Raw genomic sequence first — 48,761 nt, forward strand, 5'->3', positions numbered from 1 at the left:
ACTTTGAAGAGGTAGCAGGAGTAAGGCTTCCTAGCTATCGTGGAGATATCATAAATGGCTTTGAATTTAACGAAACGGCCAGAATTCCTGATGCAAAACGCATGATAGAAGCTTACTATCAAAGCGCATCAACAATGAACTTGCTTAGAGCGTTTTCTCGCGGTGGTTTGGCTGATTTGCATCAAGTGCATAAGTGGAATTTGGGCTTTATTAAAAAGCCTGATATCGGCGAAAAATATGCACAACTTGCCGATGAGCTAACCAAAACTCTTGCCTTTATGGCAGCTTGCGGGCTAACGTCTGAAAATACTCCTACGCTAACTCAAACAGCTGTTTATACCTCACATGAGGCGCTTTTGTTGCCTTATGAAGAGGCTATGACTAGAGAGGATAGCTTGACCGGAGATTGGTATGATTGTTCTGCACACATGCTTTGGATAGGTGAAAGAACCAGGGGTGTAGATGACGCTCACGTACATTTCTTAAGTGGTATAAAAAATGCCATCGGTGTTAAGATCGGACCTACGGCTACGGCTCAAGATATCATCGATCTATCAAATAAACTTAACCCAGAAAATGAGGTTGGCAGACTAAATGTCATCATCCGTATGGGGGCTGATAAGATAGAGAAAAATTTACCTCAAATTTTGCGCGAGCTAAAGAGAGAAGGATTAAATATACTTTACAGCATAGACCCTATGCATGGCAATACCGTAAAAAGCTCGAATAATTATAAAACACGCGAATTTGATAAAATCATAAGCGAAGTTAGAAGCTTTTTTGAGATACACAAGGCAGAAGGAACTCATCCTGGTGGCATACATCTTGAGATGACGGGACAAGATGTTACCGAGTGTACCGGCGGAACACTAAACGTAACAGAACAAAGCCTAGAAGAGCGCTATGAAACACAATGTGACCCTCGCTTAAATGCCGATCAAGCGCTTGAGCTTGCATTTTTAATCGCAGACTTCCTAAAAAAAGCTTAACAACATAATTTTAGTGCAAATTTTTTGCACTAAAATTTCTCTTTTCATATTTCCCAAATTATACTTTAGCTAATAAATTTTCTTAGTTTTTAATCTTTTTTTTGTTAAATTCATAAGTTATTTAATGTTTATGGAGAAAAATATGCAAAATATTTATGATTTAGTCGTAGTCGGCGGTGGTCCTTGCGGTATAGCGACGGTTGTTGAGGCTAAAAGAAACGGACTTCATAATGTTCTATTGTTAGAAAAAGGTGATAATCATAGTCAAACTATAAGAAAATTTTATAAAGACAATAAACGCGTAGATAAAGAGTATAAGGGGCAAGATAGCACTATTCACGGAGTTGTTGCGTTTGAAGATGGAACAAAAGAGAGCACACTTGACTTTTTTGATAAGCTTTTAGATGAAGAAAAGATTAAGGCTATATTTAACTCCGAGGTTGAAAGTATCAAAAAAGACGGTGATCTACTTAACGTAACAACTGTAAATGCAACCTTTAAGGCAAAAAGCGTAATGATATCTATCGGCAAAATGGGCAGGCCAAATAAGCCGGATTATAAAATCCCGCCTTCACTAAACCAAGTGATAAATTTTAACCTTGATAACTGCACTAAAGGCGAGAAGGTTTTAGTTGTAGGAGGTGGAAATTCTGCCGTTGAATACGCGATTGAGCTTTGTTTATATAACAAAACTACGATAGCTTATAGAAGAGATGATTTTTCACGTGTAAACGAAACAAACAAAGATGCTTTGTGGGAGCTTGAAAAACATAAAAAGATCAAAGTCCGTTTAAATCACGATATAACAGAGTTAGAAAACGAAAGTGGACGTGTTAGAGTGCACTACTCAAACGGTAAAATTCGTGTATATGACCGCGTTGTTTATGCCATAGGAGGCTCAAGTCCGGTTGATTTTTTACAAAAATGCCAAATCGCAATGGACGAAAAAGGCAATCCAATAGTCGATGAGAAATATCAAAGCAATATACCGTCGCTTTATATCGGAGGAGATATAGTTCTTAAAAACGGCGGCTCAATAGTTGCCGCGCTAAATCACGCGCATGTCGTAGTAAAAGATATCATTGCCAAAAGAGGATAATAGGCTTGAAGCTTCTCGTATCGGCTATCTTTTTAACTTTTTTTACAATTGCTATATGGATAGGGCTTAGTGACAAAAACACTGAATTTAAAGAGGGCGAACGCCAACATCCCATCCATCTCATCAGCTTTGAAAATTTACCTCAAGAAGAAAAGGCTAAGTATATAAGCAAGGATGATTTGTTTGAGTATGGCGGTTATATAACACCAAAAAGCTATACTCAAAATTTCGTCTTAAACGATGAAACACAGTTAAGTACTAACGTCGAGGAGCTTCAATCTTTAGTACGCGAACTAGCTAGTAAAAATGCGATTTTAGCACAAGATAATATCGATATGAGCGAGAAAAATATCGAATTTATAAGCAAAGTAAATTTACTAAAAGAGGAATTCGAAAACGAAAAGGAGCTTATAAATCAAAAAAATTCTCATAATCTAACGGAGCTTGAAGCACAGCATTTTATCAACATAGAAAATATAACTAAACGCTTAAACGAAGCACAAGCCGACATGATAGAAAGCTCTAAGGCTTATGAGAAAAAGATAGTTGACCTTGAAAACGCTTTAAATGAATTAAGTATTAGCGACAAAAACTATAAAGCTCAAATGCAAGAGAAATTTGCTAAGGAAAAAGATCAAGCAGAGGCAAATATAAGCGCCTTAAGCAGCCAAAACATCGAGTTATTGTCCAAGGTTAAAGAGCAAGCTCAAAAGATAGATGAGCTTAATGAAAATATCTTACAAATGAGAATTCTAAGCAAAAATGAGCTTGAAACTTTACAAAACGAGCTTGAACAAGAAAGAAATGACGCTTCAAATTTAAGTTTTAAACACAATAAAGAGCTTAGAATCATAACTGAAGGGTTTGAAACTCAAAGACTTGTTATGGAGGATGAGCTTTCAAAGAAAGCAAATTCCGTGCTAGACTTAAAAAAGAGCTTAGAAGATACAAAAACCGCTCTTGATACAAGCCGCTATGAGCTTAAGCTTTTGCAAAAAAGTTTACAGGCTAAAGATGATACAGCTAAAAATTATAACGGTCAAAACTTGGAATTAAACGCAAGTTTGATGGCTTTAAAAAAAGAACATGAAACATTAAAAGATAGAAATTTAAAAACCGAAGAAGAGCTTAAGACAAGTAATGCAATGGTCTTAAGTATGGCTAAAGACCTTGAAAAACTAAAGCTAGAAAATACAAAATTTAAAGAACTAAACGCATATGCAGATAATGACATAAAAGAGTTAAAAGCAAAGCTATCCAATGCTCAAAAAGAATTTGGCGAGCTAAATGCCCAGTATCTAAAAACAAATGAGACTTTGCAAAAAAATGCTAAAAATTTAAATGAACAAAGTGTAGTTATCATCGATCAAAATAAAAAAATTAGCGAAACAAATTTAAAGCTTGATGAAATGACTGCCAAATTTGTCGATAAGCAAGCAGAAGTAAAAAATTTAGAAAATAATATAAGCGAGCTAAATTTAAAACTAAACAATAAACAAATCGAGCTTGAGGCTCATCAAAGAAGTTTAAAGATAGATAGGCAAAATTATGAAATTTTACGCCAAGAGATAAATATGCTTGAAAAAAAGGCGGAACAAAATTTACCTCCAAGCGAATACAATGCAACGGCAAGTATAACGATAAAATCCCTAAAAAACGAGCTTAAAGAGGCTAAAAGGTTAGCACAAGATAGTAATGAAACCATAAAAGAGCTCACCGATAAGATAAAGCAGCTTCACGCAAGGCAGTCAAATAGCACAAGTGAGCAAATCGCGGAGCTTCAAAAAGATATAGAGCAAAATTTAGACAAGCAAGATGCTTTAGAGGATGAAAATGCAAAGCTAAAAATGATACTTGAAGCGCAAACGAAGCCAGAAATTCCTACGAAACTCGTGCTTATCTCTAGCCTTGAGTGTATCGACATGGATGCAAGAGATAAAATAAGCGTAATGTGCAAAAATCGCGTGAGTGAATTTTTGCAAAGATTTACAGCAAATTATATTTATGAAATCACCCCGATAGTTGATCAAAAGAACTTTGTTATACCGCAAAATGTCGCACAAAATATCAAAAAAGACGAGCTAGGACGACTTAACGAGTATGTAAACTATGGTGTTGGTAAAGAAAGAGCAAAGGCTGCAGCTGAGCTCGTAAAAGATGAGTTCGGAGAGTTTGCTCGCATAAGCTTTAGCTCGGAAATGATAGTTAAAAACAATGCAAGAGGCTTTGTTTTAAAGGTTTATAGATGATCCTTTCTCAGCTTAAAGACGGATATAAATATAACTCCGATACGCTTATGCTTTATGGGTTTATTTGTGAGAATTTAAATCCATGGTTTAAAGGCAGGGTGCTTGATGTTGGTTGCGGATGTGGAATTTTGGGTCTTTTGTTGAAGCGAGATTTTAGCGGAATGCAGCTTAGTTTGCTTGATGTGCAAGAGATAAATTTAGACATTTCGCGTAAAAATGCCGCAGAAAATTTTCTTGAGATTAAAACTATAATGGCTGATTTTAACACATTTAAAGACGGCAATAAATTTGAGCTTATCGTTTCAAATCCTCCGTTTTATCACGAGGGCGTCAAACAAAGTCAAAACAAACACACTGCAATTAGCCGTTATGCGTCGTTTTTGGGTCTTAGGGAATTTTTATATAGTGCAAATCAAAATTTAAAGTCAAATGCAGAGTTGATATTTTGCTATGATGCTATTTGCCTTAACGAAATTTTCACACTTTTGGATGAATTTAAGATAAAACCTATTTGCGTCAAATTTGTTCATTCAAAAGAGCAAAGTTGTGCGAATTTAGTTTTGATCAGAGCCAAAAAAGGCTCTCGTTCAAAGTGTAAAATTTTACCGCCTATTATATTAATGAAAGATGGTAGTTACTCAAAAGAGGCAAATGAAATTTTTAAAAAAGCGGATACAAAAAGTAAGGGTTATGAATGAAGCAAGATGGTTTTGAGTGGGAATTTGACCCTAGTTTTTGTGAAGAGTGTGGCGGCAAATGCTGCACTGGCGAGAGTGGATATATCTGGATAGATGAGGGCGAAAGTAGATTTTTAGCTGAGCATTTGGGGCTAAATGAAGATGAATTTAAAGAAAAATTTCTAATAAAAGTCGGTAAAAAATTTAGCATAAAAGAAAAAAGTCATGAAGATGGATATGCTTGTGTGTTTTTTGATGAGATAAATAAAAATTGTTCTATTTACGAGTTTCGTCCATCACAGTGCAGAAGTTTTCCGTTTTGGGACTATTTTAGAAAAAATTTAGGAGAGTTAGAGAGAGAATGTATTGGCGTAAAATTTTTATAACCGCTTCTTTGTTTTTTGCTATTTTTATTACAAATATAAACGCCGATGACGAGTTAAATTTAAGCATACTGCAAGCACTTACACTGCAAAATGATGGCAACATAGAAAATTCTATCGTTATATATGAGGAGCTTTTTGAAAAAACCAAGCAAGTTGCTTACTTAAAAGAGGCGTTAAAGCTAGCCTATGCGTCAAGTAGTCCAAAGCTTAAAGAGCTTTTGGAAAAAAGCGAGGTTTCACTTAAGGATGATAGTGAATTTATACGTATCAAGGTTGCTGATATGGTAAACGCAAAACAGTTTTCATATGCCAGAAATATCATGAGGGATTTGGTCTCAAAAGAGCCAAACGTAAGAAATATCTTGATCTTAGGCACGATATGTATGCTACAAAACGATAGCATAACGGCGTTAAGGTATTTTGAAGAAGCTTATAATTTAGATAAAAATGAAGAAACGCTATTGCGTATAGTCGATGTTTTGATAAATCAACTTGAAAAGCCACAAGATGCACTTTCGTATTTGCAACGATACAAGGATGAGTTTGGTTGCACGATAAAAATTTGTGAAACGATGTCTGATTTATATTTGCAAACACAAAATTTTACCAAGATGGTAGAAATTTGCGAAGAACTTTATGCTATCAGCCAGAATAAAAATTATCTTGAAAAGGCACTGCAAATTTTCATTTACGATAAAAATTATAAAGCCGCTGCTGAGTTTTTGAAAAAATATAGCTATAATGATACAGTCTTAATGGAAATTTACGCTACCATGAAAAGCTATGGTGATGCTTATGTCCTTGCCGTTAAAATTTATAATGATACTAGGGATCTTGAATTTTTAGCAAGGGCTGCTGTTTTTGAGTATGAGATGTATGACAAACACGAGCAAAAACAACTTGAAAGCGTAATGGATAAATTTGAAGCAAGTGTGGTTAAGCTTGATAAAGAAATTTATCTAAACTACTACGGGTATTTGCTCATAGATCATGATGTGGATGTAAAAAAGGGTATAAGTCTTGTAAAAAGAGCTCTTGAAATTTCACCTGATTCTCCGTATTATCAAGACTCTCTTGCATGGGGATATTATAAGCTTGGTGACTGCAAAAAAGCAAAAGAGATAATGCTAAAGGCTATACAGGACTTTGAATTTAAAAATACAAAAGAGGCAAAAGAGCATTTAAATTTAATAGAAAAGTGCATTAAGAAATCAAACAAAGGGTCTAAAAAATGATACTTGACGAGATCATAAACAAAACACAAGAGGATCTTGAAGAACGAAAGAAGAAGTATAAAATGGAGTGGTTGGAGCGCGCTTACAGCGCTAATCCTTATGTTCCAAGAAATGTTATATCTGCGCTAAAAAGCACAAAAGACGAACCTCTTAGAATCATCGCTGAAGTAAAAAAAGCAAGCCCTAGCAAGGGCATAATCAGAGAGGATTTCACCCCTTTAAGTATAGCAAAAGAGTATGAGACCGCAAATGTTAATGCTATAAGCGTTTTAACCGAACCTCATTGGTTTAAGGGTAATGTTGAGTATTTAACGCAAATAAGACGATATACATCAACGCCCCTACTTAGAAAAGATTTTATCGTAGACAAATATCAACTTTTAGAAGCATTGATATTTGGTGCGGATTTTGCTTTACTTATAGTAAAAGCGCTAAGTTTGACCAAGCTAAAAGAGCTTATGGAGTATGCAAAAGGCATAGGACTTGAAATTTTAGTCGAAGTGCATGACATGAAAGATCTTGAAAAAGCCTTAGAAGTTGGAGCAAAGATAATTGGTATAAATCATAGAAATTTAGACACATTTACCATGGATATGGGGCTTTGCGAAAAGCTTGTGCCTGTTATCTTAAAGGCCTCAAAAGACAAAGTGATAGTTGCAGAAAGTGGGCTTGAGAGCCACGAACAACTTATGGAGCTAAATAAAATCGGTGTTGATGCGTTTTTGATAGGAGAACATTTTATGCGTAAGAAAAGTATCGCTGAGGCTGTAATATCAATAAAAGGAGGTATGTGATGGAGCATCTTTGTGCGCCATGGAGAAGTGAATATTTTGGCTCAAAACCCGACGGATGTGTCTTTTGTAATATCATAAATCATCCAGAAAACGATGATAAGGCGGGAGTTTTATTTCGAGCGAAGTATTGTTTTGGGATAATGAATCTCTATCCGTATACCCCTGGTCATTTTATGGTTATACCACTTAAACACACGGATAAGATAGAGGACTTGCAAGACAATACTTGGCTTGAGATGAGCCGTTTTGTAAGAGAGGGTGTTAAAATTTTAAAAAATGAGCTTCATGCAGAAGGCGTAAATATAGGCATGAATTTAGGCGCTGCAGCCGGTGCAGGGATAGCCGAGCACGTGCATTATCATCTAGTGCCTAGATGGAGTAGGGATACAAATTTTATAACTACGATATCTGATGTTAGAGTAAACGGAGTTCCGTTTCATCCTCTTTTTGAAAAGTTAAAAAAGGCATTTAGTGCCATTATCTGAACTTGAAATAAATCCGTGGTTGGAGAAAAAAAACGAATTTGAAATTTTAATCGACGCTAGAAGCCCACATGAGTATGCATATTCTCATATAAAAAATGCGCAAAATTTATATGCGCTAAACGATAAAGAACATCACGAAATAGGCTGCATATACAAAGAAAACAGATCTTTAGCAAAAGTTCTTGGTGCAAAATACATATCCGAAAATTTGCAAAATATCATAGATAAGGTTTATGATAGTTGCAAAGTTGGCTCGGTTGTTGGGGTATACTGCGCAAAAGGAGGCATGAGATCAGCCTCGATAGCAACCGTTCTTAGCATGATAGGATATAGAGTTATTAGACTAAACGGCGGGTATAAAGGCTTTAGGGCACATGTAAGACAGGCGCTAGAGTCGCAGGTTGATACTAAATTTATAACACTTTTTGGCAATACTGGTTGCTTTAAAACCAAACTCATAAAGGTGCTTTCTCCGTCTATAAATTTAGAAAATATAGCAAATCATTTAGGTTCGGTTTTTGGCGAGATAAACGGGGCTCAGCCAAGCCAAAAAGCATTTGAGGATGAATTGTTTTTTGAGCTTAATAGGCTAAAAGGTGAAGTTTGTTTTGCTGAAGGAGAGAGTAGAAAGATAGGCTCGCTTACTCTTCCTGCCACTTTACATGAAGCTTTAAGAAGCGGTGTTTGTGTTGAAGTAAAGGCTGGCTTATCGCGCAGGATAGAGTGCATAATGCAAGACTATCAAAACGTGGATGATAAATATTTTTATGCTTGCATGAGCAAAATTTCTCCTTTTATAGAAACAAAAGCAAAACAAGAAGCCATAGAGGCATTTGGGCGTAACGATATAGCAAAAGTGAGTGAAATTTTACTAACAAAATACTATGATAAGGTCTATAAAAAACCAGCAAAGATAGATATTAGTATAAATTCTGATAATTTTGACGAAGCACTTTTAAAGCTTAATGAGATAAGAGAAGAGGTTTTACGAGGAGAATTTCCTCGTAAATGATTAAAGACCCAAGATATTTTCTAGTCCAATATAAATAACAGCCGATGATATAGCTGCCGTAGGCAGTGTGATAACCCATGCAAGAAGTATAGGTTTTACCATGTTCCAGTTTGCGTTGTTGTTTACTATGCCGATACCAAGCACTGCCCCGATAAGTATATGTGTAGAACTTACTGGTATGCCAAGCTTGGTTGCCAGTAGTATCACAAGGCTGGCCGCAAACTCTGCACTAAATCCTGTAGTAGGAAGTATCTCGGCTAGTTTTGAGCCGATTGTAGTAATAACCTCTTTGCCTAAAAACCAAAGTCCTATAACAAGAGCTATACCAAAGGTAACCATAGCTACGTTAGGTATAGGTGAGGCTTCATTTATTGTGCCTGTTTTTAATACATCAAGTATAGCGGCAAATGGACCTACCGCATTTGCAATATCGTTTGCGCCGTGAGAAAAAGCAAAAGATGATGCGGTAAAAATTTGAAACCAAGAAAATATCCTGTTTATGCTTTTTTCGCTATCGTTCTTGTTCATGACATTTATGATGGCAAAGCTGGCAAGATAAGCTAACGCGCCTATAACAAATATAATCCATATCGTCTGGATCGTGCTAACTGTTAAATTTAAGTGCTTAAGACCCTTAAATAACATCATGCCTGATATCACCATAGCGGCAAAGCTTGCTATAAAAGGTATGTGTTTTTTCATTGCGCTAAATGTATCAAGAGCTTTTTCGCGCTCTTTCATCTTTTTGATGTTTGATTTGTATTCGCTATATCCGTTGTTTTCTATGTCGTCTTCATCGATCATTGCCATTCTTGTTATGGTTGAAATTTGCACATCTTTAGGAAGGCTTTTAAGCGATCTTATAAATTCTTCTTTGTATGCCTTTCGCTCGTTTTTTAGTGCTTTTAAAGATAACTTTAGCTCATGTGTTGGCTCCAAGATCTTTCTTTTTATGTATTTATAGATCATATAAGATACTGCGCCACCAAGTAGCGGAGAGATCACCCAGCTAAAGACTATGCTTCCTATGCCTTTCCAAGAGATCATACCAAGCGCCTCTTGACTCCCGTATGTTGTGTACCCCATGATCACACCGGCTCCTACGATACCGCCTACGATAGAGTGTGTAGTTGAAACAGGAAGTCCTCTTTTTGTAGCGTAAAAAAGCCAAAGTCCGGAGCTTAAAAGAGCAGAGGTCATTATCGCTACGAATTTCATGGGATTCATCCCATCTTCTGGGAATTTTATTATGCCGTTTCTAATGGTTGCCGTAACTTCCGAACCTGCAAATATCGCGCCACTTAGCTCAAAAATAGCTGCGATAATAAGAGCTTGTTTTAGCGTTAGAGTTTTTGCCCCAACGCTTGTTCCAAAGCTATTTGCCACATCGTTTCCACCGATGTTAAATGCCATGAAAATACCAAAAATACTTGCTATGGAAAATAAAAAGAAGTGATTTGTCGGGATGTATTGATACCCCCATATAAAAAAGCCGCCACTACAGATGGCAAATATAAACAAAGCTAATAAATTTTCCCTTGACAAAAGCAAAATAGCCTCCTTTGTAATTGTGTCAGCATTATATCTTGAAATTTATTAAAGTTTTTAGAATTTTTATGTATGAAATTTATTATATAATTACTTTCAAACAAAACGGATAAAATACATAAATTTTTTATGTATTTTATAAAAAATAAGGGATATAAAATGATAATAGCCATAGACCTTGGCTCAAATACTTTTCGTCTAAATTTAATGCAAAATTTAAATGGAAAATATGAAATCATCGATACTTTTGAGCGTATAGTAGGATCTGCAAGAGGACTAAAAAGAAGCGGTAAGATATCAAATGAAGCAAAAGAGGATATATTTAAAGCTATAGCGCAGGCAAAAGAGAAATTTGACTTTGATAAAATAAACCATATAGCTGTTGCCACGCAGGCATTTAGAGTGGCTAGTAACGCGGATGAAATTTTTAAGGAGATAGAGCAAAAATTTAATGTCAAATTTAAAATAATAAGCGGCGAAGCCGAAGCAAAACTTACATTTTTAGGTGTTAAAGAAGCGCTTAATGGGCTTGGCATGGATACTAAGAACTCTGTTTTTATAGATCTTGGAGGCGGAAGTAGCGAGATAAGCAATGGAGATAATTTTAAAAGCTTTGAGTTTGGTATCATTACTTTTTGCGATCAGTTTGACAATGATATCTCTTTGATGAGAAAAAATGTTGCAACTACCACCAAAGAAGCTAAAGAATTTCTAGCTAAATTTGATAAAAAACATATCATTTTAACATCAGGTGTGCCGACAACTATGGCAGCGTTAAAGCTTGGTATGGGTTATGATGATTATGACAAAAGTAGAGTAAACGGATACAGGTTGTTTAAGGATGATTTTGATGGGCTGATGTGTGAAATTTTAAAATTTGATAACGAAAAAGCCGATAAACTCCTGGGTAAAAATCGTAAAATGCCGATGCTTGGTGGTATGCTTTTGTTAAAAGAACTTTTGTGTAACGAAAAAGCCGAGCTTGTTGTCATAGATGATGGTCTTAGAGAGGGTGTCGGGGTGGCGTATTTTAATAAAAGCCTAGATGAAATTTTAAAATTTTAGCCTATTTTTGATATTATTTCGGGATAAATTTTATAAAGGAAGATCATGAGCATAAGAGAAGAAATTTTATCTGATATTAAAGAGGCCATGAAGGCTAAAAATGAATTTTTAAGAGATACGTTGCGCACTATAAATGCTGCTATAAAACAAGTCGAAGTCGACAATCGTATAGAAATGACCGACGAAGTAGTGTTACCGATACTTCAAAAAGAGATCAAGAAAAGACAAGATTCTATAGAGCTATATATAAAAGGTGCTCGCGAGGAGCTTACCAAAAAAGAGCAAGAAGAGATAGATGTGATATCAAAGTACCTACCGCAACAATTAAGCGATGATGAGCTTGAAACAGTGATAAGAACCATTATAACAAAGCTTGGTGCTAGTAGCGTTAAAGATCTTGGCGCTGTAATGAAAGATGCTAAAGAGCAAATAGGGGCAAAAGCCGAAGCAAAACGTATAAGCGAAGTTGCAAAAAGGCTTTTGTCATAATCAAATAAGGCTAGTTTTCTAGCCTTATTTTCTATTTTCTTGGTTCATTTCGTTGTATAGTCTAAAAATTTCGCTACTTATTTTTTCTAACTTGCTAAATCTATCTGCAAAAACTTCTAAATTCGAAGCATTGTATCCTTCTTTTGCCTCTGTTAAATTTGTAGAGATTAAAGAGTTAAATTCTTCTATTAAAGGTCTTATTTTTGCATAAGAGGTGGTTTTAGAAAATTTTTGAGCGCATTCATTCTCATACCATCCAAGAAGATCCTCTCCCGTTTTTAGGATCTCTTCTTCGGTATGCTTTCTCTCGTTTATAACATCTGAATAAGCCGTTGTTTTGTATACTATTTGTGTTATTTTTGCTATTATGCTAAATGTTTTATCTACTACATATCTTGACGTAGAAGCCGTAGTTTGCGCATCTTGGTTAAATTTATAAAGTGTTTGCTCAAACTCTTGCATGCTAGCTCTTGCAGCTTTTGCTATCCTGTCGATCTCTTGTGAATTTGAGTGTATATCTCTTGCCTCTTGCTGTAATGTTTGGATGTTTATACCTATCTCGCTTGTTGCCTTTTGTGTATTTTCGGCTAGTTTTTTAACCTCATCGGCAACAACTGCAAAGCCTCGTCCATGCTCGCCGGCACGTGCTGCTTCGATGGCTGCATTAAGGGCAAGCAGGTTTGTTTGCTCTGCTATATCTTTAATTAAATTTACAACAGATGAGATGTCATCCGTTCTTGTGCTTAGAGTATGGATAGCGTGATTTGAGTTGTTTATAAGTCCGTCAAGTGAGTTCATTTGCTCATTTAACTCGCTTAAGCTAACTAGTGTTTCATTTGCATTTTTAGCTGTTTCGTTTGCTATGGATGTCATTGTTTCTAGGTTATCTATGCTTTCGTTTAGATCCACTTGAACCTCTTGCATGCCTTGGTTGCCGTTGCCAAGCTTGTCAAATTTCTCTGAAAGTATGCCTCTAACTTTGCCTTTTTGACCGGCTTTTATACCGTCAACTCCTGCACTCATAGAAAGGGCATTTGTTTGAAAAGTGCCGCGAAAACCTTCGGTAAAGATATTTCTATATGTTATACCGCTTTGAGCTGAATTTATACATGTGGAAATTTCTCTTTGAAGTGCTTCTACTTGATCAAGCAGGTCGTTTATGCCAAGGGCTATCTCTCTTAAAGGATGATTTGGGTTTATGTTTATTATGCGAGGCTCTAAAATACCATTTCTAGCAGACTGGATAACATCTAAAATTTCATCATAATTTTCCATTTTTTTATTAAAAAACATATCAAAGCCTTTGTAAATTATTTATAAATTCATTATACGTAACTTTTTTTTCGTTTAAAATTTCATTCAAAGCCTTAAATGAAGCCTCGATACCGCCGCGTTTTTCTATTTCAAGCAGCTCTTTGTAAAGCGGTTCTATAATTTTGATAGCTTTTTCGTTAGGTTTTCTTCTTACGGAGTAGTAACCTACGATTTTATTGCCTGCGTCAAGTGAAGCGGTGACATTGGCAAACACCCAGTAAAATCCACCATCAAAGCTTTTGTTTTTAACATAGGCAAAAACTTCTCTTTTTTCTTGGATATGTTCCCATAGGATTTTAAAAACAACACGTGGCATATCGGGATGACGGACGATATTGTGCGGTTTTCCCAAAAGTTCTTTTTGCTTAGCACCTACAATCTCCAAAAAAGGCTCGTTACAATAAGTTATTTTGCCTTTTGTGTCTGTTTTGGATACTAAAAAAGCATTTACATCAACTCCATGTTCATTGTTTGTAAGCATTTTATACTCCTTCTCATGCAATACAATTAATAGTATAACATAACTTTTAATTTTTTACGGCTTGCGCCAAGTCCCACATAGGCATAAAAATGCCAAGTGCGAGTAAAATAACCATACCGGCTATAAACACAAGCAAAATAGGCTCGATATAGCTTGAGATGTTGTCGATTATGTCGCTAAATTTTGCCTTATAATAGTCAGCTATCTTTTCTAACATGCTGTCTATACTGCCGCTTTGCTCTCCGGCGTTTATCATTTGTATAAGCATATTTTCATAAAGCTCTGTCTCCTTAAAAGCTTCTGTTAGGCTTACTCCTCTGCCGACTAAAATTTTAACTCCGGCTAGCTTTTCTCTTATGGCGATATTTGATACTGTTATATTTGCCGTATCAAGTGCTTCTGCGATAGGAATTCCCGCACGAACAAGCTCTGTGAATATAAGATTAAACCTGCTCATGTTGGCATAAAATATTATCTTGCCTATCAAATAAACTTTAAGTAGGTATTTGTCTAATTTTGTTCTGAATTCTTCGCTTTTATCATAAAATTTCTTTGCAAATATACCAACGGCAATAAGTAAGGCGATGATGTAAAAACCGTAGTTATTCATGGCGTATTCTATGCATAGTAAAATTCTAGTAGGCACAGGAAGCTGGGCGTTAAGTTGCTCAAAAATTTCTCTAAACTGAGGAACTACCATAAGCATCATGACCGTAAAGGCAACAATGATAGCGCATATCACGGTAACCGGATAGCGTATAGCCTTTTTAAATTTTTGTTGGTTATCCCAAACTTCTTGTAAGATATTTGCAAGTTTTTTTAAAGAGTCAGCCATGTTTCCTGTGTTTTCGCCAAGTCTTATCATGGCTATAGTTACATCACCTAGCTCATGTTTGAAACTTTCTACTGAAGATGTTAGGCTTGCACCTTGGTTTAGGTCCTCGTTTATGGATGTAAAAATTTCTTTTAGTTTTTTATCGTTAGTTGAAGTTGCGATCTCTTTTATGCTGTCGTGGATAGAAATTCCGGCGTTTGCCATGACACTTAGCTGGCTTACTACGGCAACCAAATTTGGCACTTTAACCTTTGTGGAGGAGAAGTATTTAGAAAATTTATCTTTAACATCTTCCATCTGTTCTAAAAGTGGAAGAGTTTTTGTCTCGCCGATCTTTACTATCATGCCTTTGTTGTTTTTTGCAGCAAGACTTCTAGCTTCACTTGTGCTATTTGCCTTAAGGGTCATTTTCTGTCTTCTGCCGTTTTGGATGTATTCTACGTCAAATAGTTTCATATCTTAGCAACCCTGTAAACTTCTTCTATCGTTGTGACACCGTTTGCTGCACGTATAATGCCGTCATGAAACATATCTATAAAGCCCTCTTGATAAGCTACGCTTCTTATTTCGTCTTTATTTGCACCATTTGCAACCAAGCTTTGTATGGTATCCGTGATAGGTAGAATTTCGCTTATCATCTCTCTACCTAGATAGCCGGTTTGTGAGCATTGTTGGCAGCCTGTACTTGAGTAAAATTGATACTCTTGAGGGATATATTGTTTTAGCTCTTCAAATGTATCTTTTGGTAAAGTTATGGCTTGCTTGCAGTGAGGACAGAGCTTTCTTACAAGTCTTTGAGCCTCGATACATATGAGTGCACCGCTTACTAGATAAGGCTCTATACCCATGTCTATCATTCTTGGTATGGCACTTATGGCATCATTTGTATGCAAAGTGGAAAAAACAAGGTGACCGGTAAGAGCTGCTTGTATAGCTATGCGAAGTGTTTCTTGATCGCGGATCTCGCCTATCATTATGATATCCGGGTCTTGACGTAAGATAGAACGAAGTGCAGTAACAAAGGTCATGCCTGTTTTTTCATTTACATGAACTTGCTGTATCATGTTTAATTGATATTCAACCGGGTCCTCGACTGTTATGATCTTTGCCTTTATGCTCTTTATATCGCTTAATGCGCCATATAGCGTTGTCGTTTTACCGGAACCGGTCGGTCCCGTAACTAAAACTATGCCATAAGGGGCTTTCATGGCTTTTTTAAATTTATCGAAATTTTTTGGATGCATGCCCAAGTTTTCTAAATTTATAATAACCTTTGACTTATCAAGGATACGTAAAACCACGCTTTCGCCATTTAGGATAGGAAGGGTTGAGATACGAAAATCATACTCTTTGTCTAAAATTTGAGCTGAAAAGCGTCCGTCTTGTGGTTTTCTACGCTCTGCTATGTCCATGTTTGAAAGCAGTTTCATTCTACTTACCATAGGCGGGTAAATGTCTTTATCAAATATAAACGTCTCACTAAGTATGCCGTCTATCCTGCTTCTTACTATGCAGTTTGTTTCAGTCGGCTCTATGTGGATATCGCTTGCTCGACTTTGTATAGCTGTTTTTAAAATAACTTCGATAAGTTTTAAAATTCCGGAACTCTCGGTATTTGAAGCACCGCTGGCTGAGCTTGAAAGCTCTTTTCTTATCTCGGCAATGATGTCTTTTATGCTTTCGTTTAAAGCAAGTTTGTTTGTGTATTTTTCTATCTGTGTTGGGTCTGCAACGACTACTTTTAGTAGTTTTCTGTTAAATAAATTTTGAACCCTATCTTGAGTCATAACGTCAAATGGATTTTTGAACGCCACATAGATATTTATCTCGTCCTCTTTTATCGGAAGAGCTTCGTAGCTTTTTAATTGACTTGTGTTTATGCGTTCGCAAATTCTATAGTCTATATCTATATCGTCAAGGTTAAAATACGTAAGTTTAAAGCGAAGCGCGATATATTTTAGAAATTTCTTTATATCTATTTCGAGGTCTTTTGTTGTTTCAGTGATGTTTATGCGACCGCGTCTATAAAGATCACCCAAGGTTTCATCTATCTCTTTTTGTGTTATAAATTCATTTTCATAAAGAATTTCAAGCAGAGTTTTGTTCGTTTGAGTCTTTAAATTTTGTATATTTTCTACTTGCTCTATTGTTAGTTTTGAGTTTTGTTCTAGCGTTTTTAAGATGATATTTTCAGTTATGTTCATTACCAATACTCTATTTGTGATTTTAATTCGTCGTCTTTGAATGTTTTTAGGATTATTTTATTTGTTTGCGACTCTTTTAGGACGTTAAGCGTATAGTGCGTGCTTGAGTTTTTTTCCTTAAATATATACTCGTCACCATCTAAGATGTATTCTTTTTTTACAAATTTATCAAAGATAAAAGATAGTATATAATCACTCTTTGGAAGTCTAATATAGCTTATGTCTACATTGTCGATAAGTGCGTGATAGAGAAGCTTTTTTTTAAACAAAATATCCGCAAAATACGCCGCATTCTCGCGTGCTTCTTTTGTTTTTACCAGCTTAAACATAGGCGAAGCTAGCCTGTTTAGTTCATGTATATTAAGGCAAGATATGCCGTATATACTCATTATTGACTCATCTGATGTTTTTTTGAAGAAATTTTCAACTTGGTTTGAGCAAACTTTTCTGTATTCACCGTTACTAAACCACTCTTCTATCTCTTGTTGGTTTATGGCAAAAAGATTAATCACGGTTAGTAATATAAGTAAAATTTTTTTCATAACGAACCACTTTCTATCTTTTTAATTAATACATCTATCGTGGCTTTGTTTTGCTTTTTATTATACTCTTTTAGAGCCTTTAGGGCGTCATTTTTATTACCTGTGTAATACTTTGACTTAGCAAATATCACCCACGACTCTTCTGTGTTGCTGTCTATCTCGTTTGCTGTTAATGCCCATTTTATAGCTTCGTTGTAGTTTTTATTTTTAAAATTTATCCTAGCTACCTCAAGGGCGTAGCTTTGGTTGTTTGTTGCAGCAAAGGACTCTTTTAAAGATGAGAGTTCGTCTTTTGGAGGTATTATTTGTATGTCTATTTTTGATTTTTGTGTTTTTGGTTGCTCTTTGGCCACATTCTCGTCAAAGTCTAAAATTTGGTTTTTAGGAAGAGGGGTGTTGTCGGCATCATCACTACTTGAGATGACTTTAAGCTTTAACCAGCCTTGTGGTGCGGTTTTACTTTCGTTTTTAGTGTCACTAGGCTTGATGTCTAAAATTTTATCACCTGAAGCATTGTAATGTCTTAGATTTTCTTCTAGTTTGTTTGCTACTTTGCTTATAAGCTCTTCTTCTTTAAGTTTTTCTTCAAATCTCTCTTTTGCATTTATGCTTTTTTGCTTACTTTCGTTTATAACACTTGAGATGGTGTCTGGTTTTTGATCATTTTGTTTGGTATTAAGTGCATAAAAGCCGCTTGTAGCCAAAACGGTAGCTAGGATTAAGATTATTATTAGTTTTGTTTGATTTGAAATTTTTGGCTTTTTGCTTGCTATATAGGCTTCATAACGTTTTTCAAGCTCTCTTATCTCTTGTGTGCTAAGCATTTATAAGTCCAGTATCTATTGCAGACATAATTAAAATTTTTTGATTTTGTTCTTTTGCGGCCAAAACTGACGGTTCGTTTTTTTCGTAGTATTCGCAAATTTCGTAAAATTTATACAAAAGTTTATTTAACGTTCTTAAATTTCCTTCGCAAAGATCGTATATGAGAGCAAAGTCGGCGTCACTAAAATTCAGGTATTTTTCTAAATTTTTCATGGAAATTTTTTTAAGTATATATGTGATGACCTCATTTAGATCAGCACTTTTTAGTTCTATACTCTCCCAAATTCTAGTTTGAAAATAATCCTTTGCGATAACATCTTCTTCGCTTGTTTTGTGGATGGTGAAGATAAATTTAAAATACCTGCTGTCAGCCATTAGCCTAATTTTTTCAATCAACTCTTGTGGATAGAGTTGGGCTTCGTCTAGGATTATTACGATTTGATTTTCTAAAATTTCTTTTTTATTTGCAAATTTTTTTCCATACTCTTGTATTAGCTCTTCAAAGTTGTTTATGTTTTCTTTTTTATCGGTAAAAATTTCATCACAAAGTGCGTTTACGAAACTTGTTTCGCTAAAAAAAGGGTATGAGAAAAATATAACTTGCTTTTGGTTATCACCAAGATCTTTTACGATTTTATTTAATAAAAATGTCTTTCCGGTGCCAGGTTTTCCATAAAACAATACAAGCTTAAGCGGTTTTTTGATCACAGAGATGATCTTGTTGTAACAAGATATAGTTTTGTCTAAATTTACAAAGCTATTAATATCATCTTCGTTTATAAAAATTTCTTTTAAATCCGCATAAATGTTATTGCTCATATAATGTCTTTGAAAAACCTAAATCTTTTAAGGATTGTGATATCGGAGCTGGATCGTTTAGATCAACCACTCTTGGTGTTATCACAAATATAAGCTCGGTTGTTTTTGATACATCTTTCGTGCTTTTAAAAGCGTTACCTATAAGAGGTATGCTTGATAGGATCGGTATTTCGCTGTTATCTTTGCCTTTTGTTTGACCGATAAGTCCGCCAAGAACTATCGTGTCGCCACTATTTACATGAACTACAGTTGAGAGTTTCTTTTGTATTGTATCAGGAGCTATCTCTCTAATGGTAGAATTTTGTGTTCTTGTGTCATCTTCTGAGTATTTAAATGTGCTTAAAGATGGGTTTACACGAAGCATGATTTTGTTATTATCCGATACTTCAGGAAGTAAATTTAGCAAAATTCCTATAAATACAGAGTATTGCTTATAAGTAACAGTTGTCCTGTCGCTATTTACGTTGTTGTTGCTGGTTTCTTCCATAACCCTGTAATTTACATTATCGCCGACCGAGATAAGGGCTTGCTGGTTGTTTAGAGTTGTTACTTTCGGGCTTGATATAACTTTTGTTCTACCGTTGGTTTCTAGGAAATTTATTATACCGTCAAGACTGAAATTTAAATTTGCAGCGATGTTTAGTGTCTGACCAAAACCGGCACTTAGTCCATTGCCACGGTTTGTCCAGCCTGCACCGGATGCTCCATTGCTTGGATTGTTGCCTATGTATGAGTTAAAGCCAAGTTCAAATTTACTCCAATCAACCCCCTTTTTATACTCGTTTTTAAGATCGACGGCAATTATCGAAACATCGATGATTACTTGCTTTTTTAGGCGTTTTTGCATCTCGTCTATATAGGTTTGAACGCGTTTTATCTGAGATGGTGTTCCAGTTATCGTGATAAGTCCTGCGTTTTGGTTAATAATAGGATCAGGTGCGATGATGTGCTCGCTAGTGTTATTTAGTATGGCCTTTAGCTCAGCGTCAAGCTTTTCCCAAAAGTCAAATTTTTCTGTTGTTTTAATAAGGTTGTCAGCAGATTGACTATCGTTTAAAGACTGCGAAGAGCCGCTACTTTCTCCCACTTCTACAGGGGCTGAGTCAACGGAAGCTTTTGTTATAGCTGTGCCTTCTCTAACCGAGGTTATATAGTCAAGCTTAAATATTTTTGTTTGAAGAGATGAAATTTTAAGCACGTTGTTCGAAAATTCATAGCTTAAATTTTTTTCATGCAAAAGTAGGTTAAAGACCTCATTTAGCGACATATTTTTTATATTTACGCCATGTGTTGACTCCCTTAGCTCTTGTTTGCTAAGTGTGTCTTTGGCTATGATGCTAAACTCGCACATGTCAGATAGCTGAGCAAGCACGTCAATAAGTGGAGTTTCTTCTAGGATTTTCATGTTAAATTTCTTGCCCAAGCAGCTAGCTTGCGCAGAACAAACGCTTGTAAATAAAATTATAGATAATGTAAAAATTTTAAATTTAGTTGATTTTAATATAGACATTTTTCTTTCCGTTTTGAATTTTGATTTCTTGTTTTTCATCGCCTCTTTTTAAAACAGCGCTTGTATTTGTGATCTTAGTTATTTTGTATTCGCCTATAGTGTCGCCAAGTTTATACCAAGAGCCATCCATCTTGACTCTATCTTGCATAATAGCTTGTAGCGTAAATGTGCTTGCCGTATCTAAAATTTCTGGCGATATCACTGTTGAATTTTCATCTCTTGCAACCTCTTTAAAAGGGCTTTTGCTATTTAAAATTTCATGCTTGCTTATGCCTTCTCTTTGTTGTCTGATCTGAGAAAACATTCCATCATATTTTATCTTTTTATCTTGGACATCTGCCCCAAGCAAAGAGCATAAAGATGATAGGATTATCGTGATAAATATAGATTTCATTAGTATTTCATACCCCAAATAGATATTGCGATATTAGCGCCTAGCTCTTTTTGAGTGGCGTTTATATCGATCTTATGAAGATCGACTACGAGCTCTGATTCTTCTAGTGAATTTATATAGTTGAGCATATTTTGATAGCTTCCTAAAAGTTTTACGTTTATGTTTAAAATTTGCTCTACTTTTTGGTAACTGGGGTTTTTAAATTCATTGTTGAGTTCTAAAATTTTAATATTATTCTCTTTTGCTAGTATTACTATCCTATCTAAAAAAGTTGCCCAATTTTGATCGTTAAAAAGCAAAAACGAAAGCTCTTTTAGTTTGTCGTCAAAGTAGTTGTTAAAGCCCAAAAGTTCTTCATGTGTTTTTTTAAGTGCTTCTAGCTCTTTGCTTTGCTCTTTTATCTTAAAATTTTGATCGCCGTTTGGAGAGCTAACAGACTTTATGTAGTCTTGCACAACCTTAAGTTCTTTTGAAATTTGTTCGTATTGCATACTTTGCTCATTGTAAAATCGCTCAGATGCATCAAATGAGAAAATATACAAAAGATACGCTATAACAGCTATAACACCAAAAGATAATATGTAGCGCTCATTTTGGCTCTTTTGCTCAAAATACTCATCAATCCTGCTTAATATATCTTGTTTCATTATCTTATCTCTACGCTTACATTGCTTTCATAGACATTTTGGGCTTTATTAAAATCTATGCGTTTTGTGTTTATGGAGTATTTTGCCGTTTGTGCGATCTGTTTTATTAGCTCTGTTATATTTTTCTCGTCATTGCTTTGAACCGCAAAAGTCATATTTCTATCTTTGACAAATATATTTGAAACTTTAACTTTATTTTGATTTATGATCTGCGAAATTTCAAATATATTTATCCCTTTCATGGCGTATTCGTTTTTTTTATCGCTGATTTGAGTTAGTAAGTTTTCTCTAAATTCAAGCTTTTGTCTATCTTTAACAAGCATATCTTGCATTTGCTCTTTTTCTTTTTGAAGTCCCGCAAGGCTAATCCTTATCCTGTTTGACTCGTTTTTGAGGTCAATTAGCTCTTGCGTTAGAGCAGGTATGCTTTGCTCTAAATAATACCCTCCAAGGTAATTATACGCAGGATACGCGACCGCAAGTAGTGAAGCTGCGCCACATGAAAGGATAAATTTACCGCTCGTTCGTTTTGTAAACGGTTGGGGTCTTAAAAATGACGAGAAGTTAAATTCTGCCTGATAATCCTCTTCTTTGGTCAGCCTTGCAATCAGAGCCATCATATTGTGCTGTTGACTTAGGTCGTAGTCTTTGCTGTTTATTGAGATGTTTGTACTTAGAGTTGCTGTTTTAAGACCGATTTTATTTTGAACAAAGTTCTCAAGCCCAGGAATTTTACCGATCTCAGAGTCGATAAAGATGTTGTGAATATTTACAAAATATACCCTGTTTATTATATTTATAGCGTCATTAATGTAAAAAAAACAGTCTTCTAAAACATCATTTAACTCAGGATCAAAATTTTCACTTTCGGTATCCATGCAAATGCCGTTTGTGTTAAGTTTTTCATAAAAAGCCTCTTCGCTTATGCGTTCGCCTTTTAGTTCGCTGTATCTATCTTTAATAGAGCTTAGATTATAGCGAAGAGGGCGCGAGGTTAGGTATTCGCCTCCTGAGTAAACAGCTAAAAACGCGTCATCTTTTTGAAGACATATAAAACAATCAACATCTAAAACAGTCAAAAAGCCTTTTTTATAAAGTGAGCTGTATAGAAGAGGGGCGATAGATAGGTAGTCTATGTATGGAATTTTCGCCATTATGTCTTTAAATATCTTATCTATCGTGTCGTCTGCTATGACAAATACGCTAAAAAGCCTATCTTCTGTTTGCGCTTGAGACTCTATAAAGACTATTTTATAGTCAATCGTCGCATCAAGAGAAAGCTCTTCGTAAGTTTTAATAGAGATGATATTTGAAAGCTCTTCTTCACTTGTTTCGCGAGAAATGCTTATAGTTGTGGTGATTAAATTTTTAAATTTAAGATATGAGATAAAGAAATTTTCTTTAGAAATTGATCTTGAAACATCTAAAGCCCCGACTTCGTTCCCTATAAATTTAAATGCATCTTTTTTATATGGATCGATTGTAATAATAGACTTTTCAACGTTATTTCTTATCTTTATCATTCATACCTCATTTGTTACTTGTTTGTATTCTAATGTATTCAAAATAAAAAATCAATAGTTATTTATTTTTTTAAGTATTTTTTCATCTTTACTCCATCCTTTTTTCACTAAAACGACTATTTTTATGAAAATTTTGCGACCAGTCAAATTTGATATAAGCTTTCTTGCGTTTATGCCTATGCGTTTTATAGTTTCGCCGTTTTTGCCTATTATCATTGACTTGTGTATCTCGCGTTCTGTGATAATCGTGGCATAAATTTCTGTTATATCATCTTTTTCTTTTACTTTATCTATTAAAACATCACTGGAATAGGGGATCTCGTCACTTAAATTTTCATAAATAGCTTCAAGAATGAAGTCTTTAAAAATTTCCTTTTCGCTTGTATTTGTTATAAATTCAGGATCATAAAAATACTCATGTTCAGGTAAAAGCTTGCAAATTTCATCTAAAAGAGGTTTTTTGTAAGTTTGTTGTTTTGTGCTAAATGGCAAAAGGGCGCTAAAATGGCTAGCGTAAGGCTGGTATTGGCTCATTTTTTGAAGCACTTTTTGATTATTTACCTCATCAACCTTACTAAGTACTACAATGTGAGGTTTGGTTGGATTTAGAGCTAAAAATGTTTGATAATCGCTTAAATCATCATGGATGGAGGCGATAAAAACAAGAGCATCGCAATCGCCCATCGCCTTTATCGCTTCGTTTACCATTAGTTTATTCATTAGCTTTTCGCTCTTATGAAGCCCGGGCGTATCGGTAAAAATTATCTGATCATCGCCGTTCATTACGATGCCGCTTATTTTTCTGCGAGTGGCGTTTTGTTTGTGCGAAACAATAGCTATTTTTTCATTTAGCAATGCATTTAACATTGAGCTTTTACCTGCATTTGTGCGACCGATTATGCTAACAAACCCTGATTTCAAATTTATCCTTTATAGTATGTATCTTGCTATGTCTTGATTTTCTATGACATCGCTTAGTCTTTGACTAACTAGCTCTTTATCTATAACGATCTTTTCTCCGTTTTTCTCGCTTGCTTCAAAGCTAATATCTTCTATAACGCGCTCGATAACTGTATGAAGTCTTCTCGCTCCGATATCTTCCATCTTTTCATTTGCCGCTTGTGCTATTTTGGCGATCTCGCGTATGGCTTCATCGCTAAATTCAAGCTCGACATTTTCTGTTTTAAGCAGGGCGATGTATTGTTTTAGAAGGGAGTTTTTAGGTTGGGTTAAAATTTGATAAAGTGCATCTTCGTCAAGACTATTTAGCTCGACTCTAAGCGGAAAACGACCCTGAAGCTCCGGTATAAGATCGCTTGGTTTACTTACATGAAAGGCGCCGGCTGCGATAAATAAAATATGATCCGTCTTTAAATTTCCAAATTTTGTAGATACCGAAGAGCCTTCCACTATCGGAAGTAAGTCACGCTGAACACCCTCTTTGCTCGGGTCTTGTCTGCCTGAATTTCCGGAGCTTACAGCTACTTTATCTATCTCGTCGATAAATATAATGCCTTCATCTTGTGCTCTTCTTAAAGCCTCAGTTTTGATGTTTTCGGTATTTAAAATTTTATCATTTGCCTCTGCCTCAAGAGCCTTTCTTGCATCTTTGACTTTCATCTCTTTTTTAGTCGGTTTATTTGTCATGCCGATTATTTTTATGAAGCTTTCTTGCATTTGAGCCATATCGGGCGGGATGTTTGAATTCTCGCTCATTGTTGGCTGCATGACTTCGATCTCGATATTAAGGTCATCTAAGTCGCCATTTCTAAGCTTTGTTAGCATTTTTTTATAACTTCGCTCATAATCTGCTATTTTTTCTTCGCTAACGCCTTTTGGTAAAGGTGGAAGTAGTTTTTTGATTATTTTATCTTCGATGTATTCTGAAATTTTAGCTTGGTTTTTTTCGATGTGTTCTGATTTTACTAGGTTAAAAGCTGCCATCGCAAGATCTCTAACCATGCTTTCAACATCACGTCCGACAAAGCCTACTTCAGTGTATTTGCTAGCTTCGACTTTTATAAAAGGAAGTCCCATCATCTTTGACAGGCGTCTTGCGATCTCAGTTTTGCCAACACCGGTTGAGCCTATCATTAGGATATTTTTAGGAACTATGTCATCTTGCATAGCTTTTTCTAGTTTCATCCTTCGGTAGCGATTGCGAAGTGCGATAGCGATGATCTTTTTGGCATTTTTTTGCCCTATAACATAATCATCTAAAAATTCAACTATCTGTCTTGGTGTCATATTCATTATTTATCATCCTCTAAGACATAGGTTTTTATATTTGTATTTGTATATATGCAAATTTCTCCCGCGATAGTAAGACTCTCTTTTACGAGCACCTCTTCATCTATGTCGGTGGCTAGCCTATCAAGTGCGCGAGCAGCAGAAAGTGCGTAGTTGCCGCCACTGCCTATCGCAGCTATCTTTCCGTCTTCAGGCTCAACTACATCGCCGGTCCCGCTAAGTAAGAAAATTTTATCACGGTTAAGAACCAACATCATAGCTTCTAATTTGCGTAGATACTTATCTTTTCTCCATGCTTTGCTAAAATTTATAACAGCCTTTAAGAGATCCCCTTTTGCTTGCTCTAAATTTTCTTCAAACATATCAAAAAGGTTAAACGCATCGGCGGTACTTCCTGCAAAGCCCGCCAAAACTTTACCGTCTTTTATCTTTCTGATCTTAACGGCATTTCCCTTTAATACAGTGTTGCCAAAACTTACTTGACCATCACCGCCTATTACTGATTTATTTTTGCCTTTATAGGCTAAGATCGTTGTTGCGTGAAACACTTACTCTCCTTGAATGTCAACCTTTAAATCGGCACTTATCGCGTGTCCTAGTTTTACTTGAACATTATAAATTCCTACCGCTTTTAGGTGGTTTTTTTCTATTTCGATTGATTTTTTATCAACGATTAGATGATGTGTTTTTTCAAGCTCTTCAGCTATCTCTTCTTTGGAGACAGAGCCAAAAAGTGCGCCGTTAGCACCTAGTTGTTTTTTGATAACTACCGTAACTTTAGCTAACTCATCTTTTAATTTTTCTAAATTTGCAAGTTCGTATTTTAGCTCTTCTGCTTTTCTTTTTTGTGCTGCTTCGTATTGGCGTAATACATCAGGAGTTGCAGCTTTTGCAAAGCCTTTTCCTATCAAGAAGTTGTTGCCGTATCCATCTTTTACCTCTTTTATCTCACCTGCTTTTCCTAAGCCTTTTACGTCTTTTATAAGTAATACTTTCATTTTTATACCTTTGATTTAAATTTTATTGAGAGGTTGAAAAAAGATTAGCAAGCCAAAATAAAGCTTGCTAATTGATTGAAATTTTAAAATTTTCTTCCGTTTTTGCTAGCGATTATAAAGCGAAGAGCGTTTAGCTTGATAAAGCCGTCCGCATCTTTTTGATCATATACGCTATCCTCTTCAAATGTACTATATGCTTCGTTAAACAAATTATCATTTTGGCTTGAACGACCAAGGATTATGACATTTCCTTTATAAAGCTCAACCCTTACTTCACCGTTTACATGCTCTTGGCTTTTATCTATCGCCGCTTGTAGCATAGCACGTTCAGGGCTAAACCAAAAACCGTTGTAGATTAGCTCTGCATAGCGTGGCATTAGCTCGTCTTTTAGGTGAGCCGCTCCTCTGTCAAGAGTTATGCTCTCTATCGCACGATGGGCTTTTAACATGATAGTGCCGCCAGGTGTTTCATAGCAACCGCGACTTTTCATGCCCACATAGCGGTTTTCAGCTATATCAAGGCGTCCTATGCCGTGTTTTGCCCCAAGACGGTTTAGCTCTGTTAAAATTTCAGCAGGACTTAGCTTTTTACCGTTTATGCTTACAGGATCGCCTTTTTCGTAGCCGATAGTGATTATCTCACTCTCGTTTGGCGCATCTTTTGGATCAACCGTCCATCTCCACATATCTTTTTCAGGAGCATTTGCGGGATTTTCAAGAACTAAACCCTCATAGCTTATGTGAAGTAAATTTGCGTCCATTGAGTATGGACTTTTGCCTGGTTTTTTACTTATATCTATGCCATTTCTCTCTGCATAAGCAAGAAGTTTTTCACGACTATTTAAGTCCCATTCTCTCCAAGGCGCTATGATGGTTAGATCAGGATTTAGCGCGTAGTACCCAAGCTCAAAACGAACTTGATCGTTTCCTTTGCCTGTTGCTCCGTGGCTAACGCCGTCAGCACCGGTTAGCTTTGCTATCTCTGCTTGTCTTTTTGATATTAACGGACGAGCGATAGAAGTTCCCAGTAAATACTCTCCCTCATAAATAGCGTTTGCTCTAAACATAGGAAATACATAGTCTTTTACGAATTCTTCTCTTAGATCTTCTATAAAAATATTTTCAGGTTTTACTCCAAGTGCTATAGCTTTTTTGCGAGCCGGCTCAACCTCTTCTCCTTGACCTATATCTGCCGTAAATGTTACAACTTCGCAATTATATTCATCTTGAAGCCATTTTAGAATTATACTTGTATCAAGTCCGCCGGAGTAAGCCAGAACGACCTTTTTAACCTCTTTTTTCATCCCATTCTCCTTATTTAGATTAAATGGCTAATTTTATCTAAAAATGATTAATTTTAAATAAATACTTTAAGCAAAAAATAATAGATCCAAGATGGAATATATCTAAATTTTGGATCACATGGGTAAAATTGAAAAATTTAATTAAATTTGAAATTTAAATTAACTAAATTTACGATAAATTTTAGTAAAATTAAAATTTTATTTAAGCAAAAGGAAGCGTGTTGCAAAATCACAAATTACAAAATCAAGGCGAGTTTAAGCGCAAGATAAACTCACGCCATCTATTTATGATAGCTCTTGGCGGAGTTATCGGCACGGGGCTGTTTCTAAGCTCAGGCTACACCATTTCACAGGCCGGTCCGCTTGGTGCTGTCATCAGCTATCTTGTGGGCGCGGTGGTCGTCTATCTGGTTATGCTCTCTCTTGGCGAGCTTGCCACGGCGATGCCGGTTACTGGCTCATTTGGTGCGTATGCTACGAAATTTATCTCTCCGGCTACGGGATTTACCGTTACGTGGCTTTACTGGCTGTGCTGGACGGTAGCGCTTGGGACCGAGTTTTTGGGAGCGGCGATACTTATGCAAAGGTGGTTTCCTGAAGTGCCAGTATGGGTCTTTGCGACATTTTTTGCGGGGCTAATTTTTGTCATAAATTTGCTAAACGTAAGGGCTTTTGGAGAGACTGAGTCTTTTTTTTGCGGGCATTAAGGTAATGGCGATCATCGTGTTCATCACGCTTGGACTTGGGGCGATATTTGGCGTGGTGTCGTTTGATGGGGCGAGTTCGGCTCCGCTTTTTGCCAATCTCACCGCCAACGGAACCTTTCCAAACGGCTTTTTGGCTGTGGCTACCGTGATGCTAGCGGTAAACTACGCCTTTTCAGGCACCGAGCTTATCGGCATTGCAGCTGGCGAGACAGCTGAACCAGAAGAAAAACATACCTCGCGCTATAAATACCACGGTGCTTAGGCTTGTGATATTTTTTGTGTTAACCATCATTGTTTTAGCTTCACTGCTTCCGATGAATGAGGCGGGCGTACTAGAAGCGCCTTTTGTCGTAGTTTTTGACAAGATGGGGATACCATATGCGGCGGATATTATGAATTTTGTCATCCTGACAGCGATACTTTCGGCGGGAAATTCGGGACTTTATGCCAGCTCACGTATGCTTTGGTCGCTTAGCAACGAGGGGCAAATCGGGCCTTGGGTGGCGAAGATTGACGATAGAGGAGTGCCTGTTAGAGCGCTTGTGATGTCGATGATAGGTGCGGTGGGAGCGCTATTTGCTAGTAAATACGCCGAGGATTCGGTATTTTTAGCCCTTGTTTCGATAGCGGGCTTTGCGGTAGTTGGCGTGTGGCTATCTATCCCGTTTGCACAGATAAATTTTAGAAAAGAGTGGATAAAAAGCGGCAAAAGCGTGGAGGATCTCAAATTTAGAGTGCCTTTTTCGCCCGTTTTGCCATATATTACGATCGCCTTGCTTGCGGTTTCGATCATAGGTATCGCTTATGACGCCGAGCAACGTCCGGGACTATATTTCGGGCTTCCTTTCGTGGCGTTTTGCTATATTTATTACTATTTGAGATATAAAAAGATATGAGTAAATTTAAAGATTTATTAGCCAAAAAAGACGTAGTGGTGCTTGACGGAGCGCTTGCCACACAGCTTGAAGCTATGGGGCTTGACATCAGCGGTAAGCTCTGGTCGGCAAAGCATATCGCACAAAACCCGGACGCTATCAAGCAAATTCACAAAAATTATTTAAAAGCCGGAAGCGACATCATCACGACGGCAAGCTATCAAGCGACGATTCCGGGCCTTATGGCGGCCGGGTTTAGCGAAAAAGAGGCGTATGGTTTAATTCTAAAAACAAGCCTTATAGCACGCGAGGCGGTGGATGAATTTATACGTGAGAGCGGGGCGACGGAGACTCCACTTGTGGCGGCAAGTATCGGACCATACGGTGCGTATCTATCTGACGGGAGCGAATATAGGGGTGATTATAATCTAAGCAAGAGTGAATTTAAGGCGTTTCACGAGCCACGCATTAGGGCTGTTTTAGAGGGTGGGGCGGATATGCTGGCGGTTGAGACTATACCGCTTTTAAGCGAAGCGGAGGCGATATGCGAGCTTTTAGAGCAAAATTTTAAGGACGTGCCTTGCTGGATAAGTTTCACGGCAAGAGATGAAAATGAGCTTGCTAGCGGCGACGCCATAACAGATGTGGTTAAAATTTTAGAAAGCGCTCCAAACGTGCTTGCCTACGGCTTTAATTGCATAAGTGACACACTTGCTAGCGCTTTGCTTGCAAATTTAAAAAATGATGGCGGGACGAAGCCATTTATCATCTATCCAAATGCGGGCGCCGTGTATGACGCCAAGACTCAAAAATGGAGCGAAAAGCCTGATGAGAGCGGGCTGATAAAGTATATACAAAAGTGGCATGAGCTTGGCGCAAGGTTGATCGGCGGATGTTGCCAAACGAGCCCTGAATTTATAAGACAACTAAGCGAAATTTTAAAGACAAAAATTTAGTGTTATGCGAAAATAAGCAAATTTTAGTTAAAATCCAGCCCATGAGAATAGATAAATTTTTAAATGTAGTAAATATCACAAAACGCAGAAGTATCAGCGAAGATATGTGTAAAAGCGGAGTAGTTAGTATAAACGGAGTGGTTGCAAAGCCTGCTAAAGATGTCAAAGTTGGCGATAAAATAACCATAAAATTTCTTGTCCGCGAAGTAAGTTATGAGGTGCTGGCTATACCGACAGGTAAAAGTATCCCAAAAAGCGCACAAGAAGAGTATGTAAGGCAGGTTAATGCGTGAATTTATACTAGCTAAAGATGAGCTTATCAAGCTTGTAAAAACACTGCCAAAAGATGGTGTGATGCTACTTAGTGGAACTCTTGCTAGCGGCAAGACAACTTTGGTGCAAGAGATAGCTAAATTTCACGGCGTTAAGCAAAATGTTACTTCGCCTACATTTTCGATCATGCAAAGTTATGATGGTGATGTAAAAATTTTTCACTATGATATATATCAAAATGGTGTTAGCGGTCTTGTAAAAAACGGACTTTTTGAAAATTTGTATGAAGATGGACTACATCTTGTTGAGTGGGGCGATGAAGAGCTCGAAAATATGCTAAAAATTTATAAAATTCCATATACTATAATCAACATAAAAACCAAAGAAAACCTGCGAATATACGAGGTAAAAAGTGCATAAATTACAGATAAACGAACTGAAGAAAACCATAAAAAAGACAAACATCATAAAAGGCGTTTCGCTAGATATAAAAAGTGGAGAGGTAGTAGGACTTCTTGGTCCAAACGGCGCCGGTAAGACTACGACTTTTTACATGATATGCGGTCTAATCAGCCCCACAAGTGGCACTATTGTGCTTGACAATAAAGATGTTACAAATGTTCCACTTCATAAGCGAGCGCAAATGGGGATTGGGTATTTACCGCAAGAGTCGAGCATCTTTAAAGACTTAAGCGTAGAGGAAAATTTGCTTTTAGGAGCGGAAATTTTATACAAAGATGTTAAAGTTTGTGAGCAAAAAGTCAATGAAATGCTAAATCTCTTAAACATCGAACCCATCAGACAAAGAAAAGGCGTAAGTCTAAGCGGTGGCGAAAGAAGACGATGCGAGATAGCCAGGAGTCTTATGATAACACCTAAATTTCTTCTTCTTGATGAACCTTTTGCAGGGGTTGATCCTATCGCGGTTAGTGATATACAAAGTATAGTTCGTGACCTTAAAAATTTAGGCATAGGTGTGCTTATAACTGATCATAACGTGCGTGAGACGTTGGCTATTTGCGATAGAGCATACGTTATCAAAGACGGTGCTTTGCTTGCAAGCGGCACGGCAAAAGAGGTTGCAAACGATAAAAATGTTCGCACGCATTATCTTGGTGAAGAATTTAAGCTTCTAGAGTAAAAATGCTGCGTCAAACTCAAGCTCTATCGCCAAAACTAAAGCTTAATCAAACGCTTCGTAGTTGGCTTCCAATACTTCAAAGTAGCCTTGACGAGCTAAAAGAGACGCTTGAGCCGTTTGTCGAAAACAACCCGTTTGCTAGCATAGAACAAAATTCATCTCATGTAAATTCTAAAAGAAATTTTTTTAAAGAAATAAGCAAAAATTCCATTTCAGATACGCTTGAAGCTACCAGTATACAAAAGCAAAGCTTGTATGAAAAGCTTTATGAGCAGATAAATCCACCGCTTTTTCCAACGTTAAAGTCTCAAAATATAGCTTATAAAATCATCGAATGCATAAATAATGAAGGGTATTTTGAATATGATGATGAAATTTTATCGGAATTTGATGATGCGCAAGTTGAGAGTATTAGAGCTAGATTTGCCTATCTTGAGCCAAGTGGAGTTGGAGCTAAGAGCTTAAAAGAGAGCTTTTTGTTTCAGCTTGAAGAGGTGGAGTGTGAGGCTAAAATTTACGAAAATGTAAAAAAAATTATCGAAAATTTCGAAGATATTGAACAGATGACAAAACTAAAGGGCTACAAAGAGGCTCTTGAATTAATAAAAAAATTTAAAAACCCTCCTGCTATAGAATACCTAGAAGATATGGCAACAGCCGTTGCAGATATAGCCATAAAAACAGATGATAACGGCATTAGCGTTAGTGTAAATGACGGGTTTTATCCTGAAATTTTATTAGATACACAAGGACTTGATGAGGCAAACGAATTTGTCTCAAGCCGCATAAAAGAGGCTAGGGCACTCATAGATGCGCTTGAGATGCGCAAAGCAACGCTTTATAAGATAGGGCTAATGATAGTCGAGTATCAGTATGATTATTTCTTTGGTGGAGACATAAAGCCGATGAAGCTTAAAAATTTAGCCGATGATCTTGGTCGCAACCCATCCACTATATCGCGTGCCATTGCAAATAAATACCTAGAATGCTCGCGTGGAACGATCCCTCTTAAGAAGTTTTTTGCTACTGGGCTTGATGAGGAAGTTTCAAATGAGGCTATAAAAGGATTTTTACTTGAACTTATAAAGAAAGAAAGTCCACAAAAGCCATTAAGTGATCTTAAAATTTTAGAACTTATAAAGGCTAATTTTAATATCCCATTGGTGCGGCGAACGATAACAAAATACCGTAAGTCGTTAAATATCGGAAGTTCTAGCGAGCGTAAAAAAATTTACGCTATCAAGCACTGACAAAGTTTTCTTGCGTTTTAAAAAGCGGTTTAAGGCTTTCATACGCGGTTTGTATCTTTTCAAATTTTTCACGGTATTCGTTTTGAATTTTTTGAGGCTTGCTTGCATGACGATCGGGATGATAAATTTTAACCAGCGAAAGATAGCTTTGTCTGATTTGCTCAAAGTCGCTATCCTTTTCACAGCCCAAAGTCTCAAAGTTGTCCTCCAAAAGATCTGCAAGAGCTGAAAATCTATTTACAAATTTACTTGATTTTTGAACTTTAAAATTTCGTTTAAATGTATCAAATTTTGTACTATCAAGATTGAAATGTATGATGAAATTTAAATGCTCTTTTTTTGAGAACAGTGTATTAAAAGCGTCAAAATCACTTTCGTTTTTAATTTTAACATGTAAGATATTTTGTTTTTCATCAAATTTGTTTTCATTATCTTTAAAGCATTGCATAATATAGTTGGCAAAAATTTTATGTGTATTATTAAGTAGTAATACAATCTCATCCTTTACAAAATCAACATCTACAAAAAACATGTTAGAAACCGCATTTTTTTGAACATAGTTGATTTTTATAGTTTTATACTGCGCGAAAAAGAGGTTTAGCTCTTCATTTGTCTCTTTTTCATATATTTTTTTAATAAACTTTAAAAAGCACTTTCTTTGTGGTATTTCGCTCTCTTCGTAAAATGATATGATCTTGCCTTTGTTGGCGATAGTTTTGCTGAAATTTTTTATTATGATATTGCGAAGCTCGCAAAATAATATGTCATCTTGAGTTTGTATGCTTAAAGATTCTAAAGTTTGAGTTATATTCATAAAATTTCTCCTTAAAAACTATAAGGATAAAAAGCAATAAACGTTCCAAATTGTGTTTTTTAGATTTTTCTAATATCGCTATTTTTTATATATGACAAAAACTCATCTTTTAGTCTATCTTGTTTATGTTTGATAGCGTCTTGTTTTGCATTTTGTGGATCTTTTTGAGGTTTTAGGCTTACGCCTTGTTCTTTTACAAGCTCTTTTTTTATATCTTTTAAGCTGTCAAAAAAGTCATTCATCGTATTTCCTTTATTGTATTTGACGTAAGATTATCTGTTTTGAGCTAAAATTTGCATAAATTTTAGAAATTTTAGAAAATATATGCAAATTTTAAGAAAACTTTGCTATAATCACATTTCTTTTTTATTGTGCGCTCGTAGCTCAGCTGGATAGAGCATTTGATTGCGGTTCAAAAGGTCAGAGATTCGAATTCTCTCGGGCGCACCATCTTACTTATTTTTTAAAAACACACAAGTTTCTAAGTTAAAATTTCTAAAACATTTTAAAGTTTGCAATGCAATACCTTAATATTTTTTGCGAGCATTAGTTAAGAATTTACAAAAAAGAAAGCATAAAGTTTTTATCTCAAAAGAGTTATATGAGAATATTTTTATAAAAACAATCTTTTTATAGTTTAAGTAAATAAATCCACATATAATGATCTTAAGACATATAAAATTAACAATATAAAAATAATTAAAAATAGTGAAAATGATGCTTTTTTGAGATAAAATTTTACGGGATTGTTTTGTTGCTCTAAATATCTTGAATTATTTTTATTTATGATGTTATTAATTTCTTTTATCTTATCCTGAATTTTTCTAAGATAATCAAAAATCAATTTTTCATTTAATGGTTTATCTTTTGAATAATTTTCATATACATTTTTTAACAAATCATTGTTTTCTTTGATGTCCACTATATAACTATTTTTCAACAATAACTCATATAATTTCTTCGCATTGGATTTAGAATTTGGCTTTAAAGATAGTTGAACTAAACAAAAATAAATTTGATTTAAATTATCTAAATTTTCTTTTTGAGTATTTATAAAAATATTTTCGGATTGAGCTACTGAATCTGTTATATATTTTTTAATTATTAATGAACATATACCCAGTATTAAAAATAAAATAAATTCAACATCATTTATTTTATCATTTATAAACAATAAAATATTTTTAAACAAATCCTCATCTAATGAGTTCATTAAAAAACCCCTTAATCTTTTGAGTAAAATTTTTCGGCGCTTTACCTGTATTTACAATGTTATCATAAGTCATTCTTTCGTCTCTGAGGAAAGCAAATACTATTTCATGGTTCCCTAAAATAATATATCTATTTCTATTGTTATTCGTAGTGCCTGTTTTGCAAAAAAATGAGCTTAATCCCAATGTGTTTATTGATACTTGTCTTAATATGGACTTTAATTCGTCTATATGTTCATGATTATTATTTGAAAATAAATTATAATAAGCCATTGATAATTCGTATAAAGAAATACCATATGGAGTGGAACCCAAAACCAAAGATGGAAAATCTTCACAATTTTCTTTGTTAAACAAATTAGCTATATGCTTAGAAATATTATCAAAACCCACTTTATAACTTGCGTTTAAAAACACTGTATTATTAGATACCTCTAGTGCTTTTGCCAAAGACATGGTGTTATATGTTGGCTCAAATGCTTCTTTTGCTATCCATTTTTTATATTTATAAATAGGTGTTGTTGGTATTTGCGTATTTTGCTCTACCCCATGACTTCTTAAATATAAATATATAAAAGGCTTGAGTGTTGAGCCTACATTTCCGAAGTGATTAAATATATAATGGTTTCCATGCTTGCTAGAAAAACCAGCAATTTTGCCATTTTTTATACATATTACAGAATCAAAATCTTTAGTTGAATTTACAAATTTGTTAATTTTGTTTTGTATTTTATAATTTATTGTGCTATTAATTGTAAGCTTATTGCGTTCTATCGTCTTAGTAACAGCAGATATAATTTCTGATGGCACAACACTTATTTGTTTTTGTTTTAATTTTGGAAAATTATGTAAGTACTTGCCAGTTTGACTTTTTGAGATAAGGTTTGTTTTATTTAATCTAGCCACTATACTTTTATATCTATCTAGGAAAAGTTGGTTGTTGTTAATATATAAATTGGGACCCCTTAAGAGCACAATTAAGGATATAAATTCTTTTTTTGTTAGCTCATGCAGTCGTTTTGCAAAATATTTAATAGAAGCTGACTCAAATCCATATATGTTTGAACCCATATAAATAGATTCAATATATTTATCTATGATATGCTGTTTTGAAAATTTAATTTCTATTTTTAGAGCTTTAAAAATTTCTGCAAACTTTCTTTTAAATGTTTTTGAGTTGTCGTTTAAATAGCTTCTTGATAATTGTTGCGTTATTGTACTTCCACCTTCTATTATTTTTCCGGCTTGTAAATTTCTATAAAAGGCTCTTGCTATTCCAATTAAATCAATTCCTATATGCTTATAAAATCTTTTGTCTTCAATTGACAGCAAGAATTTAATAAAAACTTCAGGAATCTCTGTATCTATTCGCTTTGTATAGATTTTATTTGTATCGGAGCAAACACCAATAGTTTCACCATTATCGGCTTTCACAATATAGCCATTCACATTAATATGCACATTTGTTATCACCAAATAACTCTTTTGATTTATGTTTTATTTAATAAAAATTTGTGCTAATTTTAGCATAATTATTGTGTATGTTTTAGTCAATTATGACCATATTGATTTATTTTATAAAGTTATAATTCTATTACTTACGAGACTTTGGGTGCTTAATTTGTCAGCAAGAGTTGTTTTTTGTTTGCGCAAGACAACACAATAAATGTAATTTATGAAAAAATAAAATAATATAACTGGCAGTTGATTTAAACTGGTTGCAGAGAGCGGATTTGAACCGCTGACCTTCGGGTTATGAGATTTTTGTGCTGTAAAATTTTACTTAAATATCTTAATTTGCCTGCTTTATATAATGTTTTTTAAAATATGTTATAATCATAAAAAAATAAAAAAGGTTAAAACTATGGAAAATATGTTAGAGATAGAAAGAGAAGATTTCTTGCATACTCTTACAGCTTCGGATAAAAGAATAGTTAAAAAAGCCATAGATCTTTATCATGATTTTATAGAGTATAAAGACGCTTTGAAAATAAGCAAATCTATCGAAAATGGCACTATTAAAACATATCCTGCTGATGAAGTTTTTAAAGAGATAGAAAAGTCATTATGAAACTTGAAATTTCAGACATAGCAAAAGAAAATTTAAAAAAATTTAACAAAAAAGACTACACAAAAATCAAAGAAAAACTTATTTATTTGTGCGATAACTACGAAATCATAAAAGATAGTAAAAATATAACCTCTTTGGTTAATTTTTCAAATTTTTACAGGTATAGAATTTCAAGTGATATAAGGGCTGTATTTCAAATCAAAGATGACAAAATAACAATACTTATTTTAAAAATAGGACATAGAAAAGATATTTATAAGTAATATTCTCTCATATCAATTTATTTTAAATTTTATTTTTATATATCAATACCTACTTAAATATTCTAACATAAATATCAATTTTCCACTCACAAAAATAAATTCATAAGTTCTTACAATATTGTCAATTTTCTTATTTTTTTGCTTTAGAAACATTTTAGCCACCTATTTCTTTTTTTAAAACTCTTGCTTTTATTTCTGCAAAATAATACTCTTTTTCTATATCACTTAAATTATTATAGTATTTTAGTAATTCATCATTTTTACTTAAATTTTCTTTTTTTTCTAAAAAGGTTTCTTTGTATTCCATCACAATTTTATATAAAAATGGTTTATCTTTTTTCCAGTTATACAATGTTGGCTCTGAAATATTTAATTTTTCACAAAAATCTTTATTATTCATCTTGACATCTTTTTATTTTTTTACTATAATACTAAAATTATTTAAGTAAATTTTGTTTTTAGTTAAATAATTAAATTTTTATTTTAGCTTTTTATAGCTTAAATGAAAAATTTTAACATACCGCCCGCAACAGAGTAGAGATGTTTAGGGGTGTGGGTGTTACAACCTTAGTATGTTGTTAAACTGCTTGGGGTGGCGTAGCTCCGCCCCTTAAATACTTAGCTACAAAAACACATTTTAAGGAGCTACATATGTATACGTATTTAATTGGCTTTTGCGATGAAGTTCGCCCACTCTCTAGAATTGATAAGAAAACTGGTGAAGTTTCTAGCTCGATCGACGTAACTATAACTTTTGAAGGTAGGGACAATCAAGGCTATCTTGTTAAATCTACCGAAACTGTCAATTATGATTTTTCATTAAAACCCAAATTTGATTCTGTTAAGGGCAAATATATAGCTATTCCATATCGTTTTATTAATACTCGAACAGGTTCTTATATGTTTCCTGATGATAGTTTAAATTTTCAAGTTTTTAATGAAAATCCTTTCAATAAGGAACTAAAATCATCTAAATAACAAACCGCGGGGGCTTTGCCTTAATGTGAGTAGTGAACCGCTCTCCCGCTTTTCAAACTCAATAAAGTTTATTTTGTAGATTTTCTCGAGTTTGAACTCTAAAAAATCATCTCAAAGGGTTAGATATGAAAAATTTTCTTCAATCTACTAAGAGTAAAGTTGCTACTGCAAGTGTAGCTTTAATGACAGCTCCTATTCTTTTTGCTGCTGACGCTCCTGCGGTGCCAAGTGATCCATTAAAAGCAGATTACGCACTTTTCGACTATGTTTTCGCTGGTGTCGTAGCTGTTGCTTTTGTCTTTATGATTGCCCAAAGGGTCAAGGGCTTCATAAAATAGTCTAATAGGGGGCTTTTGCTCCCTAAAAAAGGTTAAAGTAATGAAAGAAAACGCTATTTATATACCTGATTTAAATTCTTGTGTGAAAGATTTTTATATAAAGGATAACACTTTATTTTATGTTAATTTTGATAATTCTGTTTCTTCTTCTCCTTCAAAATTTATTGATTTTAAAACAAATTTTATTTTTGATACAGCTTCCAACATTTGCTATATAAGTAAAAATGAACTAATACCCGATTTAAATATTTATGAATATCAATTTAATTTCTTAATGGGTCTTTCATCAATATTGATAGCGTTTTCTTTCCTTATGGGTTTAATTATAGTAGGAGCTACACGATGATAGAAGTTTTTAGCAACGATGTTTTTAATTATTTTATGAATATTTTTGCTCTCTTTTTTGTCCCTATCTTTATTTACGTCATAGCTCTTTCTTTTGTTAAATAAGGTTGCTTTGAAATTTTTCAGCTAGTTTTTTTGGCTGATCAAATTCAATGTTAAAAGTGATTATTAAAAAAACTAGCCGGCAACCGAAGGGCGTCAGCAAATATTAAAAAAGGTTTTAATTAATGAAAATATTATTAAACATAATTATTTTTCTATCAATTTCAATAAATTTTGCTTTTTCTATTGATTGCAATTCTTGCCCTGATGATGATTGCGACGCTTATTGCGCTACAAAGATTAATTTTTCTAATACTGTTGATTTTGTTGAATTGGGCAATGGTTTTGTTTCTTCAGGCGATAAAATATTTAAATTTCTTTCAAAGCATAAATATGAAGAAAATTTACACAATTCTGGCTCTTCTCTTCCTAAATACATTTGTAAAATTTCAGATGACTATCTTGGTTGTAGTGTTTTATCTTATTCTGAAAGTTGTTTCCAGTATACTCCTTATGAGACCACTTGTGGTTATTATAATTACGTCAAGTATCAATATTTTACCAAATGCTCTTCTGATCAAGAATTCGATATCATTTCAAAAACTTGTAAATCGAAATGTTTAAGTGGTCAGCAAAGAAATCCGGATACTGGAGATTGCGAATTTCTCGCATGTCCTGAAGGACAAATACGAAATCCCAAAACAGGTCAATGTGAACCCGATTCAGAACGCCCCTCTTGGTGTCCAGAACCTATGATTTTTCAAAAATATGAAATAGACCGCGATTGGCAACGCGATTTAACCATAGAAAAATGTTTGCCTAATCCTACTTTAGACGACCAAACTAAATGTGAAGCTAAAGGCATGATTTGGCATTTTTGTGACGCCACGTTGGATTCTCATGAAATGGCTACATGCATGTTAATTCCTATGGGTTGCTATCATCAAAAAACCATTGATAGATTTAAGGCTGAATTTCAATTTGAAAGCGACCTTTTTATAATAGGTGGCTTCATGCTTCCTTTGCCTATAAACGCTATAAAGAATTCTTTTATTTCTTTGGCTTCTTATGTTAAAGGTCTTTTTAAAAATAATCCAAAGCCCAATATTCCTAATTTATTGGAATATAGACCCCAGTTGGTTGACATGAGGGCTACTCAATCAGGTCCCGAACCAGTTTTCAGATTTAATCCTGTTGATGATGATTTAATTATTCTAAATAACGTTTTTAAAGAAACAGGCAAATTTGATATAACTTTAACAACTGTAAATATCCCAAAAACCCCTCAGGTTTTAGCTGATGTTTCACCAAATTTAAAAGTTTTTGATTTTCCAAAAAATGCTTCTCTTTCAGGACTTGAAAACAATACGTTGATTTCTGCAAAACTTAAAGATATGGCTAAACCTATGCCAACTAAAGAAGCTACTTCATTAAATGAAATTAGGAATATAAAACTAGATTATGATTTGGATACCATGTTTAAACAAGCTGATAATCCTACTCCAAATCTCCCTATGACAATTCAACAAACTGGCAAATCTGGTAATAAAACTACATATAAAGGCTCTATTACTACTCCTGATAATAGTGTTATTGATGTTGAAGTTGTTGAAACTATATCTTCCTCTGGGTCAAAGGTTCAAGATGTGATTCTTTCTCATAATTATAAAACTCCTTCAGGTGTTGGCAATCTTTCAACTGGCTATACCAACACCATTGACGCGAGCGGAAAAGTAACCAATACTATTCCAAAGGATAGCACCGTTTCAGACCCATCAACTGGCTCAACTAGTCCAAATGCTGGCGGTTCAACGACCACCACACCCACGCAGTCACTAGATTTAAGTACATTAGAGCAAGCTCTATCCAGAACAAACACAAAACTAGACGCTATAAATGATACACTTACACAAACAAAGACACAATTACAGCAAGCCAACGACACCCTAACTGACATAAAAACACAACAAAAATTAGAGTGGAATTATGACCCTAACATTGCTACAAAAACCGCTTTTGCTACTTTTGCAAGCGAACTAACCAAGCTTGACTTATCAGCAAAAGAAGCTTTTACTTTTATAGATAATACAAAAAAAGATATTGATAATTTAATGAATGACTTTAATGATGCTAAAGATATTCTTGAAAAAGGTATCGATATTCCAGAAATCCCATCTGGCAATTGTCCTTTTACTATTAGTGGTCCAACTCCTGGTAGCGGAAAGACAAATTTATTCTCTATCGACCCTTGCTATTTCGTCAGTCCGTATAGGTCAATTCTCACTATATTTTTTACAATTTGGTTTAGCTTTGAGATTATTATGTTCTCTTTGAAATATTTATTTAGAGTAGGTGGTGATTCATGAAATGGTTAATCGGTGCCGTTGGTAGTTTTATTGCTGATTTTATTCTTTATCTTTCTAAAAAAATTAGCTTAAAAACCGCTAAATTGGTTGTGCTTATACCTTTATATGTTATGCTTGTTGCTTTTATGGTTTCTTTCGCTACGTATTCAATTTTATTTATCATGAGAATTTGGAATCTACTTAGAGAATATTTCCCAAAAATGTTTGATTATTCAAATGGCGTTAGTGGCTCTTTTGGTGGATTACCAAATCAAACAATTATAAATTCAACTATGGAATTTTTAAATCAAAGTGGTTTAGCTGACGCATTTTCTATTTCAATGTCCTTGTTTATTTCTATTCTTAGCTTTTATTTTGCCTTGCAACTTTATAGAGTTATAGCTTATGTAGTCAATACTATTACTAGTTATTTAAAAGATTTATCTTATATTCTTTAATGAGTAGATAAAATGCTAAGTATCATTATAGGACCCCCACGCTCTGGAAAGACTTATAAAGCAGTCGATATTATAAATGAGGAATACGAGCTTCATTTAAAAAATACTTCAAAATATAGATACATATATACAAACATAAACGGCTTAAAATTTGAACTATTTAACGGCTTTGTAAAACAATATAATAAAATCGACTTTATTTCTGCCACCCAGCAAGAAAACGCCCTCAGCTCTCAATATGAAAACGGCTTTTTGTCCGATATCGATGACTATGATAGCTATGCTTTAAAAAGTGGCATTTATGAAAACTATCATCACTGCTTAATAATCCTAGATGAGGTATACAACACATTTTCAAACACATTTAGTAAAAGTTTAGGCAGATTTTTAAGCTATCACGGACACTTTGGTATTGACGTTATATTTTTACTTCAGTCAAAGCGTCAAATGAATAGAGAATACCTTGTTCATACCGAGCTTATGTATATAGCCCAGCCTAGCGGAAAGAGGCTATTTAGCACAATATTTAGGTATAAAGTTTATAGCACCTCATTAAAAATAAATGATAACTTAATCAGGACAGACAACCTAAAATTTAATCAAAAAATATCTGATTTATATAATAGCGGTTCAAAGCAAATTTATAAAAGTTACGCAACTAGAAAAATACTATTTTTGATAATTTTTATAATTTTTTCATATATGCTTTATTTGTTTCTAGAGCCAAAACAAGAAGCATTAAAGCCAACAATCAAGCAGGAAATTAGATTTTTTGATGCCAATATTTCAGAAAGCATACAAATTCAATCTATGCCAAACAATCAAGATATAAACGACATAAATACAACAATTTTCAATGAAAATAAAATCTATCTAAAGATAACTTGTTTTCCTAGTGGCTGTAAATTTAGAAGTTATGCCATAGATTTATCTTTAGATAGCTTTTTGGAACTTCTTTCATTTTCAAACTGTCACATATTCTTGCAAGATAAGAAATCAGTAAATTATATAGATTATTTCTTATCTTGTCCGTTGGATTTTGAAAGAGTTTTAAAAGGCTTGGAAAATTCATCTCAAGGGGTTCACAATGAAAACTTTGCAAAAAGCAGTCCTAGTTCTATGTTTTCTACTTTTAAGTAGTTTAAACGCCTTAGAGTATCGCAGTATTGCATTTAGTGACTTTTTAGGCGAAATAAGCGGTATAACTGGTAAAAATATCGTCATTAGTGGAAATATTGATACAAATTTTGACGTATTTTTACCTACTTTGGATTTAAGCAATAGCAATGCCTTAGATAAGTTGCTCAAAGACATTCTAAAAGTCAATGGGCTTGACTACCTTATACAAAACAGCGTTATTCTGATTTATAACCCTACTATCGAGGATAAGCCTATTTTAAATGACTATATCATCAAATTTAAGCATATTTCAAAAGATGACGTCATTTCTGCACTATCTTTATTTAGCGATAATATTAAATATACTGTTTATAGCGATAGAATCCTTCTTATAACAACAGAAAGCCAGTATAAAATAATAAGCAATCTAATTAAAGGACTTGATACAAGTTATCAGCTTAGACAACTTAGCTTTACGATTATTAGCACCGATAATACAAAGCTTAAAGAGATTGGTCCAAATATTCAAGCTATATTAAACCCACTAGATAGCTTTTATTTTAAAATCATTACAAACGTTCTAACCGTCGATAGCACTAAGATTGATAAAAATAGCGTTACTAGCCTTATAAATTTACTAAAAGAAAATGGAGTATCAGATTTGCTTTACAATCCAAGTGTAAAGTTTTGTAAGAAATCAAAGTGAGATAAATTTAGCGATGAAAGCCTAAATATAGGGCTTAAGAGCTAGTTTATTTAAAATCAAAGTGGCGAAATTTTATTTTACATTATTTTACAAATACTTTACACTTTTTTACACTTGTTTTTAAAACCTTTTAAAAGCCGTTTAAATCAAGCTTTTTTCATGTGCGACACCACTCTGCCTATTATATGGCAGTATTGCATATTATGCTTTTCTATTAAAATCGGCTCATACTTGTCGTTATCTGAAAATAGAGTTATAGACTTGGTTACCGGGTTTTTTTCTACTCGTTTTACGTAAATATCGCCATCGTAGCTTATGATATAGATACATCCGCCTATAATGCCGCTCTCGTTTTGCATAGGATTTATAAACAAAAGTTCGCCGTTTGTAATAGTAGGCTCCATACTATCGCCACGAGCATTAATAATGTGGATATTGGCAATATTACCACTAATACGCAAAAACTTACGCAAAAACTCCTCATCAAAGTCCATAATCACCGGTGCTTCATCGTAGTTTATGACGCCGCCGCCCGCACTTGCATAGGTATCTTCAAAGTAAGGTATAGAGATGACGTTTGTTTCTTCTTGTGAGTTTTTAAGGTTAGAGTGGTTGGTCGACATATTGGGGGACAAATTTTGCGATTGGGAGACAGATTGGGAGACAATTTTGGCATTTTTGGGAGACAGATTGGGAGACATAAAATTTGACAAATCAACTTCAAAAGCATCTGCTATTTTTTTTAAGTTTATTGTAGTTGCAACATTATTGCCTGTTTCATACCTTTTAATGCTTGGAAGCGATACACCTGAAATTTTAGATAAATCCTCTTGTGTCCAGCCTTTTTCTGCGCGAAATGCTTTTATTTTTTCTGAAAGTATCAAAATATATCCTTTTCTCTTGACAAGTATTAAAATTTATACTATAATTTCGACATTAATACCAAAATTATATCAAAGGAAGCTTAAACGATGATAGATTTAATCGGCAACGTAAAAAGCGGCGGCGTAGCAGAACAAATCCAAACAAAAACCAATAAAACTCTCAAGAGATTTTGCCGCGAAAACAATCTAAGCTACAGCAGTATCCTAAACGGATATTTTTCTAAAAAAGCCAAAAAGACTTTTAAACGAGCAGGTATTAAGGTAGCCTAAATGTGGGTAAATTCTAAAGAGGCGGCGGCGATTTTGGGCGTAAATAATAAAAGCGTAGAAAAAGCAGCTTTTCGTGCCAAAAAGGCGGATAAAAAATTTTGCTCTATAAGGTATCAAAATTTATACTTTGAATACATCGACGGACGCGGCGGCGCATCAGGCAAAATCCTTCAAATTTGGATCGACGACGAGATAACAGCCGCGCATAACGTAAGCGACAAAGAGGGCTCCCTGAGAGAAATAGAGGAGTTTAGAAGTGAAATTTCACCTGCCGACATAACAAGCAGTGCCATAACAACTCGTGTCGGCAGCTTAAATTTCACCACAAAGGAAGAAAATGCAGGTAGTAGCAATAGAGAGGACGCAAGCAAGAGGGCTGGCGGAGATGATGCAAAAAGAGGATCGATTAACTCAGGCGGAAGTAGCGAGACAATCAAAATTCCTGCATTTTGCGATGAGTATGGCGAAAATGGGCTTTGCGGTCAAGATGACGGATCACGGAATTTACGGACGCAAAATAAAGGCAGTATAAATGGATGCACTATTTATAATTTGCATGACAATCATAGTATTAGCGGTGATATATTCATAGAAGTAACCAAACAAGGAGACATAGATGAGAATAAAAATGGCTATAAGGGAAAATCGTGCGTTAGTGAGCGTAAAGACGAGCAAGCACGAATATATGCAGGACAATACGCTGATGGCGTGCGAAGCCTTTGTGAATGCTATGGCGCTAGGACTGGATGCGAGCGAGAAATTTGCAGTGAGCGAGATAAAGCGTTGCATGGACTATATTTTCAGGCGGGAAAAAGCGAAGCGAAAGCTATTAAATGCGAAGCGGTAGATGAAAGACTGCCGCTAATCGCTACTTGCTCGGATAAAAAACGAAAAGCCGCCTTTGAAAAATATGAGGTAATAAAAGAGTGGGAAAAAGCCAAAGGTAAAGTAAAAGATAGTGCTTTTATAGAGCATATAAATTCTAAAAATATATGCTCTATAAAGGTAACTGCAAATAAGTTATACGATTGGCAACGTAAATATAAAAACGGCGGACTTGACGCATTAGTCGATGAGCGAACAAATAATAAAACGCTAACGTTAGAGGCTTTGGGCTTAAAAGACTACGCGATAAAGCTAATTGCCGCACAACAAGGTAGGATAAACGTAACAAATATTTATAACCTACTTAATTATGAAGCCATAAAGAGCGGTAAAATGAGCCTTGAAGCCTTTAACGGCAAAAGAGATGAGGTGGTAAGCTATGAGGTGGTAAATCGCTTTGTAAAAGGCTATCTAGCCAAAAATAGACTTCTTAAAAATATCATACTTTACGGCGAGGACGGAGCGGTAAGTCGCCATCTTCCAAGCCTAGGCGTAAGCAACTGGGCGGTGGACACTATAAATCAAGTAGTAGAGATAGACGCTAGCCCGCTTGATCTAATATGCAATGCCTCCGACATCTGCGATATGATAGGTTTTAAGGCCGTAAATAACATATTTAAAGATAAAGATGAGTTTGAAACATACGTAAAAGAGTGGCAAAAACGCTACACGATAATAGCGCTAATCGATACCTATTCGGGCGTAGCGACATTCCATATAACAGACACCGAAAACTCTGTCGGCATAGCAAGAGCGGTGGCTAAATATATCCTAAGATACGGCAAACCGCAAGTAATCAAAGGCGATAACGGCAAGGCGTTTAAAAGCGAATATATAAATAGCGTGATGAATGCGCTTGAGATTGAATACAGAGCCGTTAGGGCTTATAGCGGATGGCTCAAACCTTACGTGGAGCGAAATTTTAGAGCGCTTCAACACAACTTTACCGCAAATTTAGCGGGATTTATCGGACATAACATCACGCAAAGACAAGCCATTGAGTTTTTCTACTCCAAAAAGGAAAGACGGCTTAAAAAGGGCTACAAAACCAATTTAAGAGAGCTTAAAAATTTAAGCGAAGTGCAAAGCTTAATGGATATGTATGCCGAGAAATTTTTAAATACTCGCTATTTGGAGCGTTTAGAGATGAGTGTGGCAGAGGCTTACAATGAGAAAGCTCACGAAGCGGTGGCAATGGATGCGATAAGTCTAAGCGCAAGGCTTGGCAAAAGAGAGCTAAAGAGCGTAAATAAAAAGGGTGTTAGCGTGGGCGGCATCTGGTATCAAAACATCACAATGCACGGATATAACAACGTCTATGCAAATTTAAACATCAACAATCAAAGCGAGTGCTTTTTATGGAACGAAAAGGGCGAATTTATAGATGTAGCCGTAGCATTTAGCGATAGGACGGGAACAAGCGTAGAAGTTGCAAAAGCTAGTCAAAAACTATTTAATAAACGGCTAAAAGAAACCAAAGAGGCTAAAACAATAGCTACAAACGAAGTAAGAAATAAATTTATAGATTTTGTAGAAAAAGTAGAGATAAACGGTGCCGTAACTCCTACCGTAAAAGCGGTAAATAAGGAAGCCCAAAGAATAGACGCCGACTTAAAAATAGCAAGAGCCGCAAAAAGCGACGCGAAAGTAACCGCTTTGCAGATAGAAAACGCAAAGAGTAAGGCAAAAGAGACTAGAAGAATGAGTGTGTTTGAAGAGATGGCGTTAGCAAAGAAAAAGATGGCGTAAAGGTCTTTTCTCAAAGAGAGTGCCGTAGGTTAAAAAAACGTTTTTAAAAGGCTTTTAAATAGGTGTTTAAAAATTAAACACCTATTTAAACGACTAAATTTAAAGGACAAATGATGTTAAAGACGATTGAGAGGCTAGAAGCCTTTTTAAAAGACGAGGGGATAAGTGCTAACGTCTTATCTAGGTCGCTTGAAAGAGTAAGCTCGGCTACGTTATCGCAGTTTCGTGCGGGAAAGTATAAGGGTGACAATAAAGATGTGGCGGATAAGATAAATCGCTACATAGACGGATATTACGAAAAGAAGATAAAAAGAGAGCAAAGCCCACTAAATGAGATAAAAAACGAGATAGTGGAGACAAACGACTTTACTATGGGAAGTTATGTTATCGATGAAACCGTAGATGAGTGTGAGTTGGGTCTTATATACGGACTACCAGGCACCGGCAAGACGACTATACTAAGCGAGTATGCAAAAAACCACCCAAATGCAGTGCTGATAAAAACAAATCGCTTTTATAAGGCTAAGACTTTGCTAGATAAGATATGCGCCGAGCTAGGTATAGAAAGCGTAGGAGATAATGCCACTAAGCTTGATAAGATCGTGAAGTTTTTAAAGCAAAGCGACAGAATTTTACTTATCGATGAGGCGGAAAATCTACCTATACAAGCGCTTGACGGACTTAGGGCTATATGGATGGATAGCGGAAAGCCGATGGTGCTTTGCGGAACTGAGCTACTTAAAGATAAGCTAGTGGGAAGTGGCGGCGAACTTAAGAGATTTTATAACAGAATATGCAACGTGCATGTGATGAAGGGGCTTAGCGATAGCGAAAGCTTGGAGATATACGGCACTAACCTAATATACAAATACTGCGAAAACGACTTTAGAGCCTCTTCAAAACTATACAAAAAGGCTTATAAGGCGGCGAAATTTAAAAATAAAGAGATAGACAGCGAGATTATAGAAGATGCACTAACAATGGTGGTAATAAAATAGATGACATACGCCCAAATAGCCGTTATTTTAGGACTTAGCACAGAAAGAGTAAGGCAGATAGAAAAACGAGCTATCGCCAAACTAGCTCATCCTAAAAACAAAAAGCTATGGGAGAGCGTAAGAGAAGCCTTGGGCGAGATCGAAAAAGAGAGAGCTAAACGATATAACAGCGAGGAGATTACAAGATGATACGCGGGCTAAACGGATTTTATTCGCGCAAATTTTATGAGCTTGATGGTGAATTTATCTGTATAAAAGGCTCTAAGAAAGCCGTTGATACGATAAAAATTTAAGTGTTTAATAAGCCGCTTATGGGCGGTTTAATTAAGTGCTTGAGCTCAAAAACACTTTAAACAAATTTTGGTGGGTTGTGAAAGCAACCTTAGTCTTTAGTGTTAGTTCTTAGGTG

General features: G+C 35.1%; 55 protein-coding genes and 1 tRNA gene (1 of these 56 running past the window's edge). 33 read left to right on the forward strand and 23 right to left on the reverse strand.

Translation table 11 applies throughout. The annotated features are described in order from the left end of the window. From CCAL9328_RS04080 to mnmH, 9 genes are all read left to right on the forward strand, one after another. Positions 1 to 989, forward strand: partial view of a class II 3-deoxy-7-phosphoheptulonate synthase gene (locus CCAL9328_RS04080; protein ID WP_170000071.1) — the 3' portion only. Its footprint begins 352 nt before the window's first position; only the last 989 of its 1,341 coding nucleotides appear in the window; its start codon lies off the left edge, out of view; its stop codon occupies positions 987 to 989. Positions 990 to 1,131: 142 nt separating this feature from the next. Beyond that, complete coding sequence (locus CCAL9328_RS04085) at positions 1,132 to 2,088, forward strand: NAD(P)-binding domain-containing protein (protein WP_170000072.1); 957 nt, start codon at positions 1,132 to 1,134, stop codon at positions 2,086 to 2,088. A 5-nt stretch (positions 2,089 to 2,093) separates the two neighbouring features. Next, entirely contained in the window at positions 2,094 to 4,337 is a 2,244-nt protein-coding gene (locus CCAL9328_RS04090) for a hypothetical protein (protein WP_170000073.1), read from the forward strand. Beyond that, complete coding sequence (locus CCAL9328_RS04095; RefSeq protein WP_169971676.1) at positions 4,334 to 5,035, forward strand: tRNA1(Val) (adenine(37)-N6)-methyltransferase; 702 nt, start codon at positions 4,334 to 4,336, stop codon at positions 5,033 to 5,035. The genes CCAL9328_RS04090 and CCAL9328_RS04095 overlap by 4 nt, the downstream gene beginning before the upstream one ends. After that, positions 5,032 to 5,400 (forward strand): YkgJ family cysteine cluster protein, encoded by a 369-nt coding sequence (locus tag CCAL9328_RS04100; RefSeq protein ID WP_169971677.1) that lies wholly within the window; start codon positions 5,032 to 5,034, stop codon positions 5,398 to 5,400. Before CCAL9328_RS04095 ends, CCAL9328_RS04100 begins: the two co-directional genes overlap by 4 nt. Beyond that, a complete protein-coding gene (locus tag CCAL9328_RS04105) occupies positions 5,376 to 6,635 on the forward strand; it encodes a tetratricopeptide repeat protein (RefSeq protein WP_169971678.1) in 1,260 nt (419 codons plus the stop codon). Before CCAL9328_RS04100 ends, CCAL9328_RS04105 begins: the two co-directional genes overlap by 25 nt. Further along, positions 6,632 to 7,429 carry an indole-3-glycerol phosphate synthase TrpC gene (gene trpC / locus CCAL9328_RS04110; protein WP_169971679.1) on the forward strand — a complete coding sequence of 266 codons (798 nt, stop codon included), beginning with the start codon at positions 6,632 to 6,634 and terminating at the stop codon, positions 7,427 to 7,429. The genes CCAL9328_RS04105 and trpC overlap by 4 nt, the downstream gene beginning before the upstream one ends. Beyond that, the gene (locus CCAL9328_RS04115; RefSeq protein ID WP_169936037.1) at positions 7,429 to 7,914 is read left to right on the forward strand and encodes an HIT family protein; all 486 of its coding nucleotides are present in this window, start codon (positions 7,429 to 7,431) and stop codon (positions 7,912 to 7,914) included. Before trpC ends, CCAL9328_RS04115 begins: the two co-directional genes overlap by 1 nt. After that, a complete protein-coding gene (gene mnmH, locus CCAL9328_RS04120; RefSeq protein ID WP_169935765.1) occupies positions 7,901 to 8,926 on the forward strand; it encodes a tRNA 2-selenouridine(34) synthase MnmH in 1,026 nt (341 codons plus the stop codon). The genes CCAL9328_RS04115 and mnmH overlap by 14 nt, the downstream gene beginning before the upstream one ends. Here mnmH and CCAL9328_RS04125 read toward each other — a convergent pair whose 3' ends face one another. Beyond that, positions 8,927 to 10,471: an inorganic phosphate transporter gene (locus CCAL9328_RS04125; RefSeq protein WP_169936039.1), complete on the reverse strand. Its 1,545-nt coding sequence runs from the start codon at positions 10,469 to 10,471 to the stop codon at positions 8,927 to 8,929. It abuts the gene before it with no gap. Positions 10,472 to 10,633: 162 nt separating this feature from the next. On the opposite strand from CCAL9328_RS04125, the gene CCAL9328_RS04130 reads away from it, so the two are divergent. Both CCAL9328_RS04130 and CCAL9328_RS04135 read left to right on the forward strand, forming a co-directional pair. Beyond that, a complete protein-coding gene (locus CCAL9328_RS04130) occupies positions 10,634 to 11,539 on the forward strand; it encodes a Ppx/GppA phosphatase family protein (RefSeq protein ID WP_170000074.1) in 906 nt (301 codons plus the stop codon). Between the two features lie 45 nt (positions 11,540 to 11,584). Then, positions 11,585 to 12,028 (forward strand): GatB/YqeY domain-containing protein, encoded by a 444-nt coding sequence (locus CCAL9328_RS04135; RefSeq protein WP_170000075.1) that lies wholly within the window; start codon positions 11,585 to 11,587, stop codon positions 12,026 to 12,028. A 24-nt stretch (positions 12,029 to 12,052) separates the two neighbouring features. On the opposite strand, the gene CCAL9328_RS11155 is transcribed toward CCAL9328_RS04135, so the two are convergent. From CCAL9328_RS11155 to CCAL9328_RS04215, 16 genes are all read right to left on the reverse strand, one after another. After that, positions 12,053 to 13,321 (reverse strand): methyl-accepting chemotaxis protein, encoded by a 1,269-nt coding sequence (locus tag CCAL9328_RS11155; protein ID WP_170000076.1) that lies wholly within the window; start codon positions 13,319 to 13,321, stop codon positions 12,053 to 12,055. A gap of 1 nt (position 13,322) precedes the next feature. Beyond that, entirely contained in the window at positions 13,323 to 13,823 is a 501-nt protein-coding gene (locus CCAL9328_RS04145) for a PAS domain-containing protein (protein ID WP_170000077.1), read from the reverse strand. Between the two features lie 46 nt (positions 13,824 to 13,869). Then, a complete protein-coding gene (locus CCAL9328_RS04150) occupies positions 13,870 to 15,114 on the reverse strand; it encodes a type II secretion system F family protein (protein ID WP_170000078.1) in 1,245 nt (414 codons plus the stop codon). Then, positions 15,111 to 16,862: a GspE/PulE family protein gene (locus CCAL9328_RS04155; protein WP_170000079.1), complete on the reverse strand. Its 1,752-nt coding sequence runs from the start codon at positions 16,860 to 16,862 to the stop codon at positions 15,111 to 15,113. The genes CCAL9328_RS04150 and CCAL9328_RS04155 overlap by 4 nt, the downstream gene beginning before the upstream one ends. Then, positions 16,862 to 17,404 (reverse strand): hypothetical protein, encoded by a 543-nt coding sequence (locus CCAL9328_RS04160; protein WP_170000080.1) that lies wholly within the window; start codon positions 17,402 to 17,404, stop codon positions 16,862 to 16,864. The genes CCAL9328_RS04155 and CCAL9328_RS04160 overlap by 1 nt, the downstream gene beginning before the upstream one ends. Next, positions 17,401 to 18,228 (reverse strand): CDC27 family protein, encoded by an 828-nt coding sequence (locus CCAL9328_RS04165; RefSeq protein WP_170000081.1) that lies wholly within the window; start codon positions 18,226 to 18,228, stop codon positions 17,401 to 17,403. Before CCAL9328_RS04165 ends, CCAL9328_RS04160 begins: the two co-directional genes overlap by 4 nt. Continuing rightward, a complete protein-coding gene (locus CCAL9328_RS04170) occupies positions 18,221 to 19,048 on the reverse strand; it encodes an ATP-binding protein (RefSeq protein WP_169971686.1) in 828 nt (275 codons plus the stop codon). Before CCAL9328_RS04170 ends, CCAL9328_RS04165 begins: the two co-directional genes overlap by 8 nt. Further along, positions 19,038 to 20,558 (reverse strand): pilus (MSHA type) biogenesis protein MshL, encoded by a 1,521-nt coding sequence (mshL, locus tag CCAL9328_RS04175; RefSeq protein WP_170000082.1) that lies wholly within the window; start codon positions 20,556 to 20,558, stop codon positions 19,038 to 19,040. The genes CCAL9328_RS04170 and mshL overlap by 11 nt, the downstream gene beginning before the upstream one ends. Further along, positions 20,536 to 20,952, reverse strand: coding sequence for a hypothetical protein (locus CCAL9328_RS04180; protein WP_170000083.1), 417 nt, complete (start codon positions 20,950 to 20,952; stop codon positions 20,536 to 20,538). Before CCAL9328_RS04180 ends, mshL begins: the two co-directional genes overlap by 23 nt. Then, positions 20,952 to 21,599, reverse strand: coding sequence for a type 4a pilus biogenesis protein PilO (locus CCAL9328_RS04185; RefSeq protein WP_169971689.1), 648 nt, complete (start codon positions 21,597 to 21,599; stop codon positions 20,952 to 20,954). The genes CCAL9328_RS04180 and CCAL9328_RS04185 overlap by 1 nt, the downstream gene beginning before the upstream one ends. Next, positions 21,599 to 23,122, reverse strand: a complete 1,524-nt coding sequence (locus CCAL9328_RS04190) for a C4-dicarboxylate ABC transporter (protein WP_170000084.1) — start codon at positions 23,120 to 23,122, stop codon at positions 21,599 to 21,601. Before CCAL9328_RS04190 ends, CCAL9328_RS04185 begins: the two co-directional genes overlap by 1 nt. Before the next feature lie 51 nt (positions 23,123 to 23,173). Continuing rightward, a complete protein-coding gene (gene era, locus CCAL9328_RS04195; RefSeq protein ID WP_170000085.1) occupies positions 23,174 to 24,043 on the reverse strand; it encodes a GTPase Era in 870 nt (289 codons plus the stop codon). 9 nt (positions 24,044 to 24,052) lie between these two features. Continuing rightward, positions 24,053 to 25,375 (reverse strand): ATP-dependent protease ATPase subunit HslU, encoded by a 1,323-nt coding sequence (gene hslU / locus CCAL9328_RS04200; RefSeq protein WP_170000086.1) that lies wholly within the window; start codon positions 25,373 to 25,375, stop codon positions 24,053 to 24,055. Further along, positions 25,375 to 25,920, reverse strand: a complete 546-nt coding sequence (gene hslV, locus CCAL9328_RS04205; protein ID WP_169935797.1) for an ATP-dependent protease subunit HslV — start codon at positions 25,918 to 25,920, stop codon at positions 25,375 to 25,377. Before hslV ends, hslU begins: the two co-directional genes overlap by 1 nt. Then, complete coding sequence (gene rplI, locus CCAL9328_RS04210) at positions 25,921 to 26,370, reverse strand: 50S ribosomal protein L9 (RefSeq protein ID WP_170000087.1); 450 nt, start codon at positions 26,368 to 26,370, stop codon at positions 25,921 to 25,923. It lies immediately after the preceding gene. An 83-nt stretch (positions 26,371 to 26,453) separates the two neighbouring features. Beyond that, positions 26,454 to 27,674: an argininosuccinate synthase gene (locus CCAL9328_RS04215; protein ID WP_169935801.1), complete on the reverse strand. Its 1,221-nt coding sequence runs from the start codon at positions 27,672 to 27,674 to the stop codon at positions 26,454 to 26,456. Positions 27,675 to 27,895: 221 nt separating this feature from the next. On the opposite strand from CCAL9328_RS04215, the gene CCAL9328_RS11160 reads away from it, so the two are divergent. From CCAL9328_RS11160 to CCAL9328_RS04245, 8 genes are read left to right on the forward strand one after another with little or no spacing between them, the layout of a single operon-like run. Continuing rightward, positions 27,896 to 28,381, forward strand: coding sequence for an amino acid permease (locus tag CCAL9328_RS11160; protein ID WP_265575135.1), 486 nt, complete (start codon positions 27,896 to 27,898; stop codon positions 28,379 to 28,381). A gap of 4 nt (positions 28,382 to 28,385) precedes the next feature. Further along, positions 28,386 to 28,643 (forward strand): hypothetical protein, encoded by a 258-nt coding sequence (locus CCAL9328_RS11165; RefSeq protein ID WP_283240776.1) that lies wholly within the window; start codon positions 28,386 to 28,388, stop codon positions 28,641 to 28,643. Continuing rightward, a complete protein-coding gene (locus tag CCAL9328_RS11170; protein WP_349304191.1) occupies positions 28,636 to 29,277 on the forward strand; it encodes an amino acid permease in 642 nt (213 codons plus the stop codon). Before CCAL9328_RS11165 ends, CCAL9328_RS11170 begins: the two co-directional genes overlap by 8 nt. Further along, on the forward strand, positions 29,274 to 30,212 hold the full coding sequence (gene mmuM / locus CCAL9328_RS04225) for a homocysteine S-methyltransferase (RefSeq protein ID WP_170000088.1): 939 nt from the start codon (positions 29,274 to 29,276) through the stop codon (positions 30,210 to 30,212). Before CCAL9328_RS11170 ends, mmuM begins: the two co-directional genes overlap by 4 nt. A 41-nt stretch (positions 30,213 to 30,253) precedes the next feature. Beyond that, positions 30,254 to 30,505 carry an RNA-binding S4 domain-containing protein gene (locus tag CCAL9328_RS04230; protein WP_169935807.1) on the forward strand — a complete coding sequence of 84 codons (252 nt, stop codon included), beginning with the start codon at positions 30,254 to 30,256 and terminating at the stop codon, positions 30,503 to 30,505. Continuing rightward, entirely contained in the window at positions 30,498 to 30,905 is a 408-nt protein-coding gene (gene tsaE, locus CCAL9328_RS04235; protein ID WP_169935809.1) for a tRNA (adenosine(37)-N6)-threonylcarbamoyltransferase complex ATPase subunit type 1 TsaE, read from the forward strand. Before CCAL9328_RS04230 ends, tsaE begins: the two co-directional genes overlap by 8 nt. Next, positions 30,898 to 31,626: an LPS export ABC transporter ATP-binding protein gene (gene lptB, locus CCAL9328_RS04240; protein WP_169935811.1), complete on the forward strand. Its 729-nt coding sequence runs from the start codon at positions 30,898 to 30,900 to the stop codon at positions 31,624 to 31,626. Before tsaE ends, lptB begins: the two co-directional genes overlap by 8 nt. A 2-nt stretch (positions 31,627 to 31,628) precedes the next feature. After that, entirely contained in the window at positions 31,629 to 32,876 is a 1,248-nt protein-coding gene (locus CCAL9328_RS04245; RefSeq protein ID WP_170000089.1) for an RNA polymerase factor sigma-54, read from the forward strand. Here the strand turns inward: CCAL9328_RS04245 and CCAL9328_RS04250 are convergent. Next, entirely contained in the window at positions 32,866 to 33,690 is an 825-nt protein-coding gene (locus tag CCAL9328_RS04250; RefSeq protein ID WP_169971697.1) for an adenylosuccinate lyase, read from the reverse strand. The genes CCAL9328_RS04245 and CCAL9328_RS04250 overlap by 11 nt on opposite strands. 59 nt (positions 33,691 to 33,749) lie before the next feature. Beyond that, entirely contained in the window at positions 33,750 to 33,932 is a 183-nt protein-coding gene (locus tag CCAL9328_RS04255; protein WP_169935817.1) for a hypothetical protein, read from the reverse strand. A gap of 131 nt (positions 33,933 to 34,063) precedes the next feature. Between CCAL9328_RS04255 and CCAL9328_RS04260 the strand changes: the two genes are divergently transcribed. Further along, a tRNA-Arg gene (locus CCAL9328_RS04260) sits at positions 34,064 to 34,140 on the forward strand. 187 nt (positions 34,141 to 34,327) lie between these two features. On the opposite strand, the gene CCAL9328_RS04265 is transcribed toward CCAL9328_RS04260, so the two are convergent. Both CCAL9328_RS04265 and CCAL9328_RS04270 read right to left on the reverse strand, forming a co-directional pair. Next, a complete protein-coding gene (locus tag CCAL9328_RS04265; protein WP_169935819.1) occupies positions 34,328 to 34,903 on the reverse strand; it encodes a hypothetical protein in 576 nt (191 codons plus the stop codon). Continuing rightward, positions 34,887 to 36,335, reverse strand: coding sequence for a transglycosylase domain-containing protein (locus CCAL9328_RS04270; protein ID WP_170000090.1), 1,449 nt, complete (start codon positions 36,333 to 36,335; stop codon positions 34,887 to 34,889). Before CCAL9328_RS04270 ends, CCAL9328_RS04265 begins: the two co-directional genes overlap by 17 nt. Before the next feature lie 430 nt (positions 36,336 to 36,765). Here CCAL9328_RS04270 and CCAL9328_RS04275 point away from each other — a divergent pair, with 430 nt between their 5' ends. Both CCAL9328_RS04275 and CCAL9328_RS04280 read left to right on the forward strand, forming a co-directional pair. Beyond that, complete coding sequence (locus CCAL9328_RS04275; RefSeq protein WP_170000091.1) at positions 36,766 to 36,972, forward strand: hypothetical protein; 207 nt, start codon at positions 36,766 to 36,768, stop codon at positions 36,970 to 36,972. Next, positions 36,969 to 37,235: a type II toxin-antitoxin system RelE family toxin gene (locus CCAL9328_RS04280; RefSeq protein ID WP_169935825.1), complete on the forward strand. Its 267-nt coding sequence runs from the start codon at positions 36,969 to 36,971 to the stop codon at positions 37,233 to 37,235. The genes CCAL9328_RS04275 and CCAL9328_RS04280 overlap by 4 nt, the downstream gene beginning before the upstream one ends. Before the next feature lie 154 nt (positions 37,236 to 37,389). On the opposite strand, the gene CCAL9328_RS04285 is transcribed toward CCAL9328_RS04280, so the two are convergent. Then, positions 37,390 to 37,635 (reverse strand): hypothetical protein, encoded by a 246-nt coding sequence (locus CCAL9328_RS04285; RefSeq protein ID WP_169935826.1) that lies wholly within the window; start codon positions 37,633 to 37,635, stop codon positions 37,390 to 37,392. A 251-nt stretch (positions 37,636 to 37,886) separates the two neighbouring features. Between CCAL9328_RS04285 and CCAL9328_RS04290 the strand changes: the two genes are divergently transcribed. From CCAL9328_RS04290 to CCAL9328_RS04320, 7 genes are all read left to right on the forward strand, one after another. Further along, positions 37,887 to 38,213, forward strand: coding sequence for a hypothetical protein (locus CCAL9328_RS04290; RefSeq protein WP_169935828.1), 327 nt, complete (start codon positions 37,887 to 37,889; stop codon positions 38,211 to 38,213). A 125-nt stretch (positions 38,214 to 38,338) separates the two neighbouring features. Next, a complete protein-coding gene (locus tag CCAL9328_RS04295; protein ID WP_169935830.1) occupies positions 38,339 to 38,551 on the forward strand; it encodes a phosphonate transporter in 213 nt (70 codons plus the stop codon). A gap of 40 nt (positions 38,552 to 38,591) precedes the next feature. Beyond that, positions 38,592 to 38,897: a hypothetical protein gene (locus tag CCAL9328_RS04300; protein ID WP_169935832.1), complete on the forward strand. Its 306-nt coding sequence runs from the start codon at positions 38,592 to 38,594 to the stop codon at positions 38,895 to 38,897. Between the two features lie 226 nt (positions 38,898 to 39,123). Beyond that, the gene (locus tag CCAL9328_RS04305; protein ID WP_170000092.1) at positions 39,124 to 41,304 is read left to right on the forward strand and encodes a hypothetical protein; all 2,181 of its coding nucleotides are present in this window, start codon (positions 39,124 to 39,126) and stop codon (positions 41,302 to 41,304) included. After that, positions 41,301 to 41,741 (forward strand): hypothetical protein, encoded by a 441-nt coding sequence (locus CCAL9328_RS04310; protein WP_170000093.1) that lies wholly within the window; start codon positions 41,301 to 41,303, stop codon positions 41,739 to 41,741. The genes CCAL9328_RS04305 and CCAL9328_RS04310 overlap by 4 nt, the downstream gene beginning before the upstream one ends. 12 nt (positions 41,742 to 41,753) lie before the next feature. Next, positions 41,754 to 42,881 carry a zonular occludens toxin domain-containing protein gene (locus CCAL9328_RS04315; RefSeq protein WP_170000094.1) on the forward strand — a complete coding sequence of 376 codons (1,128 nt, stop codon included), beginning with the start codon at positions 41,754 to 41,756 and terminating at the stop codon, positions 42,879 to 42,881. Next, a complete protein-coding gene (locus CCAL9328_RS04320; protein ID WP_170000095.1) occupies positions 42,829 to 43,566 on the forward strand; it encodes a hypothetical protein in 738 nt (245 codons plus the stop codon). Before CCAL9328_RS04315 ends, CCAL9328_RS04320 begins: the two co-directional genes overlap by 53 nt. 146 nt (positions 43,567 to 43,712) lie before the next feature. Here the strand turns inward: CCAL9328_RS04320 and CCAL9328_RS04325 are convergent, their stop codons facing one another. Beyond that, positions 43,713 to 44,450 (reverse strand): XRE family transcriptional regulator, encoded by a 738-nt coding sequence (locus tag CCAL9328_RS04325; protein WP_170000096.1) that lies wholly within the window; start codon positions 44,448 to 44,450, stop codon positions 43,713 to 43,715. An 87-nt stretch (positions 44,451 to 44,537) separates the two neighbouring features. Between CCAL9328_RS04325 and CCAL9328_RS04330 the strand changes: the two genes are divergently transcribed. The 4 genes from CCAL9328_RS04330 (at position 44,538) to CCAL9328_RS04345 (ending at position 48,541) form a co-directional block, all read left to right on the forward strand. Next, entirely contained in the window at positions 44,538 to 44,720 is a 183-nt protein-coding gene (locus CCAL9328_RS04330; protein ID WP_169937663.1) for a hypothetical protein, read from the forward strand. Beyond that, positions 44,721 to 47,354, forward strand: a complete 2,634-nt coding sequence (locus CCAL9328_RS04335) for a DDE-type integrase/transposase/recombinase (protein ID WP_170000097.1) — start codon at positions 44,721 to 44,723, stop codon at positions 47,352 to 47,354. Between the two features lie 113 nt (positions 47,355 to 47,467). Then, entirely contained in the window at positions 47,468 to 48,352 is an 885-nt protein-coding gene (locus tag CCAL9328_RS04340; protein ID WP_170000098.1) for an AAA family ATPase, read from the forward strand. Further along, entirely contained in the window at positions 48,353 to 48,541 is a 189-nt protein-coding gene (locus CCAL9328_RS04345) for a sigma factor-like helix-turn-helix DNA-binding protein (protein ID WP_170000099.1), read from the forward strand. Positions 48,542 to 48,761: the final 220 nt, after the last annotated feature.

The sequence above is a fragment of the Campylobacter sp. RM9328 genome (assembly GCF_012978615.1).

Excerpts from the sequence above, each read along its gene's own strand:
- CCAL9328_RS04085 (WP_170000072.1), top strand. The coding sequence starts at position 1,132 with ATGCAAAATATTTATGATTTAGTCGTAGTCGGCGGTGGTCCTTGCGGT.
- CCAL9328_RS04095 (WP_169971676.1), top strand. The coding sequence starts at position 4,334 with ATGATCCTTTCTCAGCTTAAAGACGGATATAAATATAACTCCGATACG.
- CCAL9328_RS04100 (WP_169971677.1), top strand. The coding sequence starts at position 5,032 with ATGAAGCAAGATGGTTTTGAGTGGGAATTTGACCCTAGTTTTTGTGAA.
- CCAL9328_RS04105 (WP_169971678.1), top strand. The coding sequence starts at position 5,376 with ATGTATTGGCGTAAAATTTTTATAACCGCTTCTTTGTTTTTTGCTATT.
- trpC (WP_169971679.1), top strand. The coding sequence starts at position 6,632 with ATGATACTTGACGAGATCATAAACAAAACACAAGAGGATCTTGAAGAA.
- CCAL9328_RS04115 (WP_169936037.1), top strand. The coding sequence starts at position 7,429 with ATGGAGCATCTTTGTGCGCCATGGAGAAGTGAATATTTTGGCTCAAAA.
- CCAL9328_RS04130 (WP_170000074.1), top strand. The coding sequence starts at position 10,634 with ATGATAATAGCCATAGACCTTGGCTCAAATACTTTTCGTCTAAATTTA.
- CCAL9328_RS04135 (WP_170000075.1), top strand. The coding sequence starts at position 11,585 with ATGAGCATAAGAGAAGAAATTTTATCTGATATTAAAGAGGCCATGAAG.
- CCAL9328_RS11155 (WP_170000076.1), bottom strand. The coding sequence starts at position 13,321 with ATGTTTTTTAATAAAAAAATGGAAAATTATGATGAAATTTTAGATGTT.
- CCAL9328_RS04145 (WP_170000077.1), bottom strand. The coding sequence starts at position 13,823 with ATGCTTACAAACAATGAACATGGAGTTGATGTAAATGCTTTTTTAGTA.
- CCAL9328_RS04150 (WP_170000078.1), bottom strand. The coding sequence starts at position 15,114 with ATGAAACTATTTGACGTAGAATACATCCAAAACGGCAGAAGACAGAAA.
- CCAL9328_RS04155 (WP_170000079.1), bottom strand. The coding sequence starts at position 16,862 with ATGAACATAACTGAAAATATCATCTTAAAAACGCTAGAACAAAACTCA.
- CCAL9328_RS04160 (WP_170000080.1), bottom strand. The coding sequence starts at position 17,404 with ATGAAAAAAATTTTACTTATATTACTAACCGTGATTAATCTTTTTGCC.
- CCAL9328_RS04165 (WP_170000081.1), bottom strand. The coding sequence starts at position 18,228 with ATGCTTAGCACACAAGAGATAAGAGAGCTTGAAAAACGTTATGAAGCC.
- CCAL9328_RS04170 (WP_169971686.1), bottom strand. The coding sequence starts at position 19,048 with ATGAGCAATAACATTTATGCGGATTTAAAAGAAATTTTTATAAACGAA.
- mshL (WP_170000082.1), bottom strand. The coding sequence starts at position 20,558 with ATGTCTATATTAAAATCAACTAAATTTAAAATTTTTACATTATCTATA.
- CCAL9328_RS04180 (WP_170000083.1), bottom strand. The coding sequence starts at position 20,952 with ATGAAATCTATATTTATCACGATAATCCTATCATCTTTATGCTCTTTG.
- CCAL9328_RS04185 (WP_169971689.1), bottom strand. The coding sequence starts at position 21,599 with ATGAAACAAGATATATTAAGCAGGATTGATGAGTATTTTGAGCAAAAG.
- CCAL9328_RS04190 (WP_170000084.1), bottom strand. The coding sequence starts at position 23,122 with ATGATAAAGATAAGAAATAACGTTGAAAAGTCTATTATTACAATCGAT.
- hslU (WP_170000086.1), bottom strand. The coding sequence starts at position 25,375 with ATGAATATGACACCAAGACAGATAGTTGAATTTTTAGATGATTATGTT.
- rplI (WP_170000087.1), bottom strand. The coding sequence starts at position 26,370 with ATGAAAGTATTACTTATAAAAGACGTAAAAGGCTTAGGAAAAGCAGGT.
- CCAL9328_RS04215 (WP_169935801.1), bottom strand. The coding sequence starts at position 27,674 with ATGAAAAAAGAGGTTAAAAAGGTCGTTCTGGCTTACTCCGGCGGACTT.
- CCAL9328_RS11165 (WP_283240776.1), top strand. The coding sequence starts at position 28,386 with ATGGCGATCATCGTGTTCATCACGCTTGGACTTGGGGCGATATTTGGC.
- mmuM (WP_170000088.1), top strand. The coding sequence starts at position 29,274 with ATGAGTAAATTTAAAGATTTATTAGCCAAAAAAGACGTAGTGGTGCTT.
- CCAL9328_RS04230 (WP_169935807.1), top strand. The coding sequence starts at position 30,254 with ATGAGAATAGATAAATTTTTAAATGTAGTAAATATCACAAAACGCAGA.
- tsaE (WP_169935809.1), top strand. The coding sequence starts at position 30,498 with ATGCGTGAATTTATACTAGCTAAAGATGAGCTTATCAAGCTTGTAAAA.
- CCAL9328_RS04245 (WP_170000089.1), top strand. The coding sequence starts at position 31,629 with ATGCTGCGTCAAACTCAAGCTCTATCGCCAAAACTAAAGCTTAATCAA.
- CCAL9328_RS04250 (WP_169971697.1), bottom strand. The coding sequence starts at position 33,690 with ATGAATATAACTCAAACTTTAGAATCTTTAAGCATACAAACTCAAGAT.
- CCAL9328_RS04255 (WP_169935817.1), bottom strand. The coding sequence starts at position 33,932 with ATGAATGACTTTTTTGACAGCTTAAAAGATATAAAAAAAGAGCTTGTA.
- CCAL9328_RS04265 (WP_169935819.1), bottom strand. The coding sequence starts at position 34,903 with ATGAACTCATTAGATGAGGATTTGTTTAAAAATATTTTATTGTTTATA.
- CCAL9328_RS04275 (WP_170000091.1), top strand. The coding sequence starts at position 36,766 with ATGGAAAATATGTTAGAGATAGAAAGAGAAGATTTCTTGCATACTCTT.
- CCAL9328_RS04280 (WP_169935825.1), top strand. The coding sequence starts at position 36,969 with ATGAAACTTGAAATTTCAGACATAGCAAAAGAAAATTTAAAAAAATTT.
- CCAL9328_RS04285 (WP_169935826.1), bottom strand. The coding sequence starts at position 37,635 with ATGAATAATAAAGATTTTTGTGAAAAATTAAATATTTCAGAGCCAACA.
- CCAL9328_RS04290 (WP_169935828.1), top strand. The coding sequence starts at position 37,887 with ATGTATACGTATTTAATTGGCTTTTGCGATGAAGTTCGCCCACTCTCT.
- CCAL9328_RS04295 (WP_169935830.1), top strand. The coding sequence starts at position 38,339 with ATGAAAAATTTTCTTCAATCTACTAAGAGTAAAGTTGCTACTGCAAGT.
- CCAL9328_RS04300 (WP_169935832.1), top strand. The coding sequence starts at position 38,592 with ATGAAAGAAAACGCTATTTATATACCTGATTTAAATTCTTGTGTGAAA.
- CCAL9328_RS04305 (WP_170000092.1), top strand. The coding sequence starts at position 39,124 with ATGAAAATATTATTAAACATAATTATTTTTCTATCAATTTCAATAAAT.
- CCAL9328_RS04310 (WP_170000093.1), top strand. The coding sequence starts at position 41,301 with ATGAAATGGTTAATCGGTGCCGTTGGTAGTTTTATTGCTGATTTTATT.
- CCAL9328_RS04315 (WP_170000094.1), top strand. The coding sequence starts at position 41,754 with ATGCTAAGTATCATTATAGGACCCCCACGCTCTGGAAAGACTTATAAA.
- CCAL9328_RS04320 (WP_170000095.1), top strand. The coding sequence starts at position 42,829 with ATGAAAACTTTGCAAAAAGCAGTCCTAGTTCTATGTTTTCTACTTTTA.
- CCAL9328_RS04330 (WP_169937663.1), top strand. The coding sequence starts at position 44,538 with ATGATAGATTTAATCGGCAACGTAAAAAGCGGCGGCGTAGCAGAACAA.
- CCAL9328_RS04335 (WP_170000097.1), top strand. The coding sequence starts at position 44,721 with ATGTGGGTAAATTCTAAAGAGGCGGCGGCGATTTTGGGCGTAAATAAT.
- CCAL9328_RS04340 (WP_170000098.1), top strand. The coding sequence starts at position 47,468 with ATGTTAAAGACGATTGAGAGGCTAGAAGCCTTTTTAAAAGACGAGGGG.
- CCAL9328_RS04345 (WP_170000099.1), top strand. The coding sequence starts at position 48,353 with ATGACATACGCCCAAATAGCCGTTATTTTAGGACTTAGCACAGAAAGA.